At 50.1% G+C, this 57,051-nt stretch carries 55 protein-coding genes (2 of these 55 only partly in view); 38 read left to right on the top strand and 17 right to left on the bottom strand.

Going from position 1 to position 57,051, the window contains the following annotated elements:
- The 16 genes in view from CLR69_RS18565 to CLR69_RS18490 are tightly spaced (at most 26 nt apart) and all read left to right on the top strand, a layout consistent with a single transcriptional unit that may run on beyond the window.
- A protein-coding gene (locus CLR69_RS18565) for a lysophospholipid acyltransferase family protein (protein WP_129712890.1) crosses the window boundary here: on the top strand, positions 1 to 709 show its 3' portion. The gene continues 80 nt to the left of window position 1, outside the view; 709 of the gene's 789 nt are visible here — the last part of the coding sequence; the start codon falls outside the window, past its left edge; the stop codon is at positions 707 to 709.
- 18 nt (positions 710 to 727) lie between these two features.
- Entirely contained in the window at positions 728 to 994 is a 267-nt protein-coding gene (locus tag CLR69_RS18560) for a phosphopantetheine-binding protein (protein ID WP_129712891.1), read from the top strand.
- Positions 995 to 1,017: 23 nt separating this feature from the next.
- The gene (locus CLR69_RS18555; RefSeq protein ID WP_005976575.1) at positions 1,018 to 1,266 is read left to right on the top strand and encodes an acyl carrier protein; all 249 of its coding nucleotides are present in this window, start codon (positions 1,018 to 1,020) and stop codon (positions 1,264 to 1,266) included.
- A gap of 15 nt (positions 1,267 to 1,281) precedes the next feature.
- Positions 1,282 to 1,857 carry a COG4648 family protein gene (locus CLR69_RS18550; protein WP_197730592.1) on the top strand — a complete coding sequence of 192 codons (576 nt, stop codon included), beginning with the start codon at positions 1,282 to 1,284 and terminating at the stop codon, positions 1,855 to 1,857.
- On the top strand, positions 1,854 to 3,209 hold the full coding sequence (locus tag CLR69_RS18545; RefSeq protein WP_129712892.1) for an AMP-binding protein: 1,356 nt from the start codon (positions 1,854 to 1,856) through the stop codon (positions 3,207 to 3,209). The genes CLR69_RS18550 and CLR69_RS18545 overlap by 4 nt, the downstream gene beginning before the upstream one ends.
- A complete protein-coding gene (locus tag CLR69_RS18540; protein ID WP_129712893.1) occupies positions 3,196 to 3,585 on the top strand; it encodes an ApeI family dehydratase in 390 nt (129 codons plus the stop codon). The genes CLR69_RS18545 and CLR69_RS18540 overlap by 14 nt, the downstream gene beginning before the upstream one ends.
- The gene (locus tag CLR69_RS18535) at positions 3,576 to 5,291 is read left to right on the top strand and encodes a glycosyltransferase family 2 protein (RefSeq protein WP_129712894.1); all 1,716 of its coding nucleotides are present in this window, start codon (positions 3,576 to 3,578) and stop codon (positions 5,289 to 5,291) included. Before CLR69_RS18540 ends, CLR69_RS18535 begins: the two co-directional genes overlap by 10 nt.
- A complete protein-coding gene (locus CLR69_RS18530; protein WP_011095953.1) occupies positions 5,291 to 5,713 on the top strand; it encodes an acyl-CoA thioesterase in 423 nt (140 codons plus the stop codon). The genes CLR69_RS18535 and CLR69_RS18530 overlap by 1 nt, the downstream gene beginning before the upstream one ends.
- Positions 5,710 to 6,315 carry a LolA family protein gene (locus tag CLR69_RS18525; protein WP_129707604.1) on the top strand — a complete coding sequence of 202 codons (606 nt, stop codon included), beginning with the start codon at positions 5,710 to 5,712 and terminating at the stop codon, positions 6,313 to 6,315. The genes CLR69_RS18530 and CLR69_RS18525 overlap by 4 nt, the downstream gene beginning before the upstream one ends.
- Positions 6,287 to 8,608 (top strand): MMPL family transporter, encoded by a 2,322-nt coding sequence (locus CLR69_RS18520; protein WP_129712895.1) that lies wholly within the window; start codon positions 6,287 to 6,289, stop codon positions 8,606 to 8,608. The genes CLR69_RS18525 and CLR69_RS18520 overlap by 29 nt, the downstream gene beginning before the upstream one ends.
- Positions 8,605 to 9,180, top strand: coding sequence for a DUF3261 domain-containing protein (locus CLR69_RS18515; RefSeq protein WP_129712896.1), 576 nt, complete (start codon positions 8,605 to 8,607; stop codon positions 9,178 to 9,180). Before CLR69_RS18520 ends, CLR69_RS18515 begins: the two co-directional genes overlap by 4 nt.
- A gap of 1 nt (position 9,181) precedes the next feature.
- Positions 9,182 to 10,339 (top strand): beta-ketoacyl-[acyl-carrier-protein] synthase family protein, encoded by a 1,158-nt coding sequence (locus CLR69_RS18510; RefSeq protein ID WP_129712897.1) that lies wholly within the window; start codon positions 9,182 to 9,184, stop codon positions 10,337 to 10,339.
- Positions 10,332 to 10,814 carry a hotdog family protein gene (locus CLR69_RS18505; protein ID WP_129707597.1) on the top strand — a complete coding sequence of 161 codons (483 nt, stop codon included), beginning with the start codon at positions 10,332 to 10,334 and terminating at the stop codon, positions 10,812 to 10,814. The genes CLR69_RS18510 and CLR69_RS18505 overlap by 8 nt, the downstream gene beginning before the upstream one ends.
- Before the next feature lie 17 nt (positions 10,815 to 10,831).
- Complete coding sequence (locus CLR69_RS18500; RefSeq protein WP_129712898.1) at positions 10,832 to 11,563, top strand: 3-ketoacyl-ACP reductase FabG2; 732 nt, start codon at positions 10,832 to 10,834, stop codon at positions 11,561 to 11,563.
- Positions 11,563 to 12,789, top strand: coding sequence for a beta-ketoacyl-ACP synthase (locus tag CLR69_RS18495; RefSeq protein ID WP_129712899.1), 1,227 nt, complete (start codon positions 11,563 to 11,565; stop codon positions 12,787 to 12,789). Before CLR69_RS18500 ends, CLR69_RS18495 begins: the two co-directional genes overlap by 1 nt.
- Before the next feature lie 26 nt (positions 12,790 to 12,815).
- Positions 12,816 to 14,249, top strand: a complete 1,434-nt coding sequence (locus CLR69_RS18490) for a DUF4026 domain-containing protein (RefSeq protein WP_129712900.1) — start codon at positions 12,816 to 12,818, stop codon at positions 14,247 to 14,249.
- Positions 14,250 to 14,332: 83 nt separating this feature from the next.
- Here CLR69_RS18490 and CLR69_RS18485 read toward each other — a convergent pair whose 3' ends face one another.
- Together CLR69_RS18485 and CLR69_RS18480 are read right to left on the bottom strand one after the other, a co-directional pair.
- Positions 14,333 to 15,493, bottom strand: a complete 1,161-nt coding sequence (locus CLR69_RS18485; RefSeq protein WP_129712901.1) for a metallophosphoesterase family protein — start codon at positions 15,491 to 15,493, stop codon at positions 14,333 to 14,335.
- Between the two features lie 288 nt (positions 15,494 to 15,781).
- A complete protein-coding gene (locus CLR69_RS18480) occupies positions 15,782 to 16,696 on the bottom strand; it encodes a LysR family transcriptional regulator (protein ID WP_129712902.1) in 915 nt (304 codons plus the stop codon).
- A gap of 113 nt (positions 16,697 to 16,809) precedes the next feature.
- Between CLR69_RS18480 and CLR69_RS18475 the strand changes: the two genes are divergently transcribed.
- From CLR69_RS18475 to phoU, 6 genes are all read left to right on the top strand, one after another.
- A complete protein-coding gene (locus CLR69_RS18475; RefSeq protein ID WP_129712903.1) occupies positions 16,810 to 18,171 on the top strand; it encodes an MFS transporter in 1,362 nt (453 codons plus the stop codon).
- Positions 18,172 to 18,385: 214 nt separating this feature from the next.
- Positions 18,386 to 19,426, top strand: a complete 1,041-nt coding sequence (gene pstS, locus CLR69_RS18470; RefSeq protein WP_129707592.1) for a phosphate ABC transporter substrate-binding protein PstS — start codon at positions 18,386 to 18,388, stop codon at positions 19,424 to 19,426.
- Positions 19,427 to 19,583: 157 nt separating this feature from the next.
- Positions 19,584 to 20,543, top strand: a complete 960-nt coding sequence (gene pstC / locus CLR69_RS18465; RefSeq protein ID WP_129707590.1) for a phosphate ABC transporter permease PstC — start codon at positions 19,584 to 19,586, stop codon at positions 20,541 to 20,543.
- Positions 20,543 to 21,430 carry a phosphate ABC transporter permease PstA gene (gene pstA / locus CLR69_RS18460; protein ID WP_129707588.1) on the top strand — a complete coding sequence of 296 codons (888 nt, stop codon included), beginning with the start codon at positions 20,543 to 20,545 and terminating at the stop codon, positions 21,428 to 21,430. The genes pstC and pstA overlap by 1 nt, the downstream gene beginning before the upstream one ends.
- 50 nt (positions 21,431 to 21,480) lie before the next feature.
- A complete protein-coding gene (pstB, locus tag CLR69_RS18455; protein ID WP_005976611.1) occupies positions 21,481 to 22,254 on the top strand; it encodes a phosphate ABC transporter ATP-binding protein PstB in 774 nt (257 codons plus the stop codon).
- A gap of 13 nt (positions 22,255 to 22,267) precedes the next feature.
- Positions 22,268 to 22,999 carry a phosphate signaling complex protein PhoU gene (gene phoU, locus CLR69_RS18450; protein ID WP_129707586.1) on the top strand — a complete coding sequence of 244 codons (732 nt, stop codon included), beginning with the start codon at positions 22,268 to 22,270 and terminating at the stop codon, positions 22,997 to 22,999.
- 61 nt (positions 23,000 to 23,060) lie between these two features.
- Here the strand turns inward: phoU and CLR69_RS18445 are convergent, their stop codons facing one another.
- Positions 23,061 to 23,627, bottom strand: coding sequence for a helix-turn-helix domain-containing protein (locus CLR69_RS18445; protein ID WP_129712904.1), 567 nt, complete (start codon positions 23,625 to 23,627; stop codon positions 23,061 to 23,063).
- Positions 23,628 to 23,720: 93 nt separating this feature from the next.
- Between CLR69_RS18445 and CLR69_RS18440 the strand changes: the two genes are divergently transcribed.
- The 5 genes from CLR69_RS18440 to CLR69_RS18420 all read left to right on the top strand — a co-directional run bounded on the left by CLR69_RS18440 (position 23,721) and on the right by CLR69_RS18420 (position 28,683).
- A complete protein-coding gene (locus CLR69_RS18440; protein WP_129712905.1) occupies positions 23,721 to 24,905 on the top strand; it encodes a benzoate/H(+) symporter BenE family transporter in 1,185 nt (394 codons plus the stop codon).
- 253 nt (positions 24,906 to 25,158) lie between these two features.
- The gene (locus tag CLR69_RS18435) at positions 25,159 to 26,154 is read left to right on the top strand and encodes a VirK/YbjX family protein (RefSeq protein WP_131534993.1); all 996 of its coding nucleotides are present in this window, start codon (positions 25,159 to 25,161) and stop codon (positions 26,152 to 26,154) included.
- A 124-nt stretch (positions 26,155 to 26,278) separates the two neighbouring features.
- Entirely contained in the window at positions 26,279 to 27,115 is an 837-nt protein-coding gene (locus CLR69_RS18430; protein ID WP_129712907.1) for an ABC transporter substrate-binding protein, read from the top strand.
- A 94-nt stretch (positions 27,116 to 27,209) separates the two neighbouring features.
- A complete protein-coding gene (locus tag CLR69_RS18425) occupies positions 27,210 to 27,953 on the top strand; it encodes an amino acid ABC transporter permease (RefSeq protein WP_129712908.1) in 744 nt (247 codons plus the stop codon).
- 1 nt (position 27,954) lies between these two features.
- Complete coding sequence (locus CLR69_RS18420) at positions 27,955 to 28,683, top strand: amino acid ABC transporter permease (protein ID WP_129707575.1); 729 nt, start codon at positions 27,955 to 27,957, stop codon at positions 28,681 to 28,683.
- A gap of 31 nt (positions 28,684 to 28,714) precedes the next feature.
- Here the strand turns inward: CLR69_RS18420 and yieH are convergent, their stop codons facing one another.
- A complete protein-coding gene (gene yieH, locus CLR69_RS18415; protein WP_129712909.1) occupies positions 28,715 to 29,380 on the bottom strand; it encodes a 6-phosphogluconate phosphatase in 666 nt (221 codons plus the stop codon).
- Between the two features lie 353 nt (positions 29,381 to 29,733).
- Here yieH and CLR69_RS18410 point away from each other — a divergent pair, with 353 nt between their 5' ends.
- Positions 29,734 to 31,071 carry an NCS2 family permease gene (locus tag CLR69_RS18410; protein ID WP_129707571.1) on the top strand — a complete coding sequence of 446 codons (1,338 nt, stop codon included), beginning with the start codon at positions 29,734 to 29,736 and terminating at the stop codon, positions 31,069 to 31,071.
- Positions 31,072 to 31,127: 56 nt separating this feature from the next.
- Here CLR69_RS18410 and CLR69_RS18405 read toward each other — a convergent pair whose 3' ends face one another.
- The 3 genes from CLR69_RS18405 to aegA all read right to left on the bottom strand — a co-directional run bounded on the left by CLR69_RS18405 (position 31,128) and on the right by aegA (position 34,602).
- A complete protein-coding gene (locus CLR69_RS18405; RefSeq protein WP_129712910.1) occupies positions 31,128 to 31,871 on the bottom strand; it encodes a 4'-phosphopantetheinyl transferase family protein in 744 nt (247 codons plus the stop codon).
- Between the two features lie 188 nt (positions 31,872 to 32,059).
- Positions 32,060 to 32,581 (bottom strand): 4Fe-4S binding protein, encoded by a 522-nt coding sequence (locus tag CLR69_RS18400; protein ID WP_129712911.1) that lies wholly within the window; start codon positions 32,579 to 32,581, stop codon positions 32,060 to 32,062.
- Positions 32,578 to 34,602, bottom strand: coding sequence for a formate-dependent uric acid utilization protein AegA (gene aegA, locus CLR69_RS18395; protein ID WP_129712912.1), 2,025 nt, complete (start codon positions 34,600 to 34,602; stop codon positions 32,578 to 32,580). The genes CLR69_RS18400 and aegA overlap by 4 nt, the downstream gene beginning before the upstream one ends.
- A 428-nt stretch (positions 34,603 to 35,030) precedes the next feature.
- Here aegA and CLR69_RS18390 point away from each other — a divergent pair, with 428 nt between their 5' ends.
- From CLR69_RS18390 to CLR69_RS18380, 3 genes are read left to right on the top strand one after another with little or no spacing between them, the layout of a single operon-like run.
- Positions 35,031 to 35,702, top strand: coding sequence for a CsgG/HfaB family protein (locus CLR69_RS18390; RefSeq protein ID WP_010302426.1), 672 nt, complete (start codon positions 35,031 to 35,033; stop codon positions 35,700 to 35,702).
- An 18-nt stretch (positions 35,703 to 35,720) separates the two neighbouring features.
- The gene (locus tag CLR69_RS18385) at positions 35,721 to 36,080 is read left to right on the top strand and encodes a DUF4810 domain-containing protein (RefSeq protein ID WP_129712913.1); all 360 of its coding nucleotides are present in this window, start codon (positions 35,721 to 35,723) and stop codon (positions 36,078 to 36,080) included.
- A complete protein-coding gene (locus tag CLR69_RS18380; RefSeq protein WP_129707559.1) occupies positions 36,077 to 36,736 on the top strand; it encodes a DUF799 domain-containing protein in 660 nt (219 codons plus the stop codon). Before CLR69_RS18385 ends, CLR69_RS18380 begins: the two co-directional genes overlap by 4 nt.
- A gap of 100 nt (positions 36,737 to 36,836) precedes the next feature.
- Here CLR69_RS18380 and CLR69_RS18375 read toward each other — a convergent pair whose 3' ends face one another.
- The 3 genes from CLR69_RS18375 to CLR69_RS18365 form a co-directional block, all read right to left on the bottom strand.
- Positions 36,837 to 38,339 carry an MFS transporter gene (locus tag CLR69_RS18375; RefSeq protein WP_129712914.1) on the bottom strand — a complete coding sequence of 501 codons (1,503 nt, stop codon included), beginning with the start codon at positions 38,337 to 38,339 and terminating at the stop codon, positions 36,837 to 36,839.
- 86 nt (positions 38,340 to 38,425) lie between these two features.
- Complete coding sequence (locus CLR69_RS18370) at positions 38,426 to 39,886, bottom strand: GGDEF domain-containing protein (RefSeq protein ID WP_129712915.1); 1,461 nt, start codon at positions 39,884 to 39,886, stop codon at positions 38,426 to 38,428.
- Positions 39,887 to 40,079: 193 nt separating this feature from the next.
- The gene (locus CLR69_RS18365) at positions 40,080 to 40,949 is read right to left on the bottom strand and encodes a BrxR family helix-turn-helix transcriptional regulator (protein ID WP_242451659.1); all 870 of its coding nucleotides are present in this window, start codon (positions 40,947 to 40,949) and stop codon (positions 40,080 to 40,082) included.
- A gap of 218 nt (positions 40,950 to 41,167) precedes the next feature.
- Here CLR69_RS18365 and pgaA point away from each other — a divergent pair, with 218 nt between their 5' ends.
- The 4 genes from pgaA to pgaD are packed head-to-tail and all read left to right on the top strand — an operon-like array spanning position 41,168 to position 47,408.
- Entirely contained in the window at positions 41,168 to 43,630 is a 2,463-nt protein-coding gene (pgaA, locus tag CLR69_RS18360; protein WP_129712917.1) for a poly-beta-1,6 N-acetyl-D-glucosamine export porin PgaA, read from the top strand.
- Between the two features lie 11 nt (positions 43,631 to 43,641).
- Entirely contained in the window at positions 43,642 to 45,657 is a 2,016-nt protein-coding gene (gene pgaB / locus CLR69_RS18355) for a poly-beta-1,6-N-acetyl-D-glucosamine N-deacetylase PgaB (protein WP_129712918.1), read from the top strand.
- Positions 45,654 to 46,982 carry a poly-beta-1,6-N-acetyl-D-glucosamine synthase gene (gene pgaC, locus CLR69_RS18350; protein WP_129712919.1) on the top strand — a complete coding sequence of 443 codons (1,329 nt, stop codon included), beginning with the start codon at positions 45,654 to 45,656 and terminating at the stop codon, positions 46,980 to 46,982. Before pgaB ends, pgaC begins: the two co-directional genes overlap by 4 nt.
- Before the next feature lie 3 nt (positions 46,983 to 46,985).
- Positions 46,986 to 47,408 (top strand): poly-beta-1,6-N-acetyl-D-glucosamine biosynthesis protein PgaD, encoded by a 423-nt coding sequence (pgaD, locus tag CLR69_RS18345; RefSeq protein ID WP_129712920.1) that lies wholly within the window; start codon positions 46,986 to 46,988, stop codon positions 47,406 to 47,408.
- A 115-nt stretch (positions 47,409 to 47,523) separates the two neighbouring features.
- Here pgaD and CLR69_RS18340 read toward each other — a convergent pair whose 3' ends face one another.
- Positions 47,524 to 47,943: a winged helix-turn-helix transcriptional regulator gene (locus CLR69_RS18340; RefSeq protein WP_129707543.1), complete on the bottom strand. Its 420-nt coding sequence runs from the start codon at positions 47,941 to 47,943 to the stop codon at positions 47,524 to 47,526.
- A gap of 127 nt (positions 47,944 to 48,070) precedes the next feature.
- Between CLR69_RS18340 and CLR69_RS18335 the strand changes: the two genes are divergently transcribed.
- Positions 48,071 to 48,922 carry an SDR family oxidoreductase gene (locus CLR69_RS18335; RefSeq protein WP_129712921.1) on the top strand — a complete coding sequence of 284 codons (852 nt, stop codon included), beginning with the start codon at positions 48,071 to 48,073 and terminating at the stop codon, positions 48,920 to 48,922.
- Between the two features lie 85 nt (positions 48,923 to 49,007).
- On the opposite strand, the gene CLR69_RS18330 is transcribed toward CLR69_RS18335, so the two are convergent.
- From CLR69_RS18330 to rpmH, 6 genes are all read right to left on the bottom strand, one after another.
- Complete coding sequence (locus CLR69_RS18330) at positions 49,008 to 50,165, bottom strand: acyltransferase family protein (protein WP_129712922.1); 1,158 nt, start codon at positions 50,163 to 50,165, stop codon at positions 49,008 to 49,010.
- A 472-nt stretch (positions 50,166 to 50,637) separates the two neighbouring features.
- The gene (gene mnmE / locus CLR69_RS18325; RefSeq protein WP_129712923.1) at positions 50,638 to 52,002 is read right to left on the bottom strand and encodes a tRNA uridine-5-carboxymethylaminomethyl(34) synthesis GTPase MnmE; all 1,365 of its coding nucleotides are present in this window, start codon (positions 52,000 to 52,002) and stop codon (positions 50,638 to 50,640) included.
- A gap of 129 nt (positions 52,003 to 52,131) precedes the next feature.
- Positions 52,132 to 53,763, bottom strand: coding sequence for a membrane protein insertase YidC (gene yidC / locus CLR69_RS18320; protein ID WP_129712924.1), 1,632 nt, complete (start codon positions 53,761 to 53,763; stop codon positions 52,132 to 52,134).
- 2 nt (positions 53,764 to 53,765) lie between these two features.
- Complete coding sequence (yidD, locus tag CLR69_RS18315; RefSeq protein WP_129707533.1) at positions 53,766 to 54,023, bottom strand: membrane protein insertion efficiency factor YidD; 258 nt, start codon at positions 54,021 to 54,023, stop codon at positions 53,766 to 53,768.
- Entirely contained in the window at positions 53,987 to 54,346 is a 360-nt protein-coding gene (gene rnpA / locus CLR69_RS18310; protein ID WP_071822913.1) for a ribonuclease P protein component, read from the bottom strand. Before rnpA ends, yidD begins: the two co-directional genes overlap by 37 nt.
- A gap of 18 nt (positions 54,347 to 54,364) precedes the next feature.
- Entirely contained in the window at positions 54,365 to 54,505 is a 141-nt protein-coding gene (gene rpmH, locus CLR69_RS18305) for a 50S ribosomal protein L34 (protein WP_005976668.1), read from the bottom strand.
- A gap of 673 nt (positions 54,506 to 55,178) precedes the next feature.
- Here rpmH and dnaA point away from each other — a divergent pair.
- Both dnaA and dnaN read left to right on the top strand, forming a co-directional pair.
- Positions 55,179 to 56,576, top strand: coding sequence for a chromosomal replication initiator protein DnaA (dnaA, locus tag CLR69_RS18300; protein ID WP_129707531.1), 1,398 nt, complete (start codon positions 55,179 to 55,181; stop codon positions 56,574 to 56,576).
- 4 nt (positions 56,577 to 56,580) lie between these two features.
- Positions 56,581 to 57,051 carry the 5' end (the start) of a DNA polymerase III subunit beta gene (gene dnaN / locus CLR69_RS18295; protein WP_129707529.1) on the top strand. It continues 630 nt past the right edge of the window, so only the first 471 of its 1,101 coding nucleotides appear in the window; it begins with the start codon at positions 56,581 to 56,583; its stop codon lies off the right edge, out of view.

Below are 57,051 nucleotides of genomic sequence, written 5' to 3'. Positions count from 1 at the left end.
TGCTATGTTTGGCGTTGGCGGTTTACTGCTTTCTCTGGTGTGGTTCAATCTGCTGCTGATTCAGCGAGATACCACTCGCCGCCGCCAGTTGGCTCGCCGCAGCATTTCCGCCAGCTTCCGATTTTTTTTATGCAGTGCCCGCAGACTCGGGGTGCTGGATTACCGTATTGACGGTATCGAAACCTTACAGCGCGATCGCGGCTGTTTGATTGTTGCCAATCACCCGACGTTAATTGACTATGTTTTGCTGGCATCTGTTATGCCAGATGCCGACTGTCTGGTTAAGGCTGATTTACAGAAAAACCTGTTTTTCCGCGGCGTTATTCGTGCAGCGGATTATCTGCTCAACAGCCAGTCTGATGCGCTATTACCGGACTGTCAGCAACGGATAGATAACGGTGATGCGATCATTATCTTCCCCGAAGGCACACGTACGCGTTATGGAGAACCTCTTGTTCTGCAACGCGGTGCTGCAAATATTGCGGTGCGTTGCGGCTGTGATTTGCGCGTCGTGCATATTCGCTGTAGCCAAAAAACATTGGGAAAACAAAGCCGTTGGTATCACGTTCCGCCTGAAAAACCGTATTTCACGGTGAGCGTGCGCGAACGTATCAGCAGCGACATTTTTATGGCGCCTGAAGAGGCGCGATCCTTGGCGGCTCGCCGTTTGAATCGCCTTTTGCAGCAATCGTTAACACCAGAAAACTGATTATCATTTGGAACACATATGGAAAGTATATTTATTGAAATCAAAGAGATGATTATCGAATCTCTTAACCTTGAAGATATCAGTGTGGATGAAATAGAAACGGATGCCCCGCTGTTTGGTGAAGGCCTTGGTCTGGATTCTATCGATGCACTGGAACTGGGATTAGCAGTAAAAAACCGCTATGGCGTTGTACTTTCTGCTGAAAGTGAAGAAGTACGCCAACACTTTTTTTCCGTTGCAACCCTTGCAGCTTTTATCAACACTCAGCGCGCAGTGAGTGCCTGATAGTAAAATAAAATGAGTTGATGATGGATAAAAACGAAATTTATCAGGAAATTACAGGATTACTGGTCAAGCTGTTTGAGCTGGATGCCGATGAGATCAAACCTGAATCCCGCCTCTATGAAGATCTTGAGTTAGATAGCATTGATGCGGTGGATATGGTGGTTCACCTGCAAAAACGCATCGGGCGTAAAATATCACCAGAAATTTTTAAATCTGTGCGTACTGTGCAGGATGTGGTTGATGCGGTAGAAAACCTGCTCCGTGAAGGTTAATGAGTCCGCTAAGTGATGCGTGTCCTTATAAGCAGTCTGAACATCGTCATGACGCTCGCCTGGCCTTTTCTGGCCTGGTTTAGCATCACGCACCCTGAGCATCGTTGGTTACTTGCGGTATTGGCGCTGACGTTTGTTCTGCGTTTCGCTACGTTGCGTGATAAGAACAATTTATTTGCAAACAACGTGTTCAAGGGGACCGCTCTGTGGCTGGCTGCGACGGGGGTTGCACTTTCTGTTGCCAGTTTATTATTGCGCGATGGTGGTTGGCTGCTGTGGTATCCCGTTGCGGTAAATAGCGTCATGTTGATGCTTTTTGGTGGTTCACTTTATAGCGGCATACCGCTTGTCGAACGCCTTGCCCGACTTCGGGAACCTGAACTTCCGGCTCAGGCTATTTCCTATACGCGTTGTGTGACGAAAGTCTGGTGTTGGTTTTTTATTTTTAACGGCAGTATCGCCGTGCTGACCTGTCTTGTCGGCAATCTTCATTGGTGGACGTTATGGAATGGCGCGATCAGCTATGTACTTATGGGATTGTTGATGGGGGGAGAGTGGTTGATACGCCAGCGTCTGAGGAAGCGCGTATGAACGGGTTCACTGTCCGCGCCGTCAATGACTGGCTGTCGGGGAATGATGCCCCCCAGCGCATTGTTGCCAGCAATGGTGCCAGTACGTTCACGTTGAGCATGCTGAAAGCGCAGGTGATTGCGCTTTGTCAGCAGCTAAGCCTGCGGAATGAGACGCGTTGGGCGCTGTGTTTTGAAGACAGCTACTGCTTCACCATCGGGCTTCTTGCTGCTCTACATGCGGGAAAAACCCCTGTCATCCCAGGGCACTGCCGCCAATCAGTATTAGAAGAACAGGCGGATGAATTTGATGGGGTATTGACCGATGTGTCGCTGCATCTAAACTGCCCGATATTTACCCTGATGGCCGAGACAGTGAGCGTCACTAATGCTGTATTGCCCTCTATACCCGATGATGCCTGTGTTGTCTTGTTCACGTCAGGATCTACTGGGAAGCCGCGTCAGATTGTTAAACCTGTGCGCTGTCTTGATGAGGAGTCGCGTTGGCTGGCGGATCGCTGGGGGACGCATTTGCAAGGCTGTGATGTGATCGCTTCCGTTACCCACCAGCATTTATATGGGCTGACGTTTCGCATCTGGCTACCTATGGCGCTGGGACTGCGCTTTGATAGCCGCCAACTGCTTTATACCGAACAGCTTACTTCACAAAACCGCCATCAGCGTCACGTGTTTATCAGTAGTCCGGCATTCTTACGCCGCATCGATCGTGCGCTTTCTGCCCCTCTATGTTCGTTGATCGTCTCTGCGGGAGGAACATTACCCTGGCTGCATGCGGAAGCGGCTGCGGAGTGGTTTATGCACCCCATCAATGAGATATACGGCAGTACAGAAACGGGCATTTTGGCCTGGCGCTCGCGTGAGACGGATGCCGTGCCGTGGCAGCTGTTTCCCGGAGTGTCACTACGCCGTGATGACCAGGATGACTGGTGGGCACAATCAGCGCTGATTCCCAATGTTCAGGGACACAAGCTGGATGACCGATTGGTGTTTGATGAAGGCGGTCATTTTCAACTGTGTGGCAGACATGACCGAGTGGTGAAGATCGAAGACAAGCGCATCTCGCTAAGCGAGATAGAACGGCGTTTACTCGATCTGCCTGATATTGCTGATGCGGTTGCGCTTCAGGTGACGCGTCCAGAGCGTAGCGGTATTGGCGTGGTGCTGGTGTTGAATACCTCTGACAAGACCGTTGACTTACCGAATTTGAAACGCCAATGGCGGCATGAATTACAAAAATGGCTGGAGCCATTAGCGATGCCGCGTTTCTGGCGCATCGTCGACGTTATTCCCCACAATAGCCAGAGTAAACGTGCCTGGCCGCAGATACAGGAATTGTTTCATGTTGCCCGTTGAGCTTATCCGGCACGATGTAAAGAAGACGGATGAAACGTCTCAGATTGAATTGATGCTACAGGTTGACCCTGACCTGTTCTGGTTCAATGGCCACTTTACGGGCCAGCCGCTGTTGCCTGGCGTGGCCCAGTTGGATTGGGTCATGCATTACGCGACGACGGTATTGGCGCAAGGGTGGACGTTCTTATCTATTGAAAATATTAAATTCCAGCAGCCGATTTTGCCTGGAAGAACGCTGCGTCTGGTGTTGATATGGCACGCGGGAAAGCAATGGTTAACCTTTAGCTACACCATTCTGGATGGCGATACTGAGCGCACTGCCAGCAGCGGAAAAATAAAGCTCACGCCGATTATGGAAGACAGTCCATGTCAGTAAATGGCGAATTCTCGCCCTGCGTGGTGATCCCCTGTTATAACCACGGAGCTATGATGGCGTCGGTGCTGGTGCGCCTGGCACCGCTGGCGCTGCCGGTTTTTATTGTTGATGATGGCAGCGATGCGGCTACGCAACAGGTTCTCGACCAGCTGTCTGCGGAACATGACGGTGTGACGTTAATTCGTTTGGCGCACAACAGCGGGAAAGGCGCAGCGGTGATGCGTGGTATCGAAGCCGCCGCGCAGGCTGGGTTTAGTCATGCTTTGCAGGTTGATGCCGACGGGCAGCATCAGATTGAAGATGCGCCGCTTCTGTTGGATGAGGCGAAAACGTATCCAGATTACCTGATTTCCGGTCGACCTCGTTACGATGACTCGGTGCCTAAATCACGCCTTTACGGGCGCTATGTCACTCACGTTTGGGTCTGGATTGAAACGCTATCCCTCTCCATCAAGGACAGCATGTGTGGTTTCCGTGTCTATCCGGTTGCGGCCACGTTATCGCTTCTCTCCCGTAAGTCTCTCGGTCGCCGTATGGATTTCGATACGGAAATTATGGTGCGACTGTACTGGGCAGGAACGCCCAGCCGCTTTATTGAAACAGCAGTCACGTATCCAGAAAATGGTCTGTCTCATTTTGATGCGTTGCACGATAACCTGCGGATTTCCTGGATGCATACTCGCCTGTTTTTCGGCATGCTTCCGCGTATTCCGGTGTTACTCATGCGGCAACGTCAGCAGCACTGGGCGGGTGTATCGGAGCGTAAGGGCTTACTCGGTATGCGGTTTATGCTGGCGGTATATCAACGGTTAGGTCGTGGGGTGTTTACCCTGTTTCTCTGGCCGGTTATCGCGTTTTACTGGTTAACCGGCCGCACCGCACGTCAGGCGTCTCAGTCATGGCTGAGGCAAATCGGGGATTATGCGCATCAGCAAGACATCCTGCTGCCTAAACCACTCAACAGCTATCACCATTTTCTCCGTTTTGGTCAGGCAATGCTGGATAAAATTGCCAGCTGGCGTGGCGATCTACACTGGGGCCGCGATATTGATTTTGCCCCTGGCGCGCGGGAAGCCATTGAGCATGGCAGGCAGAAAGGGCAGCTGATTTTGGCTTCGCACCTCGGTGATATCGAGGTCTGTCGGGCGCTGGCACCGCAGGTGAGTGGGCTGGTGATTAACGCACTGGTGTTTACGGAAAACTCTCAGCGTTTTAAGCAGGTGCTGGAAGAGATCGCGCCGCAGGCCGGTGTGAATCTTATCCCTGTCAGCAATATTGGGCCAGATACCGCAATTATGCTGCAACAAAAGCTGGATGCCGGTGAATGGGTAGCGATTGTCGGCGATCGCACGGCGGTACATCGTCAGCGTGGCGGTGTACGCCGCGTGGTGTGGAGCTCGTTTTTGGGAAAAGAGGCGCCTTTCCCTCAAGGGCCTTTTGTACTGGCTGCGGCGCTACGTTGCCCCGTATTACTGATGTTTGTTATTCGCGAGCAGAAAAAGCTGCGTGTCTACTGCGAACCCTTTGCCGATAGCATTACGTTGCCGCGTCCAATTCGGCAGCAGGCCTTACAGCAGGTTGTCGATCGCTATGCCGAACGGCTGGCGCACTATGCGCTGAAATCCCCACTCGACTGGTTTAATTTTTTTGATTTCTGGAGTCTGCCTGATGATGACGGCCGAGCTGCTGGGAAAAAGGAGTCATAGTGCTAAACGATCCCCGCTTAAGCCATGAAGTTGAACTAACCGTATCTTTCCATGATTGCGATCCGATGGGCGTGGTGTGGCACGGTAACTATTTTCGATTTTTTGAAGTGGCGCGCGAGGCGCTGCTTAGCAAATTTAACTATGGCTATCGTGAGATGCAGGCATCTGGCTATGTGTGGCCTGTGGTGGATACACGGGTGAAATATCGTGCCGCGCTGACTTACGAACAACGTATACGCATTCGCGCCACTATCGAAGAAGTCGAGAATCGTTTGCGCATCGCTTACCTGATTTTCGATGCTGAAAGCGGCCAACGCACGACGACTGGCTATACGATTCAGGTCGCGGTACAGGAAGGATGTCGTGAGCTGAGTTTTGTTTCTCCCTCTATTTTATTTGAGCGCCTTGGAGTGACGCCATGATACGACTGATTGTCGCGGTTTTTGTGCTATTGAGCGGTGTGGCGCAGGCCGTTACGCTGGATGATTTACAACAGCAATTCAGTAGCCAGCCTGTTGTACGCGCCGATTTCACCCAACTGCGTGAAATAAAAGGCATGGCAAAGCCGCTTAAATCCGGCGGTCAACTGCTGATCGCGCAGGATAAAGGGCTGTGGTGGCATCAGGCAGCGCCATTTCCGCTGACGATGGTGTTGGACGAAACGCGCATGGTTCAGGTGATGAACGGGCAAGCACCGCAGATTGTCACGGCAGAAAGTAACCCGCAGATGTTTCAGTTTAACCACCTGCTACGTGCCTTATTTCAGGCCGATCGCCACGTATTAGAGCAGAATTTCGCCATCGATTTTACCGATCTCGGTAAGCAGCAGTGGCGGCTGGTGCTGACGCCAAAAACGTCGCCGTTAGATAAATTGTTCAACACGATTACGCTGAACGGTGGTGAGTTTCTTGACGGCATTGTGCTGGATGACCGCCAGGGCGACATGACCAGAATTACGCTGAGTAATCAGCGGCTCGAACCTCGGAAGCTAAGCGATGATGAGTTACAGCGTTTCGTTTTCTGACGGTCTCCGTCGCGCGGCGCTGGTTTGGATTGGCTGCTGTATCGTGCTGATGGCAACACTGGCGCTGCTGCTACCGAAGTCGCAGATCAACAGTAGCGTATTGGCACTGTTACCTAAGCAATCGATGGGCGCACTTCCCCCAGAGTTACAGCAAGGCTTTATGCAGCGCCTGGATCGGCAGATGGTGTGGCTGGTGACACCGGGCAAGCAGGCGGAGCCCGCTGTGGCGGACTGGTGGTTGAAACACCTGCGCGCGCTTCCCGATCTACAGCAGGTCAACGGCCCGATTGATGCCGAACAGCAGCAGCGGTGGGGAAAATTCGTTTTTGAACATCGTAATGGTCTTGTCGATTCCACCACGCGGGCGCGGCTGGAGAATGGCGGAGCGGCACAGGCCGATTGGGTACTGGCACAGCTTTATTCCGCGTTTGCGGGCGTGAGCGGTAAGGAGTTAAATCACGACCCCTTGATGCTGGTGCGCGGCTCTCAGCTGGCGTTGCAACAAAATGCCAGCCAACTGGGATTGTCGCAAGGCTGGTTAACGGCAAAAGATGCGCAAGGCCGCACCTGGTATTTTCTGCACGGTGAACTCAGCGGTGGTTCTTTCGATATGGCGCGTAATCAGCAGCTGGTTGATAAACTGGGTGTTATTGAGCGAGAGCTAAAGGCTGAATATCCTGATGCCGAGGTATTAACACGCGGGACGGTATTGTTCAGCAACTATGCCAGCCAACAAGCTAAAAAGGATGTCTCTACCCTTGGCGTCGCCACCGTGGCTGGCGTGCTGTTGCTGATCTTCTTTGTGTTTCGTTCACCACGGCCGCTGCTGTTATGTGGATTATCGGTGAGCATCGGCGCGCTAGCAGGCACGGTTTTTACACTGCTGCTATTCGGTGAATTGCATTTGATGACGCTGGTGATGAGCCTCAGTATCGTCGGTATTTCAGCGGACTATACGCTCTATTATTTGACCGAACGGATGGTTCACGGCGGCCACGTTTCCTCAATGGAAAGCCTGAAGAAGGTGCTGCCAGCTCTGTTGCTCGCGCTGGGTACGGCGGTGGTGGCCTATCTGATCATGGCATTGGCACCGTTCCCCGGTTTACAACAACTGGCGGTGTTCGCCGCAACAGGGCTGACGGCTTCCTGTTTGACCGTGGTGTGCTGGTATCCTTTTCTGGTTAAAGGGCTACCCGTTAGACCAGTTCCCGCGATGGTGTTGATGGGGCGCTGGCTAGCCGCGTGGCGGCGTCAGCGCGCCGTGCGTTTTGGGATCCCGCTGGCGCTGTTGCTACTTTCTGTCGTGGGATTGCTGCGGCTGGAGGTCAATGACGATATTTCCCAGTTACAGGCGCTGCCGCAGGATTTGATGCAACAAGAGCGGCAATTGACGGCACTAACAGGTCAGAGCGCCGATCAAACCTGGTTCGTCGTCTATGGCGATAGCGCGGAGGAGACATTACAGCGTCTGGAACGGCTTGCCCCTAAACTGCGTGATGCGCAACAACAGGCGTGGTTAAAGCAGTATCGGCTACTGCCGCTTTCCTCTCTGGATCAGCAACAGCGTGACAGCCAGCTTATTGCTTCGGCCGCGCCTGCGGTTATCGAGCGTCTTAAAGACACGGGCGTTGATGCGGCCATGCCAGATGTTCGCCCTATGCCGGTCACGCCGGAGCGCTGGCTGAATAGCCCGATAAGTGAAGGGTGGCGACTGCTGTGGCTGACGTTACCCAATGGAAAAAGCGGTGTTCTGGTTCCGATAAGCGGCGTGAGCAATAGCGCTGCGCTGGGACAGATGGCCAAAACGCTGCCGGGTGTGGAGTGGATCGATAGAAAAGGAACCTTCGACGCGCTGTTCGGTTTCTATCGCGCCATGCTGGGATGGTTGCTGACGGCGGCGCTGGCCGTGATTGCGCTGAGCTACGTTATTCGCCTTGGGTTACGCCGTGGATTAGTTAATGTGGTGCCGTCGGTGCTGTCGCTAGGCTGCGGCCTGGCGGTTCTGGCACTGAGTGGTCATTCGCTGAACCTGTTCTCATTACTCGCGTTGGTTCTGGTTCTGGGGATTGGCATCAATTACACGCTATTTTTCAGCAATCCGCGCGGTACGCCGATGACCTCTCTATTGGCTGTGACGCTGGCGATGTGCGTCGCCCTACTGACGCTGGGTATGTTGGTTTTCAGTAGCACTCAGGCCATCAGCAGCTTCGGGATTGTGCTGTGTAGCGGTATTTTTACCGCCTTTTTGCTGGCGCCTCTGGCGTTGCCTGATTCAAAAGGGAAACGAAAATGACATTATTGCGACGCGGGCTTCTGCTCATTGGTGTGCTGGTATTGAGCAGTTGTGCCAGCAAGCAGCATGATGACAACCGTCCACAGGCGTGGCTCAAACCGGGTGTAAAAGTTACGCTACCCGCACCAGCGATTACCCCGTCGGTCAACGAACAGCAACTATTGACGGGAACCTTTGACGGTAAGCAACAATCTCTGTTGGTGATGTTGAATGCCGATGATAAGCAACTGTCGCTGGTTGGGCTTTCCTCTATCGGGATTCGTCTGTTTAAGGTCACCTATGATGCTCAGGGTATTCATACTGAGCAGTCCATTGTTCTGCCTCAGTTGCCGCCAGCCAGTCAGGTGCTGGCGGATATTATGCTGAGCCACTGGCCGATTGCCGTGTGGCAGACGCAACTGCCAGCCGGTTGGACGCTGAAAGATAGCGATGATAAGAGACAACTGCGTGACAATCGCGGCATGCTGATTACTGAAATTCGCTATATGACGCGGAATAGCCAGCGCGTACCGATCAGCGTTCAGCAATTTGTCTTTGGTTATCACATCGTGATTCAACATCTGGATAGCTAGCATGATTTACATTAACGCCGTTGGGGCACTGAATGCGCTGGGCAATAATCTGGATGAGATTGCTGACAACCTTGCCTGCGGCCATGCGCCAGGCATGCGTCCTGATTCTGAGTGGCTGCTGCATGATAAACCCTGTTGGACAGGGAATGTGGATGCGGAATTACCCGCTATCCCGGACGAATTAGCGGCGCATAACAGTCGTAATAACCAGCTATTGCTGGCCGCACTGGAACAAATCCGGCCTCAGGTGGACGCGGCTATCGCGCAGTTCGGCTCTGACCGAGTGGCAGTGGTTCTGGGAACCAGTACTTCAGGGCTGGATGAAGCCGATCGGTATGTCAGCGAAAATCTTTCCACTTATCACTATGCGCAGCAGGAACTTGGCGATCCTTCTCGATTTTTGTCTGCCTATCTGAAATTAAATGGACCCGCTTACACTATCTCAACGGCCTGCTCTTCCAGCGCCAGAGCGCTGATCAGCGGTAAACGGTTGATCGATGCCGGGCTGGTGGATGTGGCTATCGTTGGCGGCGCGGATACGCTGAGTCGTATGCCGCTAAATGGCTTCGATAGCCTTGAATCGCTATCTTCAACGCGCTGCCAACCGTTTAGTGAAGAACGCAATGGGATAACTATCGGTGAAGGCGTTGCGCTGATGTTGATCGGGCCGCAGCCCGATCGCGTGGCGATATTGGGCTTCGGAGAGTCATCCGATGCTTACCATATGTCGGCACCGCACCCGGAAGGCGAAGGGGCGATTCGCGCGATAAATATGGCGTTGTCGCAGGCTGAGTTGCAGCCTGAGGATGTGGGTTATATCAATTTACACGGTACCGCCACTCGCCTGAATGATCAGATTGAGGCTAATGTGGTTCACGCGGTTTTTGGTGAGCGCGTGCCTTCTAGTTCGACTAAACATCTCACTGGTCATACGTTGGGTGCCGCGGGGATTAGTGAGGCTGCGCTCTGTTGGCTACTTCTGACGCGGGATATTCCCTTACCTGCGCAGGATTTCTCACGCAGTCACCCCGATGTATCACTGCCATCATGCGGTTTGCTCCGTGAACCTGCACCGCTTACCCGATCGGTGATTCTGTCTAATTCCTTTGCGTTTGGCGGCAATAATACGTGTCTGATTTTGGGGAAGAACCATGAGTGAGTATCTGGCTGCGGCAGATTATCTGCCCCATTCAGCCCCGATGGTGCTGGTAGATGAGGTGATCCATGTTGATGACGATCATGCGCACTGTCGTGTGGCGGTCAGTCGCGAGGGGATTTTGGCACCGTTTCTTAATACTCAAGGACATTTACCTGCGTGGTTCGGTATTGAGATTATTGCACAGACGATCGGGGTCTGGTCTGGCTGGCATAGGCGTCAAAGTAACGAACTGCAAGAGAAGCCGCGCCCCGGAATGCTGTTGGGGGGACGGGGTTATCACTGCAAACAGGATATTTTTCCTGCTGGATCTCTGCTTGATGTGACCGTTACGCTGCTGATGCGTGACGACAAAGTGGGTAGCTTTGAGGGTGAGATTGCGATTGATGGAGAGAAGTATGCTTCTGGTCGGTTGAATACGTATCAACCCGATGAGCGAGAGTTAAAAATTCTTTTAGAACAGGGAAAGCCATTATGACAACCGGGAGAAAAAGCATGACGCGTTCTGTGTTAGTGACCGGTGCCAGCAAAGGGATCGGTCGAGCCATTGCACTGCGTCTGGCGGAAGATGGTTTTACTGTGGTTGTGCATTATCACCGTGATGAAAATGGAGCGAAGGAAACCTTAAGCCAGATTACGGAGCAAAACGGTTCCGGTCGTATTGTCAGCTTCGATATTGCCGATCGGGAAGCGTGTCGCACCGTTATTGAACAGGATATTGAGGTGCACGGTGCTTACTATGGCGTGGTCAGCAATGCCGGTATCACCTGCGATGGCGCCTTTCCCGCCCTCGACGAGCAGGCTTGGGATAGCGTGATTCACACCAATCTTGATAGCTTCTATAACGTGATTCATCCCTGTGTGATGCCGATGGTCGGTCTGCGTAAAGGTGGACGAATTATCACGTTGTCCTCTGTTTCCGGGATTATGGGGAATCGAGGTCAGGTCAACTACAGTGCAGCGAAAGCGGGCATTATCGGCGCAACGAAAGCGCTGGCTATCGAACTGGCGAAGCGAAAAATCACCGTAAACTGTATCGCACCCGGTTTGATTGATACGGGCATGATTCAAATGGAACCGATCGCCGTTGAAGAAGCAATGAAGATGATTCCCATGAAACGTATGGGGCAGGCGGAAGAAGTTGCAGGGCTGGCGAGTTACCTTATGTCCGATATCGCGGGTTATGTGACGCGTCAGGTAATTTCTATTAATGGGGGGATGCTGTGATGCGTCGTGTTGTGGTAACGGGAATGGGCGGCGTCACCGCGTTCGGTGAATCTTGGGAAAGCGTCTCTGACGGTTTGCGTGCAGGTCACAATGCTATACGTAAGATGCCCGAATGGCAGGTGTATGATGGCCTGAATACGCAGTTGGGTTCGCCGGTTGATAACTTTAACCTGCCAGAACACTACACACGCAAACGCATCCGTTCTATGGGGCGCGTATCTCTGATGGCGACCCGAGCTACTGAATTGGCGCTGGAGCAAGCGGGGTTGATTGGCCATCCGGTACTGACCAATGGTGAAACCGGCATTGCTTACGGTTCTTCAACCGGGAGCACGGGACCGGTGAGCGAATTTGCCACCATGCTGACAGAAAAGCACACCAATAATATTACCGGCACGACCTATGTACAAATGATGCCGCATACTACGGCGGTCAATGCCGGTCTGTTTTTTGGGCTGCGTGGCCGTGTGATTCCGACATCCAGCGCCTGTACGTCGGGGAGCCAGGCGATTGGCTATGCCTGGGAAGCGATTCGTCATGGTTACCAGACGGTAATGGTTGCTGGCGGCGCGGAAGAGCTGTGTCCGTCAGAAGCCGCTGTATTTGATACGCTGTTTGCCACCAGCCAACGCAACGATGCGCCAGAAACGACACCATCACCTTTTGACGCTAGCCGCGATGGTTTGGTTATCGGTGAAGGGGCTGGTACGTTAGTGCTTGAAGAGCTTGAACATGCTCTGGCGCGTGGTGCGACGATCTATGCTGAGCTGGTTGGGTTTTACACCAACTGTGATGCGGCACATATTACGCAGCCCCAGCGTGAGACCATGCAGATTTGCATTGAAGGCTCGCTACGCTGCGCGGGTTTGCAACCTTGCGATGTGGGTTATATCAGCGCCCACGGAACAGCAACCGATCGGGGGGATGTCGCGGAAAGTCAGGCTACCGCGGCCGTATTTGGTAAATCCACGCCAATTTCATCGCTAAAAAGCTATTTCGGCCATACGCTGGGTGCCTGTGGTGCGCTCGAGGCATGGATGAGTATTGAAATGATGCGTGAAGGTTGGTTTGCGCCAACGCTTAATTTACGGCAACCAGCGCAAGATTGTGGCGAACTGGATTACATCATGGGTGAACCACGGCATATTGAGACTGATTACATTCAGTCGAATAACTTCGCTTTCGGTGGCATTAATACATCGCTGATCTTCCGCCGTTGGCAATAATGGATTGAGACGTTAACGGGTTCATGATGAATAACAAACAACAATACCTGGATATTGCTGAAGGAAAGGGTGAAAGAGCGCCCTCCACGATGTTGGCCTTTTCTTCACAGGAAATGAGCTATCCGCTGTTGGAAAGCTTATTAGAGGCGCAGTCATTTTTTTCTGATGGTGAAATAAGCTATACCGAACAGGGGCAGGGTGGCTTCTTTTACTCCTGTCGTCATCATGATCGGGAGCTAACGTTTTATCTTGAGCTATCGGAGCGCGATCCTGAGAATAAAATCACGCCGATACACTCAACTGATGAGATTTCATCCGAACTGCTGGCGCAGGCTAATGCGGCAACCCAGGAAGTGATGGTCGAGTGTATTTTTGGGGCAAATCCGCTGGAAGATTACGTGCATCAGCTTCGCTTATTAAGCGCAGTGGTGCCGGACTTTCTCCTTGGCATTGATATGTCTGCTGCTGGCAACGTATTTACCCGTGAGTGGCTGCGTTTTCAGTTGGAAGATGATGTTCTGCCGGAAATCGAATCGCTCTATACCATTCATGCCGTGTATGACACCGAGAACGATCCGCCAACGACATTCTGGTTTCACTCGCATGGTCTGGCACGATGCGGCCTGACGGAGGCTGAACTCGTCATTCCAGAGACGCTCAGTTCTTATTATGGCATCCCGGATTTATTCAGAAGTTTTGTTAACAATGCGATTCAAAATCAGCGTATTACCTTCAATGAGCCTATCCTGTGTGGGCAAACGGACAGCGGCTATGAATATCTGGTGGCGTTACCGTTTGAAGAAGGGTTACGGCATGTTAATCAATCTACGCCGATTGACCAACTCCGGCCTCTGGAAGACATGCATTATGATCTAGAAGGCACGCCTGAAGGTGTGTTTCTGGGCGATCGCGCCGATCGGGATGATGTGCATCAGGAACCTTCTTGTATGCTGTTTCGTACCAACGAAGAAAACCCGGTACTGCAAACGTTCTTTAAAGGATTTGATGAGCAAAATGCCATCATGTTCTGGCGCACCAATGCGGAAACGGCAGAAATGTCGCGTAAGGCACAGCTGCGCTGGCGCTATTTCGTCAATATGTTTAAAAACTACCATGTGAGTGACGAACCGGCTAAGCAGGGTTTTTTAACTAAGCTGCTAAAAAAATCACCTAAGCCTGTCGAGAGTGAGTGGCGCTTTATGGTGAAATTTGGCATTCCTCATGGTGAAGAGGGCGAAGAGCGTGAACACATGTGGTTTATACCCGAAAAAATCCACGACACTGTAGTGACGGGAAAATTAATCAATCATCCGTTCTACGTTGAGGATATGCAGGAAGGTGGCGTATATTCAGTTGATATCTCGCGGGTCACCGACTGGGCGATTTATTATCAGGGTGATAGCTATAAGCCTGATACGATTTACAAACTGCTTAGTCATAGCCAGCCATATTTTCACTAGTGCGATAAAGGGCGATGTGATTTTTCATCGCCCCTCTCTTTTTTAGCTACCGTACACTACCGTGACCGACAGGGTCAGCCTCATCATTGCCCCTGCGTGGGGGCTGATGAATACCGTTCCCATTTATAATTGGGCCACAGCTTTCTTAATCCAAAGTGCTCTTGCCCTGCAATGATGCTATCACCACCATCATTCTTTTCTGCTATCTTCTCCCAGGGGTAAATTTCTGAAATGAGTTTGTCGTAGCATTCTTCTTTTTCTTTTTTCTTCTCTAATATAGAAGATACTGCATTGTCGGTTATTTTTAAGTCATATTCAGGGTAATGTATGTTCTCTAAAAAATTCCATGCTTCAAAGTTAACTGCATCACTTTCTATTTTTATAATAAAGCCATAACCTTTTTCTATTAGTCCATTTTCTGTTCTATTAAATGACGGCGTTTCAATTAGAGTGCCAAAATCTCTTTGCATGGCCTCTAAAACACCAAAGCCATTATGTATATGGCCGGATATAAAGAATGTCTTTGGGTGCTTTGATAATATTTTCTTTATCTCATCATCTTGTTCTCCAAATCCACCAAACAAATTAGAGCGCCAGTGCGTATCATTCAGTGGCTGATGAGAGATAACGAACTTCCTTCCCTTAACATTTTCAGATAGTTTCTTTTCGAACCATTCTAATGTTGAATTATCGTAGTAAGCCAGATCTTTTAGACCTCTATCAGTATTTAGCGCGATAAAATGGTGATCGCCAATAAAAATATCAAAACATGCATGCTTTTCTTCATGCTTTATTTTTTTAGCATTCATGTTTTTGTATTTTTCTATAATAAACTTGTAATAAGGATTGTCTTCGTCAGGATCTTTAGTCCATGATTTGCTATCAGGCCCTCTGACATCATGATTACCTAATATGGCTATTACTTTTTCATTCTCTCCTTGAAACGTATTTTCTACATACTCCATTACTTTACTAATATAATCAAGGCTATCGCTAATATCACCAGGGATGATAATGTTAGATATTTTATGATTTTCTTTTATATTGTTTAATGCCGTGGAGAATGACGATAGTAAATTATCATCACCTATATGCAAGTCACTGACTAAGGCTATTGATACTGCTTTTCCTTTGTCTTTATTGCTGGGTTGGTTTATGCATAGATCGGCGGTACTGGCATGAACAGGAAGCTGCATAGTGAGGGGCAGGAGTGCCGCAGATTGTATGAAAGTTCTTCTTTTCAATGTCGATCTCCTATTGAACACTTATGATAATTCCAGAATGGCTGTTGTCGTGATGTACGCATATCTCTCGTTTTTTGGTTGGAGCTTTTGACTCATTCCATCGTCATTGTCAGGTTTTTTTGAAAAACCTAACGAATAATATAGAGAATAACGTCGTTTTTTCCAAAAAAGTAAAAGTATCGTGCTGTCAAAACGGTTCTTACCATAAAACACAATTGTTACAGATTTTGCACAAGTGAAAGGAATATCGACGTTGCTTGATATAAATGGCTAGATCCGATCTATTTTTTATTCCCACGGAGCATGGGGCGTAAAGGCTATCAGCAATGAATCGATCGCGGCTCTGAGTCTCAGGGGCATCGTGAGTCCTTTGAGCCATACCATATGTATGGGCAGACCTGTTCCGCAACAGCCTACCAATACCTCGACCAACTCGCCTTTACGCAAGGCATCAGCGACTAGCCATTGTGGCAATTGCGCAATACCGTGGCCGGACAAGGCCGCCATCATCACCGCATCCATATTGCCTAATCGCAGCCGTGTTGGTGGTAAAACAGACTGGCACCCTCCCTTTTCGTTCTCGACTTTCCAAGGTTGCGCCTGGCCATTGCGCAGTAGGCCAATTCCCCTATGCATAGTTAAATCGCTTAGCTGCTGAGGATGCCCGCTTTGTGCCAGATAATCGGCTGAGGCGCATAAAACCTGCCGTTGTTCGCCCATTCTGCGTGCAACTAACCCCGCATGCTCTCCGATTTCACCGATCCGAATAGCAAAATCCATCCCTTCCTCTGCCAGATCGACAAGGCGATTGGAGAACTGAACGTCGATGTGTAATGCAGAGAAACGGTGCGTTAAGCGCAATAATTCAGGCATTATCCATCGCTGTCCGAATCGTTCTGGCAATGTTACGCGCAGATTGCCAGAAGGGATTATCGTGCGTGCCGCCAGCCGATTTTCAGCTTCTTCCAGCGCAGCTAATGCCTTAACGCAGTCTTCATAAAACAGCACACCTTCATCTGTTAATGACAGGCTGCGCGTGGTTCGATGAAATAACCTGATCTGCAACCTTGCTTCCAGCCGCGCTATTGCTTTGCCGACCGTTGAACGGGAAAGCCCGAGCTGCTCTGCGGCTCGACCGAACCCACCCGCCTGAACGGCCTGCACGAACGCCCGGATGTTGTTTAGCCGTTCACTTGAAATCATGTCTGTTCTCTATTGGCGATATCTTTTCCCATATTAAGCAAAAATATGCCCTGAATGGAGAAAGCTATCGCGAGGTAGACTTTTTCTCTTTCAGACGTTTCAGAGGAACAGCCATGAAGGCGAATTTTCCCCCGATACACACGGTTATTTCCCCTCAGTGGCGAGCATTGACTGGCATTTGTATTGCGAGCTTTCTTGGCTGTATTGATTTTACGATTGTGAATACCGCCATTCCGGCCATTCAGCAGCAGTTTGTTGCCAATATCGCGCATGTGCAGTGGGTGATGGGAATATTCATCATGGCGTTATGTACCAGTATGGTAATCGTTGGAAGGCTAGCCGATCGCGCGGGTCGTCGACGTGTACTTTATATCGGTATGGTGGTGTTTGGCGTGGCATCGTTGGGGGCGGGTCTGGCAGGCAGCGTGAATGAACTGATCGGATGGCGCTTTTTGCAGGGAGCATCTTGCGCTGTTTTATATACCGCTACAACGGTTATTTTGGCTGATATTTATCCAGCACAACACCACGGCCGTGTGTTAGGTATTTTATTTGTCGTCAATGGGCTGGGGTTGGCTATCGGCCCGGTGGCTGGCGGTCTTCTGGTGGATATTCTGGGCTGGCGATGGGTGTTCTTGCTTAATGTTCCACTGATTGCACTGAGTTTTGCTTTTTGCCTCGGGCACGTGCGGGAATCTCGTGTAGCGCAAGCGCCGCCTTTGGATGGTAAAGGATTATTCTTTTTTATCCTTTCCGTTGCCAGTGCGCTGTTAGTTATCAATCAGGGCGATCGTTGGGGATGGCTGAGTCTGCCATCATTAGCCTGTTTTTTACTGGCGGTGGTGGCGCTAGGGGGCTTGATTCGGGTTGAGCGGCGAGAACCTTTCCCTCTGATCGATCTCGATTTATTACGTCAGCCTGCCTTTCTACGAGTCTGTGTGCTGACATCACTCTTGGCGTTTTTCTACTGCGGCGCTTTTTTTCTTATGCCGATTCATCTTAGTGCGACGCATCATTATCGTGATGCTGTGCTTGGCCTGCTGCTATTGCCCACTACGGCCGCAATGGCATTGATCTCGCCGTGGGTGGGACGTTTGGCGGACCGTATTGGCCCTCGGTGGATACTGATGGTTGGCTTCTTCATGCTTGGGTTGTCTGCGGGTTTACAAAGCATGATCGATCGTGAGAGTGCGTTGGGCACTATGATCGTGGCTTTTACCTTAATGGGAGTAGGCTGGGGATGCATTTTAGGTCCCTCTGTTCTGGCCGCGCTCAAGGCTGTACATGCTGAACAGCAGGGGATTGCTATCGGCATTTCCTGGACGTTGCATAATTTGGGCGGTGCGGTAGGATTGGCGCTTGTCACACTCATCTATCATCGTACGGAACAGGGTTATCAGACCGCGATGCTATTACTGTGCGTCCTGTCATTACTGGGATGTCTCATTGCCAGCTATCGTGATAAACGCCTCTGAGAGGCCCTAAAATTTGGCGCTACAGCTGTTGGCGCCCCCGCCTATCCCCTATGTTGCTAAGCGATTTTCTTGAGTGTCATAAAACTGTCATATTGCGTACATTTTACTGTCACTAAATTGTCCTATTTTTCCTCCTGCGAACTACACTCTGATTTGATAACTCTGATTGATAACGACTCTGCGTCGACACGTCGAGTATCCCACAGGAGGGATTATGAAACTGATGCGTACCACTCTTGCCAGTGTTGTTGCGGCAACCTTTTCTCTGACGGCATTTTCTGCTTTTGCTGCTGCTAACCTCACCGGTGCCGGTGCGACATTCCCAGCGCCTGTTTATGCCAAATGGGCTGACTCCTATCAAAAAGAAACCGGCAATAAAGTTAACTATCAAGGGATCGGTTCTTCTGGCGGTGTAAAACAGATTATCGCTAAAACGGTAGACTTCGGGGCTTCTGATGCGCCGCTGGCTGATGACAAATTAGCACAGGATGGTTTGTTCCAGTTCCCAACCGTTATCGGTGGCGTGGTACTGGCAGTGAACGTTCCTGGTATCAAATCTGGCGAATTGACGCTGGACGGTAAAACACTGGGTGATATCTACCTGGGCAAAATCAAAAAATGGAACGACCCAGCGATCACCAAGCTGAACCCGAATGCCAAGCTGCCGGATCAGGACATCGCTGTGGTTCGTCGTGCTGACGGTTCTGGTACTTCTTTCGTTTTCACCAGCTACCTGGCGAAAGTGAACCCAGAGTGGAAAGAGAAGATTGGTGCAGGTTCTACTGTGAACTGGCCGACCGGTCTGGGCGGTAAAGGTAACGATGGTATCGCAGCGTTCGTACAGCGCCTGCCTGGTTCTATCGGTTACGTAGAATATGCGTATGCCAAGCAGAACAACCTGGCTTACACCAAACTGATTTCTGCCGATGGCAAATCAGTTAGCCCGACCGAAAAAAGCTTCAGCAACGCGGCTAAAGAGATCGACTGGAGCAAGTCTTTTGCTCAGGATCTGACCAACCAGAAAGGTGCTGATGTATGGCCAATCACGTCAACCACATTCATCCTGGTTCATACCAAGCAGGATAAGCCTGAGCAAGGTGCTGAAGTGTTGAAATTCTTCGACTGGGCATTCAAGAAAGGCGGCGAGCAAGCAGAAGCGCTGGATTACGCCACCCTGCCAAAAGAAGTGGTTGAGCAGATCCGTGCTGCCTGGAAAACTCAGGTAAAAGACAGCAGCGGTAAAGCACTGTACTAATTAATCGACACCGTCGTGTTGATAACCAGAGCGTGATGAGGTTGTCAGGCTCTGGGAATACGGTAGTGGAATAACACGTCGTATCGGGGTGGAGAGGTGATAAGCCTCTCTGCCTTAAATAGTTTATCAAATGCAGTTAAAACGAGAAGAGAGACGTATGGCGGAGTACAAGCCAACTATCAAAGCCCCAGGAAAATATGGCGATATCCTCTTCAGCACGCTGGTAAAACTGGCGGCGCTGGTCACGCTACTGCTATTGGGAGGCATTATTGTTTCCCTGATTGTGGCGTCCTGGCCCAGCATCGAGAAGTTCGGTTTTTCCTTCTTGTGGACGAAAGAGTGGGATGCGCCCGCAGAGCAGTTTGGTGCACTGGTTCCAATTTACGGTACCGTTGTGACCTCACTGATTGCCCTAATTATTGCGATCCCGATTAGCTTCGGGATTGCGTTATTTCTGACAGAACTGGCACCAGCATGGCTGAAACGTCCGCTTGGCGTGGCGATTGAATTGCTGGCGGCTATTCCGAGTATTGTTTATGGCATGTGGGGCCTGTTCATTTTCGCCCCGCTGTTTGCCGAATATTTCCAACAGCCGGTAGGCAACGTCCTGTCTGGTATTCCTATTGTTGGTGCGTTGTTCTCTGGCCCGGCGTTCGGGATTGGTATTCTGGCGGCTGGCGTCATTCTGGCCATCATGATTATCCCGTACATTGCCGCGGTCATGCGTGATGTGTTTGAGCAAACGCCGGTGATGATGAAAGAGTCTGCCTACGGCATTGGCTGTACGACGTGGGAAGTGATCTGGCGCATTGTGCTGCCTTACACCAAGAACGGTGTCATCGGCGGGGTGATGTTGGGATTGGGGCGAGCCTTGGGGGAAACCATGGCGGTCACCTTTATCATCGGTAACACCTACCAGCTCGACAGCGCTTCACTGTATATGCCCGGTAACAGTATTACCTCTGCGCTGGCGAACGAATTTGCCGAAGCTGAATCCGGCCTGCACACCGCGGCGCTGATGGAGTTGGGGCTGATTCTGTTTGTGATTACCTTTATTGTTCTGGCGTGTTCAAAGCTGATGGTTATGCGTCTGGCAAAAAATGAGGGGGCGCGCTAATGGCTACATTAGGCATAGAACAAGAAGCCGCACTGGAACGCTCACGGCGTAAAATGCAGGCCTGGCGTCGCCAGAAAAACCGTATTGCCCTGTTTTTATCCATGTCTACGATGGCCTTCGGCCTGTTCTGGCTGGTATGGATCCTGTTCTCGACCGTTACCCGAGGCGTGGATGGCATGTCTCTGGCGTTATTTACCGAGATGACGCCGCCGCCAAATACGGCGGGTGGTGGTTTGGCGAATGCCATCGTCGGTAGTGGATTGCTGATCCTGTGGGCGACGCTACTGGGTACTCCGCTGGGCATTATGGCGGGCATCTATCTGGCGGAATACGGTCGTAAATCCTGGATTGCCGAAGTGATTCGTTTCATCAACGACATTCTGCTGTCAGCGCCTTCGATTGTGGTGGGTCTGTTTGTCTACACGCTGGTGGTGGCAAAGATGCAGCACTTCTCCGGTTGGGCGGGGGTGATTGCGTTGGCGCTGTTGCAGGTGCCGATTGTGATTCGTACCACCGAGAATATGCTCAAACTTGTGCCGGATAGCCTGCGTGAAGCGGCTTATGCGCTGGGGACGCCGAAATGGAAAATGATTTCTGCGATTACGCTCAAGGCATCGGTATCAGGCATCATCACCGGGGTATTACTGGCTATCGCGCGTATTGCCGGAGAAACGGCACCGCTGCTGTTTACGTCGCTGTCGAATCAGTTCTGGAGCACGGATATGATGCATCCGATTGCTAACCTGCCGGTCACCATCTTCAAGTTTGCCATGAGCCCGTTTGTGGAATGGCAACAACTGGCTTGGGCGGGTGTATTGCTGATTACGCTGTGCGTTCTGCTTCTGAATATTCTGGCGCGTGTTATTTTCTCCGCTAAGAAACATTAAATAAATTCAAGGCGTTGCCAGGCGGCGCCAGGAAAAAGAGAGAAGTCTTGATGAGTATGACTACTGAGACATCCAACAAAATCCAGGTACGCGATCTGAATTTCTATTACGGAAAATTCCATGCGCTGAAAAACATCACGCTGGATATTGCCGCGAATCAGGTTACCGCGTTTATCGGCCCGTCCGGCTGTGGTAAGTCCACGCTGCTGCGTACGCTGAACAAAATGTATCAGCTCTACCCTGAGCAGCGCGCCGAAGGCGATATCCTGCTGGATGGCAATAACATCCTGACCGATAAGCAAGATATCGCGCTGTTGCGTGCCAAGGTAGGTATGGTTTTCCAGAAGCCGACGCCGTTCCCGATGTCTATTTACGATAACATCGCGTTTGGTGTTCGCCTGTTTGAGAAACTGTCCCGTGCCGATATGGATGAACGAGTCCAGTGGGCATTGACCAAAGCGGCGCTGTGGCAGGAAACAAAAGACAAGCTGCACCAGAGCGGCTATAGCTTGTCCGGTGGTCAACAGCAGCGTTTATGTATTGCACGCGGTATTGCGATTCGCCCGGATGTCCTGCTGCTGGATGAACCTTGTTCTGCGCTCGACCCGATTTCTACCGGCCGCATTGAAGAGCTGATCTCCGAGCTGAAAAAAGATTACACCGTGGTCATCGTGACTCACAACATGCAGCAGGCGGCGCGTTGTTCAGATCATACGGCGTTTATGTATTTGGGTGAGCTGATTGAGTTCAGCGATACTGATACCCTGTTTACTGCCCCTCGGCAGAAACAGACTGAAGATTACATCACCGGTCGTTACGGTTGATTAGGAAAGCATCATGGATAATCTGAATCTGAACAAACACATTTCCGGTCAGTTTAACGCCGAACTGGAACACATCCGCACGCAGGTCCTGACCATGGGCGGACTGGTGGAGCAGCAGCTGAGTGACGCGATTACCGCGATGCATAATCAGGACGCGGAGCTGGCTCAGCAGGTAATTGAAGGCGACGCCAAAGTCAACATGATGGAAGTGGCGATTGATGAAGCCTGCGTGCGCATTATTGCAAAACGTCAGCCTACTGCCAGCGATTTGCGTCTGGTGATGGCGATCATCAAAACCATCTCCGAACTGGAGCGTATCGGCGACGTAGCGGATAAAATCTGTCGCACTGCGCTGGAGAAATTCTCCCATCAGCATCAGCCACTGCTGGTTAGCCTGGAATCATTAGGGCGCCACACCGTGCAGATGCTGCATGACGTGCTGGATGCTTTTGCCCGTATGGATCTGGACGAAGCGATTCGTATTTATCGCGAAGATAAGAAAGTGGATAAAGAGTACGAAGGGATTGTGCGTCAGCTGATGACTCACATGATGGAAGATCCTCGTACTATCCCGAGTGTACTGACTGCGTTGTTCTGCGCTCGTTCTATCGAGCGTATCGGCGATCGTTGTCAGAACATCTGCGAATTTATCTTCTACTTCGTCAAAGGCCAGGATTTCCGTCACCTTGGCGGCGACGCGCTCGAGAAGTTGCTGGCGCAGAAAGAGCAGAAAGAACAAGAGTAAGCCCGTTCTTCGGTTTATCACGCTGACGCCCTGCTTGCAGGGCGTTATTTTTTATCACGATTTAGTTTTTATCAGGATAGTGAATCAAATCGTGGAAGCGCACGGTGGTATCGGTAGGGTTGTGATAGCGGTGTTCTCTGTCAGCAACAAAGCGCAGGGCATCACCAGCGGATAATAAGCGAGTCTGCCCATCAACGGTAATCTCCAACCGGCCTTCCAGCACAATAATATGCTCGATCACCCCGCTTTCGTGCGGTGATGAGGTGCTACTGGCTCCGGCTGCCAGTTCAATAACCAACACATCAAAACGCAGCTTTTCATCGAAGGGGAAGAGTGGCACAACGTACATTCCCGCCTTGTTTTCCCTGAATGTTGAACCTGTCCCTGAGCGATACGTCACGTCTTCATCCGCGAGCGTCGGTTCAATAAAGGTAGAGAATGCGACATTCATACCCGTCGCAATTTTCCATAGGGTAGCAACCGTCGGGCTGGATTCGCCACGCTCGATCTGGCCCAGCATCGCTTTGCTCACCCCTGTTGCTGCTGCTGCCCGCGTGAGGCTCCAGCCTTTCCCTTGCCTTAATGCTTTTAATGTATCGCCAATGCGGCTGGTTAGTTCATCAGACATCAATGCAGGCTCCCGCTTGTGCGTTATAGCGCACGCTGCTATGTTAACGCTTTCTGTGCGTTATAGCGCACGATAAGAGTGGGATGCTATACCATGCCAGCAGCATTTGCGCTAAAAGATGTCACCTTTTCGACTCTCATCACCGGTTTTGTTGCGGTGCTGGTGGGGTACACCAGCTCGGCCGCTATCATTTTTCAGGCAGCGGAAGCGGCGGGGGCGAGTGCAGTACAAATCGGCGGCTGGTTAACCATGTTAGGGATTGCTCAAGGGCTGGCTTCTATTAGCCTGTCGCTGTATTACCGCGCCCCGATACTGGCAGCGTGGTCAACACCGGGGGCGGCGCTGCTGGTCACCAGCCTGCCGGGTACGTCGCTCAATGAGGCGATTGGTGTGTTCCTGTTTGCCTCTGCGCTTATCTTTATCTGCGGGATCACGGGTCTGTTTGCCCGCCTGATGAATGTGATTCCGCAGGCTATTTCTGCCGCGATGCTGGCGGGGATTCTGCTGCGTTTTGGCGCGGATGCATTTCTCTCTCTGCAACAGGATTTCTGGCTCGTTTTCGCGATGTGTGCGACTTACTTGCTCAGTCGTCGACTGATCCCTCGTTTTGCCATTGTGTTAACGCTGCTCGCTGGCCTGTTGCTGGCGTTATTGCGTGGGCAAATTGTGGTTTCTGATACGCCGCTGGTGTTTACCGTACCGGAATTTATTACGCCGCATTTTTCGTGGGCGTCTCTGCTGGGTGTTGGTATTCCGTTTTTCATTGTCACCATGGCGTCGCAAAACGCGCCCGGCGTTGCCACATTGAAAGCGGCTGGCTATCAGGTTCCCGTATCACCGTTGATTACCGTTACCGCATTAATCGCCTTAATATTGACGCCGTTTGGCGGGTTTTCCGTGTGTATCGCCGCAATTACCGCCGCGATCTGTATGGGGTCGGATGTACACCCCGATCCGAAGAAACGTTATCTTGCTGCCGTCGCTGCGGGTGGGTTTTATCTGCTGGCGGGCGTTTTTGGCGGATCTATTGGGCAGCTTTTTACGGCGCTACCGCAGCCGCTGATTCATGCTATCGCTGGTTTGGCTCTGCTCAGCACGATTTCAGGTAGCCTGTATCGCGCCTTGTTGGATGAGAAACAGCGCGATGCTGCGGCCGTGACTTTTCTGATCACCGCCTCTGGGTTGACGCTGTGGGGCATTGGTGCGGCGTTTTGGGGACTGATCGGGGGAATGATGACCTGGTTGGTGCTGTCTGGGGGAAAAGCGGCGTCACGCTGATTTCATCAGGAAAACAGGCGAACTGGCCACTTAAGCCCGTTGTTAGGGGAAACACAGGGGGAGGTTCCCGCAGCGGGGCCTCACCCCTGTGGTCGCCCCGTGTATCTCTATGCTAAACGATCGCCATTAGGCGAGCGCCGATCTTAAATTAATCCTCAACAAATAAGAGAACGCTGTTTTTTAGGTGCCGCGATTTTAGTTTCATTGATGAATGTCCCGCTACGATTTCGTCATCTTAATCATGGTGACATTCATGCATATTACCTCGACACAATCATTTGGCAGTACGCAGACCCAGTTTCGTACAGCATTTTCCCTGTTGCTGGCATTAGCAACGGGTAAACATAAGCCGGATCGGAGCTGGGAGAGCGTTCGCTGGCGTATAAAATATAGCGCCCGAGTGATGCTTCATCCGCTGCTGACCATGAAATGGCTTGGCTTTATCGTTAATTATCCCGTACAGGATATTTTTCAACGTAACGGAAATCAGCTGTACAGTAAGCTCCAGCGCCCCTACCTGATGGCGTCGCTACCGACACATCAAACCTGTTCGGCTTTAATGGATCATTACCGCTTTATTCAATCGCAGCCATTACACCGCCAGCGTTTGTTATATAGCCAGAACGAAGGTGGTAACGTTCTGGCCAGTTTTCAGGGGAAAAGCGGTGAAAATTACACGCTTCGCCTGATGACTAATGATCAAATGTGTAAGGAAGGAGAGCTCTCCCTACAGTTTGAGAGCAGCGAGCATGTGCTGGCACAGATGACGTTCTCAATCCTGCGCATTGAAGGTGAAATGAGCCTGTTTGTCGGTGGGATCCAGGGGCCGGATGCACAAACGGCGCATCACGTTATTCAGGGCGCGACGCGAGATTGCCATAGTCTTTTTCCCAAGCGTATTCTTCTGGAAGGCCTGCTTAACCTGGCCCGTAGCCTTAATCTGGCACACGTTATTGCGGTCAGCAACGAAACGCATATCTATAAACACTGGCGCTATCGCAGTAGAAAACGCCATGTTTTTCTGGCCGACTACAATGCTTTCCTTTTCGCCCACGGCGGTCAACAACTGCCTGATGGCAACATTGCGCTGCCATTATCTATCCCGAGAAAGTCTGAGCAGGAGATTCCTAGCCGCAAACGGTCAGAATATCGCCGCCGCTATGCGCTCTTTGATGAGGTAGCCTGTCAGATAAATGGCGTACTCGCTGGTAGTCTGCCGCTTTCTATCAATCTATTTAGTCGTACCTGAGTCAGGATAATCTGCCAGAATAGCGAAGTAACATAAGGTTATATTATAGCTTTTTATGTTATTTCCCGCGTTTTCACCCTGCTGATAGCCTGCTGCTAATACAGCAATAATTAAGGGGCAGGGAATGAAAAAGCAGATTTTGACAGTGACTTTGTTAGCTGGATTGGCTTCCGTTTCTGGTGCTGCACAGGCAGATAAACTGGATGATATTCAGAAGGCGGGCGTAGTGAAAATTGCTGTCTTCGACAGTAATCCGCCGTTTGGCTATGTCGATCCGCAGAGCAAAAAGCTGGTGGGTTATGACGTGGATATCGCCGAGGCGATTGGTAAGGCGTTGGGCGTGAAGGTTGAATTGCGTGCGACCAACCCCGCTAACCGTATTCCGTTGTTAAGCTCGCAGAAAGTCGATCTGATTGCCGCGAACTTCACCATTACTGATGAGCGCGCCAAGCAGGTTAACTTTAGTATTCCTTATTTTGCGACTGGACAAAAATTCATCGCCCGTAAAGACGTGCTGAAAACGCCGGACGACATCAAAACGCTGCGTATCGGCGCGGATAAAGGCACCGTGCAGGAAATTACCCTGCGTGAGCATTACCCTACCGCCAAAGTGATTTCCTACGACGATACGCCGCTGGCTTTTGCCGCGCTGCGTAACGGCAATGTTCAGGCCATCACGCAGGATGACGCCAAGCTGGTCGGCCTGCTGGCTAACGTACCTGATGCACAGAAGGCCGAGTTCGAAATTTCTCCGTTCAGCATTACCAAAGAGTATCAGGGCGTCGGGATTCCGAAGGGCGAAGAGCGCCTGACGGCGAAAATTAACGACACGTTGATTAACCTGGAGAAGCAGGGCGAAGCGAAAACGATCTACGATCGCTGGTTCGGGCCGAGCACGAAATCATCCCAACCGCGCGGCGACTTCACCTTTGCCCCGCTGGATCAGCAGCCTAAATCCTGATTGCTGATGCCTTCAGTGCTATGATCTTAGCCCTCTGCATGCAGAGGGCATTTCTATTTGTACCTCGTAATAATGACAAAGAGAGATAAAACGCATGGATACGGCGCTGCAATCGCTTGAGTCATGGCTGTTGGCTCCTCAATATCTCATCTGGCTGTGGCACGGTTTTCTGATTACGCTGGGTATTTCCCTCGGTGCGATCGTTCTGTCTACGGTGCTAGGTTTTCTGCTAGCGGCGGCAAGAGACAGTCAGATTCATGTGCTGCGTGGCGTTGTTGTCGCGTATAGCTCGCTATTTCGTAATACGCCGTTGCTGGTGCAGCTGTTTTTCTGGTATTTCGGTGCTGGGCAACTGTTTCCCTCAGAGATGATGCAATGGCTGAATACTCCTCATTCCATTTCTCTGCTGGGCACGACGTTAGCGTGGCCTTCTTTTGAGTTTTTGGCGGGCTTGGCTGGGTTGACACTTTATTCCAGCGCTTTTATTGCGGAGGAGATCCGTTCCGGTATCCGCGGCGTGGCGCGCGGGCAGAAGTATGCCGCGCATGCTCTGGGGTTAACAGGCTTTCAATCCATGCGCTACGTGGTGCTGCCGCAGGCGCTAAAAATTGCTTTGCCGCCGCTGCTTGGGCAGTACATGAATATCGTCAAGAACTCGTCGTTGACGATGGCGATTGGCGTCGCTGAATTGTCTTACGCGTCGCGTCAGGTAGAGACGGAAACCTTACGCACGTTTCAGGCGTTTGGCGTGGCGACGGTGTTGTACATCGTGATTATTGCCGTAATGGAAGGCTGGGGCATGTGGCGTCAGCAGCGTGGTCTGGCGGAGAGGCATTGAGATGGATTTTACCGTTATCACCGATAATATCGGCTATTTGATGTGGGGCACATTCCCCGATGGCCCGCTAGGTGGCGCGGCGTTAACGCTGGTGATGAGCCTGCTGGCGGGCATCGCGTCTGCCGTTTTGGGGACGATATTGGGCGTGGCGCTGGCGATGTCGCGAGGCGTATGGAGCGCGCTGTTGGCGATGGTGCTGGGGTTCTTCCGGGCGATTCCCGTCATCATGCTGATTTTCTGGACGTACTTCCTGCTGCCGATCGTTTTTGGCGTCGATATCCCTGAAATCACTACCGTGGTGTGTGCACTGGCGCTGATCGCTTCGGCGTATCTGGCGCATGGCGTGAAGGCCGGTATTGTCGCCATCGGGCGCGGCCAGTGGCAGGCTGGGCTATCGTTGGGGTTAAGTCGCTGGCAGGTGCTATGGCAGATCGTGCTGCCGCAGGCGCTGCGAATGATGGTGCCTTCCTTCATTAACCAGTGGATTTCCCTGATTAAAGATACCTCATTGGCCTACATTGTCGGGGTTGGCGAACTGACGTTTCTCGCTACGCAGGTCAATAACCGCAGCATGGTCTACCCGATGGAGGTTTTTCTGTTTGTCGCGCTGGTCTACTTTGTGTTTTGCCTGTCGCTGGAACTGCTGGCGAATGGGGTTAACGCCCGTTTTAGCCAGCAGGAAAAACAGCCGAAGCGCCGTCTACTGTGGTGGCGGAATAAACCAGCTTGACGCTGGCTTTCTGATGTTTACTACTTTACTCCTACGCGGTGATATTCCAGCCTTTTTCGCGCCAGATCTGCGGCAGTTCGCGCATGTCGTCGAACATCGTGACCAGCGGGTGATGGATCGGCTGATTGTGGGGATCGGCGCAGTAATAGAACACCGGAATTCCTGCGGCGATACCCGCCTGTACGCCAGCGGCGGAATCTTCAACCAGAATGCAGTGTTCAATAGGAAGCTGTAACTGCTCGGCTGCGTGATACAGCACTGCTGGATCGGGCTTCCATTTTTTCAGATCGTAGCCGCTGTAGAGATGGTCACCAAAAAGATCGAGCATGTGCGTCAGGCCAAGCGAATGCTGCATCTTACTGACCGGACCGTTGGAAACCACGGCCATCGGGACGGTGATGGACTGCACTAACTCGCGCGCACCTTCAATAGGTTGCAGGAATTCATCGAATAGACGTTTCACCTCCTGCCGGAAATGGCGCTCTGCATCTTCTACCGATACGGTTAAGCCATGCTGCTGGCTGATGCGGGCAATAATCTCGTACAGCTTCACGCCCTTGTAGGTTTTTATCACCTCCTCCAGCGATAAGTTCACCCCATAAGGGATAAAGATATTCACATAAGCCTGGCAACACAGCACTTCGCTATCAACCAGCGTGCCATCACAGTCGAAGAAGACGCATTCAATACGGGGCATGACCAATCCTTATCGATGAAATATTTAAGTATAGCTTTAGGGGAAACACGGTGATGAGGTTCCCGTAGGGACACCTAGCACCGTGTTTCCCCAGTATCTCGGTTCTTAAACGATCAGAATGAGGAGACGTTCCTTACTTTAACCAATTGACCCAATATTGCGACCTATAAAGCTATTTTCACGGCAATCTTGCAGAAAATTAAGGAGTTTCAACCGAGGGATTTCGGCGTAATAGCCATGAGGTTAATAGGCTTTTCTTATTCGATGAAAAAAAACGTGGGATCAACGTAAAAAAGTATCGTTTTGTTATAGGATACCCGACGACAGTTATTCCCTTCTTTGGATTGGTACTAATGAATAAATCACAACCCGGTCTTGCTACCGAGCAGGGCCTGCTGGAGCGCGTGTTTAAACTTAAGCAGCACGGCACGACAGCACGTACGGAAACGATTGCCGGTTTCACGACGTTTTTAACGATGGTCTACATCGTTTTTGTTAACCCGCAGATTCTGGGCGCTGCGGGGATGGATACCAAAGCGGTCTTTGTGACCACCTGTCTGATTGCGGCATTCGGCAGTATTTTGATGGGGCTGCTGGCTAACCTGCCTGTAGCGCTGGCTCCGGCAATGGGGCTGAATGCGTTTTTCGCTTTTGTTGTCGTGGGTGCGATGGGGCTGCCATGGCAGGTTGCGATGGGCGCTATTTTCTGGGGCGCAATCGGTTTCCTGTTGCTGACCATCTTCCAGATTCGCTATTGGATGATTGCCAATATCCCGCTTAGTCTGCGTCTGGGTATTGCCAGCGGTATCGGGCTGTTCATTGCCATGATGGGCCTGAAAAACGCAGGCATTATCGTTCCTAACCCTGAAACGCTGGTGACAATTGGTAACCTGACATCACACAGCGTGCTGTTGGGGGCTCTGGGCTTTTTCATCATTGTGGCGCTGGCTTCACGTAATATTCATGCTGCGGTACTGATTTCCATCGTCGTGACCACCTCAATCGGCCTACTGCTGGGCGATGTGACCTTCTCCGGTGTGTTCTCTATGCCGCCGAGCGTAACGTCTGTGGTGGGTCAGGTTGATCTGGCGGGAGCGCTGAATCTTGGGATGTCCGGCATTATCTTCTCCTTCATGCTGGTTAACCTGTTTGACTCCTCCGGTACGCTGATCGGTGTGACGGACAAAGCAGGTCTGGTGGATGCTCGCGGTAAGTTCCCGCGTATGAAACAAGCGCTGTATGTTGATAGCATCAGCTCTGTGGCGGGTTCGTTTATCGGGACATCATCCGTTACGGCGTATATTGAAAGCTCTTCTGGCGTATCCGTGGGTGGACGTACCGGCCTGACCGCTGTGGTTGTGGGTCTGCTGTTCCTGCTGGTCATCTTCCTGTCACCGCTGGCGGGTATGGTGCCAGCCTATGCGGCCGCTGGTGCACTGATTTATGTGGGCGTATTGATGACGTCCAGCCTGGCACGTGTGAAGTGGGATGATTTGACGGAAGCCGTTCCGGCCTTTATTACCGCAGTGATGATGCCGTTCAGTTTCTCTATTACTGAAGGGATCGCGCTGGGCTTTATTTCTTACTGTGTGATGAAGTTGGCGACGGGTCGCTGGCGTGAAATCAGCCCTTGCGTGGTTGTGGTTGCGCTGCTGTTCCTGCTGAAAATTGTGTTTATCGACGGGCATTAATATTGTTCGTGGCTCCGGGTTTTTCCCGGAGCCTCAGCAGGCTATGCGGCGGCTGGCTATTGTGAAGCGGTAGAGGCGGCTTTTTCTAGCGTATGGCTGGTTAATTTCATATAGCGTACAGACTGGCGCTGCTGCTGTAGAATTTCCCCTGATTTTCTCATTCCCGATGCTGATGTGTATTTCCACATGATCAATCGATTAAGTGTGGGGACGTGGGCGCAGGCCCATGCAAGATAATCATCAACATCGCTCATCACTTCTACTGCGGGGATGTTGGTTGAACGCAGTCTGCCAGAGGCGGGGTGGAGTTTCAGATGATTGGGAGGATGGCTGTTTACGCCAGGGATTTTCATCAGTGACTGGCGGATGGTGCAGAGTTGCGTTGCCGCTTCTAACGGATCGCGCTGAGCATCGATCCACGCCTGTTCGGCCTGCGTCTGCGCCTGCATTTGTGGGACGACCTGATTCGTTGGCCTGACATGAACGATTTCGATATCCATACCCACGCTTCCTTCTTCACTCAGGAGGATGGCGATGGTATTGCCTGCATAGCCGATGCTGAAATTGGGCATATTAGGATCGGCAAAATAAGGGCGTCCTTCAGGGGACTCCAGCAGCGTGGGCAATAGTGGATAGCCGAAGAAATAGAACATCATCTCAGCCAGCAGCACGCGGCTTTTCAGATAACGCTCGCGGCGTTTGGTTGAAAAACCCTGTGTTGATGAGATAAGCCTATCGGGCAGTCTTTGTAAGTCAGGAAGCGCTTCCGTGCTTGTCCACCTGACAAAATGGCAGGTCATTGTTCACTCCGTGATCGTGATAAAAGATGGGAACCTATCAGGCATTACCAATGCATATTATCAGACTAATATGTGATCTAAAGAAAAATCGATGGATAAATCGGCGATAATTATTAATTAGGCGCAACGAATTTCCTACATCGTGCTTTTGTGGCGATCTTTCCCTGTCCGCCACATTCCAGTCTGTTTTAATGGCTCGGCCACCCCAACGCTGAACGCCGCTGTTTTTCTAACGTCTGTTTACGCAGATCATCTGCTGTCACTAACCGTAACGCTGATGTCGGGCATACGCTGACGCAGGAAGGGCTCTGGGCCACATCCACGCACAAATCACATTTGTGGACTTCGCTTTGTGCGAGGAGCGCTTCCCCTTCGTCATTTGAGGCTTTTGTCACCACATTGATGGCACCGAAGGGACAGGCGACGACGCAGCTTTTGCAGCCGATGCAGCGGGACTGGATAACCTGAATGCTATCCCGATCGCGTACCAGTGCATCATTCGGGCATACGCTGGCACAGGGTGCATTCTCACACTGGCGGCAAAGAACGGGAACGCTGATGCTGGCGCTTTTGACGACCTTCAGGCGGGGAAAGAAGTGAGAAGGTTTCAGTTGCGCACTTTGACCACCGCTATGGGCTACCGCGCAGGCTATCTCACAGGTCCGGCAACCGATACATTTTTCTGCTTCGGCAATAACAAATTGATTCATGAGCGTAGCTCCTCGCGAGTTGCATTCATCTCGGGACGCTGCGGATTAGCGGGGATGGCGCCCGTGACGGCAGTCAGCCCCATTGTCGCAATCATACCCAATGCGGCTTTGCGCCCGTCGGCAATAGCGGTCACCACCAGATCGGCACCGCGCACGGCATCGCCACCAGCAAAAATACGCGGATGATTAGTCTGACAAGGCATCTGACCATCAAGAGGGGCAGTGATATATCCCCAGTTATCCAGACCAACATCGGCGTCTTCCAGCCACGGCATACTGTGTGACTGAAAGCCGAATGCGGTTATCACGGCTTCCGCAGGCTGAATGAATTCAGAATCAGGAATAGGGCGCGGACGACGACGGCCGCTGGCATCCGGTTCGCCCAATTCAGTGCGAACCAGGCTGATGCCACATACTTCGCCCTGTTCATTAAGGCAGATTTTTTGTGGCTGAACGTTAAACATGAACTCCACGCCCTCTTCGCGGGAGTTTTTAACCTCTTTTTTCGAGCCTGGCATGTTGGCTTCATCGCGGCGATAGGCGCAGGTTACGGATATCGCACCTTGGCGGACGGACGTGCGCAGGCAGTCCATCGCGGTATCTCCACCGCCGAGTACTACAACGCGTTTTCCCGCCATCGAGATATAGGGTTCATCGTCTAATTCAGGTAGCCCCATAACGTGTTTGGTATTGGCAATCAGGAAGGGAAGCGCATCGAAGACGCCAGGGGCATCTTCATTATCAATGTTAGCTTTCATCGAGCGGTAGGTGCCTACACCGAGGAAAACGGTGTCATAGTCATCCAGAAGCTGAGCCAGAGAAATATCTTTCCCTACTTCGGTATTTAGCTGGAATTCGATTCCCATGGTGCTGAACACTTCACGGCGATGAATCAGCACTTCTTTATCCAGCTTGAACGACGGAATGCCGAATGTGAGCAATCCACCAATTTCCGGGTGGCGATCGAACACGACGGCCTGCACGCCGTTGCGTGCCAGCACATCGGCACAGGCTAACCCAGCCGGGCCTGCGCCGACGATCGCTGCGCGCTTTCCGCTGGGAACGACTCTCGTCATATCAGGTGACCACCCCATAGCCATTGCGGTATCGGTAATGTAGCGCTCAACGTTACCGATGGTGATGGCCCCGTACTCTTTACCCAGCGTACAGGCTCCTTCGCATAGCCGATCCTGGGGACACACCCGGCCACAGATTTCTGGCAGGCTGCTGGTTTGGTGCGATAGCTCTACGGCTTCAAGAATGCGCCCCTGTTTCGCCAGACTCAGTAGTTCGGGGATATTGTTATGCAACGGGCAGGTCCACTCGCAGATTGCCCGTTTGCCGCAGGAGAGGCAGCGGTCAGCTTGATCTTCCGTCTGCTGCGTGGTGAAGCCATGATAGATTTCATCAAACGTGGAGGTTCTTTGGATCAGCGGTTTTTTCTCGGCATCCCGGCGCGGCCAGTTTTTTCTTTTGCTAAGCGGATTGGCCGTCAGCGCTTTCAGCACAGGTGTTTCACGCTGCCAGTGCGCAGAGGATCGCAGCGCCATCGCCTGTTGTTTCTCCTGGCGACGAGCCGCTAACGTGTGTTCACTGACTAATTGCAATGCCTGAGTTGGGCAGGCTTCTACACACGCTTGCCCTTCTGGGCGATCGGCGCAGAGGTCACATTTATGGGCAACGGTGCTGTTGTCTGTGGGAGTTGCCACCATGGACATTGCGCCGAATGGACAAGCCAGTACACAGCTTTTACAGCCGATACACTTTTCCTGAACGAGCTGAATGCTATTGTCTTTTCTGATCAAGGCCTGCGTTGGGCACACGCTGGCACAGGGTGCATCTTCACAGTGGCGACATGTCACGGCAGCCCGCAGTGTCGGCGTATTGAACGCCTTGATTCTGGGCTGAAACACCGCGGTGCTATCTGGATATTGTTCGTCATTGTGTGAAATTACACAGGCGATTTCACATGCATGGCACCCCATACAGTCTTGAGTACTGGCAATAACAAATCGGTTCATTACCTTTTCCCACCCTGGATCACTCGATCATGGTCTTTATCCTAATAGCTGGATAACACGTTGACCTTGATATAGAGCAGGTAAAAAGTCGGTTAATGTTAAATTTCGTGCAGGTTATTAATAAAATTATTGAATCGTTTCAGTGAGTTGTGATGTTATGTGAAAGTAATGGCATAGTTGCATATAACCTTGTTTTTTATCTGGTTTACCGTGTCTTATCTCGGGTAAAAATTCTGATTTCCGATTATTTTTGTTAATTTCACCATGAAATAACTCGTTACTTTTCCTTACGCCCCTCATAATATCGAGCGCTATTTAAATGCAGCAAAACAGTGTTGTAGCTAAGTGGTGTTTTCACGGCATTTTCATTATGAATCAATAACAGGGCTTTGCTCAGAGTTAATGGATTGTCACTAAGGGATAGTGTTATGAATAAAAAAGTCGTTCTTTGTTCTGTGTTCATGTCAGCTGCGTTATTGAGCGGATGTGCCACAGAGTCTTCTCGTACCGTAGAAGCACAAAAAGTCACTTCTTACAGTACGCCTTATCAGGGGGTTCGCAGCCCGATTTCCATCGGAAAATTTGAAAACCGCTCTAACTATATGAACGGTATTTTTTCTGATGGTGTCGACCGTTTAGGTAATCAATCCAAGACCATTCTTGTTAGCCATCTCCAGCAGAGCGGCCGCTTTAATGTGTTGGATCGCACCAATATGGAAGAGCTGAAAGCGGAAGCCGGTATTAAAGGACAAACGCAGACGCTGAAAGGCGCGAGCTATGTGATTACCGGTGATGTGACTGAGTTTGGTCGCAAAGAAGTCGGTGACCATCAGCTGTGGGGCATCCTTGGCCGCGGTAAAACACAGGTTGCTTACGCAAAAACCACGTTGAATGTGGTGAACGTTCAAACGTCTGAAGTGGTGTATTCCGTACAAGGTGCGGGCGAATACACGTTGTCCAACCGTGAAATTATCGGGTTTGGTGGCACAGCCAGCTATGACTCGACACTGAACGGTAAAGTTCTGGATTTGGCTATTCGTGAAGCCGTCAATAATCTGGTTGCAGGAATTGAAAGCGGTGCCTGGCGCCCAGCGAACTAATGGAATAGGAATATAACAATGTTATCTCATAAGAAAGTTACCCTGCTATTGGCAGTAGCGGTACTGGCTGGCTGCGCGTCCGCGCCGAAAACGATTTACAGCTGGGACAAATATCAGCCTGCACTTTATGATTATTATCAACAAGATAAAGTCGGTCCAGAACAACAGATCCTTGCTCTGAATGAATCGATCGAAAAAGCGAAAGCCGCAAATAAACCAGTCCCGCCGGGACTCTATGCTCAACTTGGGTTGCTGTACGCCAACACTGGCCGTGATAGTGAAGCTCGCCAACAGTTTGAAACTGAAAAAGCGAAATTCCCTGAATCAGCACCTTTCATGGACTTCCTGTTGAGTAAAAATAAAGGGAATATTAAATGAATCGTTTCTTAGGATTATGTGGTCTGGTTTTTGCGCTTGTGCTGACTGGCTGTGCTAAACCCGTACCTTATGACTACACGTCATTTAAGCAAAGCAAGCCTAAGTCTATTCTGGTCTTACCGCCGGTTAACCATTCTCCTGATGTGAAAGCAAGCTACAGCCTGCTTTCACAAGTCACCTACCCGCTGGCAGAATCAGGTTATTACGTATTGCCTGTTGCGGTAGTGGATGAAACGTTCAAACAGAATGGTTTATCTGCCGCGTCGGATATCCATGCGTTGAGTACGGCAAAGCTGCATCAAATCTTTGGCGCTGATGCTGCGCTGTATTTGGACGTGAAAGAGTACGGCACGTCATACATCGTGATTAATAGCGAAACCCGCGTTTCTGCGGATGCACGTCTGGTTGATCTGCGTACAGGTAAACTGCTGTGGAGCGGAAGTGCAACGGCTTCCAGCAACGAGCAGCAGTCAAATGCTAACGGTGGCATCATCGGTATTCTGGTGCAGGCTGCTGTGAATCAAATCGCGGACACGATCTCCGATAAAGGCCACGATGTTGCGGGTGTGACTAGCGCACGTCTGCTGGCGGCAGGTCACGCACGCGGTATGCTGTACGGGCCTCGCTCACTACAGTACGGTAAAGAAACCTACTGAGTTATGATGCTGTATCAGGCTAAATTACCGTAGCCAAATCATCAACGCCGTTCGCTATTGAACGGCGTTTTTTTTGCCTTTAGCGGGTGTGTCCGTGGTGTTATGCATCTGCGGCCTGATTACGCTGCTGTTTATTATGACGCGTTGTCCAGACGAAGGCGGAGGTCAGCAATAGGATTAGCGTTGCGGTTGCCAGCACGGCCGAAAATCCAGAATCAAAGGCGGAATGTGCTTGTGCGGTGAGAATACGCTGCATATTTTCCGGCAAGGATTCGGCAAAAATTAATGCCTCGTCCAGGCTGTCATAGGCGGTATCCGGTGCGGAAAATCCGACGGGCAGTATAAATGTTGCGGAATAAGCGAAAGATAGCAAACTGCCCATCAGCGTCACACCCGTCGCGCCCCCCAACTCATAGGACACTTCTTCGATTGACGCTGCCATACCCGCCTTTTCAGCAGGCGCAACCTGCATAATCGTGCTTGATGCGGCAGTCATGGTCGAACCCACACCTGCGCCAATCACCGTTAGGCTGATAACTTGTATGATGATAGAGGCGTTGTGCAGCAGCAGATAGCTTCCCATCCCCAGCCCCGAAATCAACAGGCCAGCGGCTAGCATTGTTCCACTATTCACGCGTGGCAATATCTTTCCGGTTAATGGGCCGGAGATAAAGGAAGCCAGCGACAGCGGTAAAATAAACAATCCGGCCTGTAGCGGGGATAGTCCGACAACCAGCTGTAGCCGCTGTGTGAAAGCCAGTTCCATACCGATCAGTGCGGCGGCAGCCACGATGGCCGCAGCCACGGCAGCGCTGAAAGGCCGTAGGCGAAAGAGGGAAAAATCGACTAAAGGATGCTCGCTGTTACGCTGTCGCCGAACGAACAGCGTGATAAACGCCACGCCGATCAGCAGTGCGATTAGCGCATCTTCATAAGAAGGAATCCGTTTGCCCAGCTCTTTTATGGCATAGGTGACACCAATCAGACCCACCATAATTAATAGAGAGCCGATGAAGTCCCAGCGGTGTGAAGCGTTACCCGGCCGATGTGGGATCACGGTGATTCCCATGATGAGCGCAAGCAGTACGACCGGTACATTAATGAGGAAAACCGACCCCCACCAGAAGTACTCAAGCAGTATTCCGCCCATGACGGGGCCAAACGCCGCGCCACCGGATGCTACCGCCGCCCAGATACCAATCGCCAATGCGCGTTCCCGTTCATCGGTGAAGGTCAGACGAATAATCGATAGCGTGGCGGGCATCATCATCGCTGCACCAACCGCCAGTAGAGCGCGAGCGGCGATAAGCATACCGGGGGTGGGCGAATAGGCGGCAAACAATGATGCTGCACCAAAGACCACCAGCCCGGCAATAAATAAAGGTTTATGACCCAGCTTATCACCCAAGGTGCCCATCCCCAGCAGCAAGCCAGAGGCAATCAGCGCATAGATATTAACGATCCATAGCTTATCGGATGCAGAGGCGTGCAAATCATGAGTCAGTGTTGGGAGCGCGGTGTACAGCACCGTCATGTCGATAACAATCAGGAATAGTGCGCTGGAAACAATGGCCAAAATGAGCCACTTCTTTGGTGATTGCATAGCAGAATCTCTACCTTGATCTTTCATTTTTCATCTGTGAATAGCGTTCCGATGATATAGGTTTTCCCTTTTAATAAAAGGTATTTTCATGCTATTGGTTTTGTTACCGAATTTACATCAGCGCTTGAATTTACGCGATTGCGTCCCTGTTCTTTTGCGTTGTACAACAATTTATCCGCTTCTTTAAACGCGTCATGAAAATCTTCAATTCTTTCCAGATGAAAAAAACTTACACCTATACTGGTCGTATATCGAACGGTGCGACCATCCGAAATCGTTAGTGAGGAGTTCTCTATAATAAAGCGAATTCTCTCAGCTATATCTAAGCACTCAGTTACAGAGAGACCCTGGACGATTATTAAGAATTCTTCTCCTCCCCATCGGCATAGCAGGTCCTGAGGCCGAGTATACTGCTTAAGGGTTGCAGCAAATTCTTTGATGACATTATCGCCGACAGCATGCCCATAGGTGTCATTAACTTTTTTGAAGTGATCAATATCAAGTATAAATAAAGACATCACTCTATTTTCTCCACCTCGCGTGGAGTTAACGATATTTTTCAGATGTTGATTGAGTGATCGTCTATTTAACATACCAGTCAGTGCATCATGGTTACTTATTAATTCTATTCGCTTTATGTTTTTTTTATATTTATTAATAAATGATGATGCGATTATTACACTTATTATAATGAATGATGTGTTTATTTGAAATAAATAAGACAGTTCAAATAAATAGTCTTTATCTATTTTATCATGAACATCTATTAATCTTTTTATATAAATATAATTCAGTGCCATACCAGTTGCAGCACAAATAATAATTATTTTGTTAAATGAATGAGATAAGGAGAGGTAGATCAATGGTAGTATTGCTAATACACTTAATGTGATATTTAAGTAGGCGATGCAAAAAATAATAATAATGATATAGTAAAAGATAAATGATGGTTTTCTAATTGAATGCTTTGATACCGAAAAAACATTCTTTATGTTTTTTATTGCCTTTAGAAATAAAAAAACGAAAATGACACCAGAACTGAGTTCTTCGCTAAACCATTTTCTTGAGAGAATAAATATTTTCTCATCGCTGCTTGTAGAAAGTAGATATAGACCATAAGATATGGCTGAAAAAATCGAACCTATAAAAATAGAAATGAATATAAAGAAAATGTAATTTTTACTTAATTTATTATATGTATTTCCCTTTATTCTTGAAAATACTATGAATGTAATCCATGCGGTAATACAAAAAACTAAACTGATCGTACTATGGATTATTTTTTCAAAAAATGATTGATTGCTTTCAAGATAAGTAGCTGGGAACAGTATACCCAAGAATCCAACTATGCATAAAATAACGCTATGTAATAATTTGTTTTTTATGCTTTTATCCCGACTGCGATAACGTATGAGAAAGCAAAATAATAGAATATCTGCTGGCCAGAATAGAGAGGTGTCGTCAAGTAACCGAAAAGATAAACCTAAGTAACTTATAATTAAGGTTGAAATGAAAATAACTAATAATTCATATGCGCGAATTTTCATTTTTTTTCCCGGTTAACCTATTTGGCCTGGATCAATTTTGTATCATAACCACACCTAATACCCCCTTATCTTACATCATTTTATGATAATTATGATGCAACGATGAAAAGTGAAATAAATATGCAATTCGCTTAACCATGGCCTTGCACATTCTTATCCCATAGACACATTAACAGCAGTGATGGTGTGGGGGTCATGCCCCCAGAAAAGCCTGAACGTCTTTCTTGTTTTTTAGTATAAAAAATTGATTTTGTTCTTTATTTTCATCCGTTAGGCTGATGTGGAATCGTCCGAGAGTTTCATGTAAACATGCCAGGCGGCAGGATAAATTCAACTCTCCATTGGTCATACCATATTCTAGCTCCAATGCGCGCTGATGTGCCTGAGGCAGTTTGTCATTAGCCTTCAAAATTAATTGAACATGAGTATGCCATGAATAATCGCTAGTGGGATCGATTGTCGAGGCTTCTCTGCCTTCAATATTGAGGATTCGCGTAAGAATGAAGTCATTAAACTGCTGCTTAACATGGCAGTAGGCGCGTACTCGCCATCGTAATCCATCATTGCCTAAAGCGTGTGGGGAAATGAGCCGTGGTGAGTGATCCATTGATGATGAGGATTGATAGCAGATGCTCACTGCTCTTTTTTCACGAATCGCTCTGACAATGACTTCAACAACCTGTTCATTGTAGATATCGAGCGGGATATGAACCCAGCACACTTCTGGAGCAGATTCAATGAAACTGGCATCCGCTTCCAGTACCCCCGTCTTCATTGCCAATAACTCTGCTAAGTAGCGCTGGGCTGAATTCTGTGGGTAGACCGCAGAAAATGTTGGCGTCGCCGTGTAAGTTTTGGTTCGCCGATCGTAGACCAGATTATGGGGGGCGATCTCAATATATTTAGCGATGTCGAGCGACGCCTGAGGGATCGATAGCCCAAAAAAAGACGTTAGATCTGTACGATTTATGTGCCCACTCCACCGTAACCGAAAGTCGATGAATTGCAGTCGACGTTCCAGTCCCCAACTGCGTCCTTTAGCTACTTGATCTGAACCTGCCACTGAAGTCTTAGTCATATGCGTATAAAAATTATATTGATAAAAAAACTATATGCATTATTATGCGCCAAACTGGCCTTAGCGTCTATCTCTGACTTTGAATCACGGGAGGGATAGCTGCATGCCGCGTTTAGACTCGATTAGAGGTGCTAACTCATGAAACCAGCGTTCAACGATGTATTTGAATGTCACTCTGTCATCACTGGTGGGGAGATTCAGCGATGAGTTTTGTTAATTTCCATTCAAGCAGACTCAATCCAATATTATTTAAATTACTTAAATCATTGGTTTATTTTTCCGTTTCTGGTGGCGTAGCGGCGGCAGAATCTCATTATGACACCTTAATTATCAACGCCCGGCAGGGTGATATTTCCCCTGCCACGTCGTGGCTTGATGGGCAATCCAGAAATCGCGTACTGACCGCCGCCGAGGTGACTGACTGGCTGCTAATTAACGGTTGGGCGGGAAATGATGCAGAAGTAGTCCGAATTTGGAAAACCTATTCACCCTCGATGTCACTACCTGACCCTGCGTTGAGAGCGGCAGCCAAGTCTTACCGTAATCTCCGGCAGTGGCAGTCGTCAGTGGAATTATGGAGCCGGGTTTTGCAACGTTCTCCACGAGATGACGATGCTCGTAGTGGTTTGATACTCACCCTCGCCGATGCCGGACAGACAAAAAGAGCACTGGAACTTGCCGGGTCTCGTGTTAAGCGTGAGCCAACGGCAAACCACTGGCGTGAATTAGCGTGGGTGCAACGAATTGCGGGAATGCATACTGATTCCCTCTTTTCTATCATGCAGGCCATGCGTCATGCACCGCAGGATAAAGCGCTGCTTTATGACTATAGCGATATTCTTTCCAACAATAAGATTAGCGCACCTGCATTAAAAGCTCTGGAAAATGGCAAGCCCTACGGTATCCAGACGGATGAAAAGCAACGCCAGCGAGAGCTGGAGGCAGCGGCTGAGTTAGTTCGCCTTTCATTTATCACGTCCACAACGGAAAACGAACGATTCGTTGTGGCGGATCGCGCCTTGGCTCGTTATGACCGCTTGATGAAGCAATGGCGAACGCTGCCTTCTGCAAAAACCAGCTATCGCTACGCTCGAATTGATCGGCTAGGTGCATTGCTCGTCCGCTATCGCATGGAAGAAATTATTTCGGAATATCAATCACTCCTCAAAGAGGGGGAGATTCCCAGCTATGCACGAGCCTGGGTGGCTTCTGCCTATCTCTATCTGAAGCAGCCAGAAAAAGCAGAGCAAATTCTCAGTTCGGTAATACAAGAAGACCCTTCTCTGCGCTCTCAGATAGTGCGAAAAGGCGATTTTTTCTACAGCATCCTGGAGAATGAGAAAGTTGAACAGGCAGCCCAGTTGTCAGTTCAGGCTGAAGAAAAAACGCCTTATAAGAAACGTGTTTATGGTTTACCAACCGCCATACCTAACGACGATTGGGTTGACATCAAACACCTGCGAATACAGTCGCTGATTTCCCATAACGATCTTCCGGCTGCACAACGGTTGGCGGAAAGTCTGGCCTTTAGTGGGCCAGGAAACCAAGAGCTGAACATAAGTTTGGCGCAGGTTTATCTAAACAGGGGATGGCCGCGTCGTGCCGAAGTGTTATTAAAACGCGCTGAGTTGTTGGAACCAAGATCGTTCGGGGTGGAAACTCATCAAGGGCTCACTGCATTGGAATTGCAGGAATGGCGTCAGCTTGATCAGTTGACTGACGATACCATGGCTCGCTACCCAGATGATTTCTCTGTGAAACGATTATCGCGGTTGCGTCAGGTTCATCACATGGCGGAGCTGCGTATTTCAGGTACTCAGGGCCTCAAGTCTGACAGTCCAGTCAAGGGAATGAATGACACGGATATTGATGCCGTGCTCTACAGCCCGCCGTTTGCCGACCATTGGCGAGTGTTCTCTGGGGGGGCTTTTAATCAAAGTGATTTTACTGAAGGACGGGCTATCCATCGCACTATACGCGGCGGCGCGGAGTTTACCGACCGTGATAATTGGGCTGAGGCTGAGTTTTCACATCGGAATTTTGGATTTGGCTCTGATATCGGCGCACGTCTTTCTTATCGACATGACATTAATGACTTTTGGCGTGTCGGCCTTAGTGCTGAACGGCTAATGCGCAGCACGCCGCTACGAGCACTTAAAAATGACGTAACGGCGAATGGCGGTGGGGGCTATGTACGCTGGCGTCAAAGCGAACGACGTTCATGGCAAGCAGATCTGTCGAACGGATGGTTTTCTGATGGCAACAGACGTCAGGAATATGCGCTGAGTGCGCAAGAGCGAGTCTTTTCATCGCCGTTTTTAATTCTGGATTTCACTCCGTCGATCAGTTTGGGGTCCAACAGCAAGCAGGCCGTTTCTTATTACAACCCGCGGAATTATGTGGCTGTGCTACCCGCCTTCACCCTCGATCATTTGCTTTACCGACATTATCAGACGGAGTGGCATCAGGAAGTGAATGCTGGTGTAGGGCGTTACTGGCAAAAAGGCGAATCCGCAGGGGCTATCACCACGCTCGGATACGGGCAAAGAGTACGGTGGAATGACGTACTGGATGTGGGGGTGAGCGCCCAGTGGGATAAGCGGCCTTACGACGGCAAGCGGGAGCAGAACGTGTCACTGTCTTTTGATTTGAATTATCGGTTTTGAGGAGAAAGGTGATGTCATTCATACGACTACGAAACTTTGTGATGACGTTGGGGGTGTTAATGATCACCGCCTGTGCACATTCCGTTGACGTGAAATATAGCTCGCCAGCAGAACGTCCTGTTTTGGTCAAAGAACAGGCCTGGAAGGCTAATCAATATATTGTTATTGCCTATCACGATGTTGCAGATGATGGTGCCGATCAGCGTTTCATGGCGGTGCGAACCAGTGCACTGAATGAACACTTTGCCTGGCTGAGAGAAAATGGTTACCACCCGGTATCCGTTGATGACATTCTGGCTGCTGGTTCTGGGGGGAAACCGCTACCGGACAGGGCGGTGTTGCTGACATTTGATGATGGTTACAGCAGTTTTTATCACCGTGTTTACCCTCTCCTTAAATCCTATGGTTGGCCAGCTGTACTGGCACCCGTAGGGCGCTGGCTGGATACGCCAGAAGATCAGCCAGTGGATTTTAGTGGTGTTCAAATACCCCGCAACCATTTCCTTACCTGGCAGCAAGTCAGTGAAATGGCACAATCCGGCCTGGTAGAAATTGGGGCACATACTTACGACTTACATAATGGGATTCAGGCAAACCCGCAGGGGAATATGGAGCCTGCCGCCGTCACTCGCTACTATTTCCCTGAGAGTAAGCGATACGAAACGCGGGGTGAGTATCGTGAACGTTTTGCATATGATGCGGACCTCATTACGGAAAGAATTGCTGACGCGACGGGGAAAAAGCCTCGGGTTTGGGTGTGGCCCTATGGTGCGGTAAGTGGGGACGCGCTAAACATTGTTAAGCAGCGCGGCTATCAGCTAGCACTAACGCTTGGAAATGGGCCTGCTTCGGCTGACTCACCGTATAATGTCCCCCGGATACTGATTAACAATAATCCAGATGTGCAGCAGTTCGCGCTGTTGGTCAGCTATGTTCGGGAACCTGAGGTGATACGGGTCGCACATATCGATCTGGATTATGTTTATGACACCGATAAAGCCCAGCAGTCTCGTAATGTGGATGCATTAATTCAACGCATTGCCGATTTGCGTATTAATACCGTTTATCTTCAGGCTTTCTCCGATCCGAACGGTGATGGCAATGTGCAGTCACTCTATTTCCCTAATCGTTGGATGCCCGTCCGAGAAGACCTCTTCAATCATGTGGCCTGGCAATTGGCCTCGCGGGCGCTTGTTCGCGTTTATGCCTGGATGCCGGTACTGGCCTTTGATATGGATGATGAGACGTTGCAGCGCGTTGAGCGGATTGACAGTGAAAGCGGGCAATGTAGTGTCAACCACAGCCAATACAAACGTTTATCGTTATGGGATTCGGAGGCCAGAAGACGAATTGCTGATATTTATGAGGATCTTTCTGCCTACACCATGTTTGGTGGCATCTTATTCCATGATGATGCCGTACTTGCCGATGATGAGGATGCAAGCCATCCGGCCATGCAAGCATATCAAAAGGCGGGATTCCCCAGCTCGATTGCCAATATCCGTCGTGACCCCCAGCTTACTGCTCGTTGGACGCGGTTTAAGAGTAAAGCGTTAACGGACTTTACGCTCGAACTGGCCGCTCGCGTGCATGAGATCCGTGGCCCGCAAGTCCAAACTGCGCGCAACATTTTCGCATTACCGATGATTGAACCGGAAAGTGAAGCGTGGTTTTCCCAAAATCTGGATGACTTCCTTGCCGCTTATGATTGGGTTGCCCCTATGGCGATGCCATTGATGGAAAACATCGCGCCCAGGGACAGTGATGCGTGGCTACAGAAGTTGGTACAAGAAGTGGCTCGCCGCCCCGGTGCGCTGAATAAAACGGTATTTGAACTTCAGGCAAGGGATTGGCGTGTTCCGGGAGAACCGTGGTTAGACACCGAACAATTGGTTAAATGGATGACCGTGTTGCAACTGAATGGTGCGCAAAATTACGGTTATTATCCGGATGATTTTCTGAATAATTCACCTGAATTGAAAAGCATCCGTCCTATGATTTCACCAGAATGGTATCCACTGCCATGATAGAACGAATCCTAGCTTTCTTAATATTATGTTTGATGCTCGGCATCCCTTTTGGCGTGATGTTCTCCCTTACGGGAGATGTCGCTCTTAACTTTACCTTTTTCTGGCCTTTGTTTATGTCTGGGCTATGGATAACGGGAGGGCTGTATTTCTGGTTTCACTATGAACGGCATTGGCGCTGGGGAGAAGGAGTGGCACCGGATGAACCAACCGGGCGCCCGTTAGTTTCGATCCTGATTCCTTGTTATAACGAAGGGCCTAACGTGTGTGAAACGATTGAAGCAGCGTTAGCACAACGTTATACCCATATCGAAGTGATTGCGGTGAATGATGGTTCCAATGATAGCACGGGAGATGAGCTCGATCGGTTGGCAGGCCAATATGACAAACTTCGAGTCATTCATCTTGCGCATAATCAGGGTAAGGCGTTGGCGCTTCAAGCTGCGTGTGCTGCGGCCAAGAGCGATCTGCTGGTGTGTATTGATGGAGACGCACTTCTCGATCCCGATGCTGTCGCTTATTTGGTTAATCCGTTAATCAATAATCCGCGGGTTGGCGCAGTAACGGGAAACCCAAGGATAAGGACGCGTTCGACGCTGATTGGCCGCATTCAGGTTGGCGAGTTCTCCTCAATTATTGGCTTGATCAAACGCACACAGCGCGTTTATGGCAAAGTTTTTACGGTTTCTGGCGTTATTGCCGCTTTTCGTCGCAGTGCACTAGCCGAAGTTGGCTACTGGAGCCCTGATATGATCACGGAAGATATCGATATTAGCTGGAAGCTTCAATTGCGCAATTGGACGATATTTTTTGAGCCAAGAGCGTTGTGTTGGATTCTGATGCCGGAAAAACTATCTGGTTTGTGGAAACAGCGGCTACGTTGGGCGCAAGGCGGTGCCGAGGTCTTTTTAAAAAACGTCCGTCATTTATGGTCATGGCGCTATCGCAGAATGTGGCCGCTGTTCCTCGAATATTCTATTTCGATATTATGGGCCTTCACCTATGCCATGAGCGTCTTATTGTATTTATTGGGTTTTTTCATAACCCTGCCAGAGGGAATTCGGGTAGAAACGCTCTTTCCTCCCGCATTTACCGGCATGATGATAGGCGTTGTTTGTTTAATCCAGTTTGCGGTCAGTATGCTGATCGAGCGGCGTTATGAGAAAGATATTGGCAAATATCTGTTCTGGGTCATTTGGTATCCCATGGTGTATTGGACGTTGAGCCTGTGTACCAGCCTGGTAAGTTTTCCAAAAGTCATGCTGCGTTTTCGTAAAAAACGCGCTCGTTGGGAAAGCCCCGATCGTGGTATCGAAAGAGGATAAATTATGCATTCACCTTTAATTATTTCTGAAAGACGTTGGTTGCCAGTCTTTATCGATTCTTTCCTGACACTATGTGGATGGGGAATATTTATTTGGTTATTTTCTGAGGTGTTTATCGACACTTTTTTGAATGACTATGTTTCCGAAGCGTTTTTCTTTACCTCAGAGGGTTGGATTATATCGATACATTTATGCATATTCCTGGTAAATGCGACGCTCTTAATTGCCTGGGGGAAACTGGAACAATATCGCTATCGTTCCAGAAAAGAGCAAAGAATGCGAACTGATGCGCTAGACGCCAAGCACGTTGCCAGAAGTTTTTCTTTGTCAGATGGATTGGTTCAGGAATTGAGTCGTAATAAGATCCAGCGTGTTTGGCATAGTGAGCACGGAAGAATTATTGGTATCGACAACGTATCGTTGTGACCAACTGAAGGCGGATTTTAGTTTGATGGCGGTTGATGACGAGAGTGGGAAAGTCATTCTCTCTGATATCACCGCCTGTTTTCCAGGTTCGCCTCTTCCCGACAAGGACTGTGGCTCAGGAGGCGTGTAGTTTACCTGACGGTTCTTCACCTGATTGCTGCGCCGCCAGAATGTCACCCAAATTCCCTTCAATCCACACCGCTAACTCTTTTACCCGCTTGCCAACCTCTTTGCCTAATGGCGTCAGGCTATACTCAACATGCGGTGGGACAACCGGATAGGCTGTTCGCAGGACAAAACCATCACTCTCCAGCCATTGCAGGGTCTGCGCCAGCATGCGTTCACTCACGCCGCCAATCCGTCGGCGCAGTTGACTGAAGCGATGCGTATCATCAAGTAATGCAATGAGAATCAGTACGCCCCAGCGGCTGGTCACGTGATTAAGTATCTGACGAGACGGGCATTTCTCGGCTAAGACATCGCCGGGTGGCAGTATGGGCGGTAATAAATCTATGGGTGTTTTGGGGGGACTCACTATACTTACCTTTATGTATGTACTTACTTAAAGTTAGCTTTGTCGATATTATGCCAGTCAGTTCTTGTTAATAAAAGATGGTTAACAAAAGACAGTTAACAAAAGACGGTTAATAAAGGAGCTTGAGATGATTGCGATTACTGGTGCATCTGGCCAACTGGGCCGTTTAGTCATAGCACAACTGCTAGAGAAAGTTCCGGCGAACGACATCGTGGCGCTGGTGCGAGATGTGAATAAAGTTGCCGATCTGTCTGCAAAAGGCGTGCAGGTGAAAGCCGGCGATTACAATCAGCCAGAGGCGCTGGCTTCCGCTCTGCAAGGTGTTGATAAAGTGTTGTTGATCTCTTCAAGCGAAGTGGGTCAACGTGCGGCACAACACCGTAATGTCATTGAAGCGGCGGTGAAAGCGGGAGTTAAACTGGTCGCGTACACTAGCTTGTTACACGCGGATAAATCGCCTCTGGCGCTGGCGGAAGAGCACCGCCAAACGGAAGCGTTGCTGAAAGACTCTGGTTTACCGCACGTCCTGCTGCGTAACGGCTGGTATACCGAAAACTATGCGGGCAGCATTCCTGCTGCGCTGGAACACGGCGTATTTATTGGTAGCGCAGGTGACGGCAAAATTACTTCTGCAACCCGTGAAGACTTCGCCGCCGCTGCGGTTGCGGTACTAACGCAGGAAGGGCAAGCTGGAAAGGTTTATGAACTGGCCGGTGACGAACCTTACACGCTGACAGAGCTGGCGGCTGAGATTAGCAAGCAGTCTGGCAAACCTATCGGTTATCAAAATCTGTCTGAAGCTGAGTTCACTGCTGCGTTGGTTTCGGCTGGTCTACCTGATGTTTTCGCACAGATTATTGCGGACTCAGATGTTGGCGCATCCAAAGGTGGCTTGTTTGATGGTGGTAAGCAGTTGAGCCGTCTGATCGGCCGTGCAACAACGCCGCTATCTGCGGTGGTGAAAGCGACGCTGAAATAAAGCTTAAAAAGTAACGCTTAATACAATCGGCCCAAGGAGCATTCTGGGCCGATTATCTTTTATTGTTAGTGTGTGCTCACAATCACTAGCTTGCTTTTTTATCAGGATCTTGGGCGAGTTCTTGCTCTGAATTGCTAACATTTTCTCTGGTTTTAGTAGTAAGAAAATTGCCTACGGGCTGTTCAATGAATTTATAAAGCAGCCAGCCTGCGGTAAGGCTAATCCCACCCGCTAACATTATCAGTAGTGCGGCGTTCACCGCATGGTATTGCGCTCCGTCAGTCCATGCATTTAACACGCGAAGAACCAGAAAATGGATCAGGTAGAAACCGAAAGAAATATTCCCTAGCAATTGTATTGGTTTTGCATGCAAAAACGAACGTTTCTCTTGTAGATCGCTCACCGCGAGTGAACCTATCAGTAATGTTAGCGGAATGAGAGTAACCAAATTAAAGCTAAGCAGGAACGGCATGAAGAGATCGATGCAATATGTCACCGCAGTGAGTATTACGCTTGTTGTTACTGAAACGGGAATCCACTTTCCCTCCAGAATAATACGCGACAGCAGCATACCGATGGTGAATTCAAAAATACGTGTTGGCGGGAAGGTATAGGAAAGCCACCATTGAATTTCTCCCACCTTAAAAGGCCAACCTTCAATGAGTGGAACGGTGGGTAATAATGTATAGATTGCACCATTAACCACGATTAAGGCGAGATAGCATAATGTTACGGATATCCATAAATATTCAGTTGGTATTTTTTTTACAAGCTTGAGTAAGAATGGGTAAATAATATAAAGAAAAGCAATGACGGATAAAAACCAACTAGGAACATTTCCGCCAATATAAATATCGCCTTGCGGTATCCATGTCTGTATCAGAAATAAATTGGGTAACCAGACATCAACGCGTTCGATGCTGATTATTCCAGTAAAAAGAAGCAGTATAATAATGAAAATATTTACAGGGTATATCTTTGCGAATCGTTTCTTATAGAACTGAAGCGGGTTACGAACTGATGGAGATGACCAGTTCATGACAAACCCACTCAGGATAAAAAAGAACGACACACTGACCCATCCTGCTTTACTAAGGATAAAAGAGTAGGCTTCACCGATAGATTTATCTGAGAACAGGTTTAACATATTCCCAAGCGATGTGTGAAAAACAAATACAAGGATGGCTGCAATAATACGTATTCCGTTCAGCGATGGTAAGTTGTGAAGAGGTCTTTTTTTCATTCTCTTTACCTTAATTTTGAAAATCATGCGGAAAATCGGAGGTATCTTTGTTAAAAAAACGATATAACAAGAATTTTGTAATAATATTTATTCTGTTCTATTAAGAGATGAGTAGGTATTGGTTTTCCGAAGGGGAATATCCCTTCCCATTTACCAATGACATGGGTTTTATTTTTTACAAATAATTTTTATGGTGATGATAAATATAGATGGAATATCAACATGGATCCAGTGGTGGGTTTTTTGAGTAATAACCCTTTGGATTGTTCATAGAGGAGTGTCATAAGACGTGTTATTTATTTCTAGCACTCAGTGTAAAGCCATGTGAGTAAGTATTTGAAAGGTAAAGTGGGGCATTAATGATGAAGAGAGAAGCCTATATTTTTAACAATGAATTTCCAGCAGATCGCAGCATAAAGAGGAACAATTGACGGCATACGATGAGCCGTCAATTGTTTAAAGCGTTATACGCTTACTTGCCAATACAGAAGCTCGAGAAGATACGGCCGAGCAGGTCGTCAGAAGTGAATTCACCGGTGATTTCACTCAGGGACTGCTGTGCCAGCCGCAGTTCTTCTGCCAGTAGTTCGCCAGCGTAGGCGCTCACTAGCTGTTCTTTCCCCTGGATCAGATGCTGTGCTGCCAATTCCAGTGCTTGCAGATGACGGCGTCGTGCCAGAAAACCGCCTTCCGTGTTGCTGGTGAACCCCATGCTTTGCTTGAGATGATCGCGCAGCGTATCCACACCTTCACCCGTGCGGGCGGAAAGACGGATAAGTGAGTGAGTATTCACATCTTCTATACCGAGCGTTTCGCCAGTCACGTCAGCTTTGTTGCGCACCACGGTAATGGGCAGCGTCTTTGGCAGGCGTGCCATAAATTCGGGCCAGATTTGCTCAGGCTCAGTCGCCTGCGTCGTGGTGCCATCGACCATGAACAGCACGCGATCGGCCTGTTCAATTTCCTGCCAGGCTCGCTCAATACCAATGCGTTCGACTTCATCGCTGGCATCGCGCAGCCCAGCGGTGTCGATGATATGCAGCGGCATACCGTCAATGTGAATGTGTTCACGCAATACGTCGCGCGTAGTTCCCGCGATATCCGTTACAATCGCCGCTTCACGACCCGCTAACACATTGAGTAAGCTAGATTTACCCGCATTAGGACGACCCGCAATCACGACCTTCATCCCTTCACGCAGCAGGCTACCTTGATGCGCTTCGGCTCGGACGGCATCCAAATCGGCCATCACACCATTTAGCTGTGCTTCAATTTTGCCATCGGAGAGAAAGTCGATCTCTTCATCCGGGAAGTCGATGGCAGCTTCGACGTAGATTCGCAGGTGAGTAAGTGCTTCCACTAACTGATTTATACGAGTAGAAAATACGCCTTGCAGAGAGTTCAGTGCTGATCGAGCGGCCTGTTCCGAGCTGGCGTCAATCAGATCGGCGATGGCTTCTGCCTGCGCGAGATCGAGTTTGTCGTTCAGGAAGGCGCGTTCAGAGAATTCACCGGGACGTGCAATGCGCACGTCGGGTAGCGTCAGAATGCGTTGCAGGAGCAAATCCAGAATAACCGGACCGCCGTGACCCTGAAGCTCCAGCACGTCTTCACCGGTAAAGGAGTTCGGGCCGGGAAACCAGAGAGCAATGCCTTGATCGAGCGTGGTGCCGTTAGTATCACGAAACGGCAGATAATCAGCGTGACGAGGCTTGGGAAGCTTACCCAGAACGGCATGTGCCACCTCTGCGGCCGCCTGTCCTGAAACGCGTAAAATACCCACGCCTCCGCGTCCCGGTGGCGTGGCTTGGGCGACGATGGTGTCGGTATTGCTCATGATCTTCTCTCTGCGTTGATGCCTGTCTGTCAGGCTATTTTACGTATCGTTAGGGGATAAAACAGCTCATAAAAAATAAGGCGGTCATTGACCGCCTTACTCTTTCTATCGGTTAGCTATCCAACCGGATTATTTTTTCTCGCGGCTATGCAGGCCACGTTTTTCCAGACCGCGATAGATCAACTGCTGCTGGAGAATGGTTACCAAGTTGCTGACGATGTAGTACATAACCAGACCTGAAGGGAACCACAAGAAGAAGACGGTAAAGATGACTGGCATGTAAGTCATGATCTTCTGCTGCATCGGGTCGGTCACGGTGGTTGGTGACATCTTCTGGATGAAGAACATCGTCACGCCCATCAGGATCGGCAGGATGTAGTACGGGTCTTGTGCAGACAGGTCATGAATCCACAGCGCGAACGGTGCGTGACGCAGTTCTACAGAGCCCATCAGCATGTAATACAGCGCCAGGAAGATTGGCATCTGAATCAGCAGCGGGAAGCAGCCGCCCAGCGGGTTCACTTTCTCTGACTTGTACAGCGCCATCATTTCCTGGCTCATGCGCTGTTTGTCATCACCAATACGCTCACGCATTGCCTGCAATTTAGGTTGCAGTAAGCGCATTTTCGCCATAGAGGTGTATTGCGCTTTCGTCAGCGGATACATCACACCACGCACGATAAAGGTAATGGCGATGATGGAGAAGCCCCAGTTGCCGATGAAGCCGTGCAGGAATTTCAGCAGCTTAAACAGCGGCTGAGAAATAAACCACAGCCAGCCGTAATCTACTGTCAGGTCCAGATGCGGTGCAACAGCAGCCATCTTGTCCTGAATTTCTGGGCCGACCCACAGGGTGGCGTTCAGATTTTGCTGACTACCAGCGGCAACCACAACGGGAGCAGCCTTGAAGCCAATTGCAGCCTGACCGTTGCTCTTACTGGTAAAGAACGTATTCGCGCCGGTTGTCGTCGGGATCCATGCGGTTGCGAAGTACTGTTGCAGCATCGCCACCCAGCCACTGTTAGTGGTGATGTTCAGGCCTTCGTCCATGTCGCTGAAGCTGTACTTTTTGTACTTGTCTTCGCTGGAAGAGAACGCCGCGCCACGATAAGTGTGCAGTGCAAAGTTGCTGCTGCCAGTATCGCGGTGTTTAGGCAAGTCGATGGACTGTTTTAACTGACCGAACAGCGTGAGTTCCAGAGGCTGAGCGCTGGTGTTATTGACGCTGTAGTCAACGTTCAGTGCATAGTCGCCACGTTTCAGAACAAACGTTTTGGTATAGGTCACGCCGTCCGCAGCGGTGTACGTCATCGGAATGCGCAATTCGCTCTGACCATCAACCAGCTCGAAGCTATCTTGTGTGGTGGTAAACAGCGGGCGTGGGCCGTTAGCCGGGTTGTCCGGGCCGTTTTTGCCGGTCAAACCGCTCTGAGCCTGATAGACAAACTCTGATGTGGTTTCCAGCAGATGGAAAGGCTTATCGGAGCCTAATGTATCTGGGTAAGCCAACAGATGCGCTTGCTCGACGTCGCCGCCACGCGTGTTGATTGTCAGCGACAGGACATCGGTTTTCACCGTGATCAGTTTGCCTTGACCGCTAGCGGGTACGCCCTGGTTGGTAGCATCACCCGTCACTGCGTTCGTCGCCTGCTGTATGGCCTGCGTGGTTGCTGGCGGATTTTTATCCGTTTCCCAAGCCTGCCAAAGCATAAAGGTTACGAATAGCAGAGCGATGAGAAGAAGATTGCGTTGCGAATCCATCGTTAATGTTCTCTGTTATTGTCGGTTTTTGGCGGTACGGGATCATCACCACCAGGGTTCAAAGGATGGCATTTTAATACGCGTTTAAGCGTCAACCAACAGCCTTTTATCATGCCGAACCTGCGTATTGCTTCAATACCGTATTGCGAACACGTTGGCCGGAACCGGCAATGTGGTCCGAGTAACGGGCTGATAAAGAGTTGATAACCGCGTATCAACCCGATCAGCAGTCGGGAGCCAAACGACAGTGCCGACGCCATAGTTTTTCCAATGCTTCCGTCAGAGTGCGGTTATCCAGTTCAGACACCCCTTTTTTCACCAGTACCACAAAATCCATCGAAGGTAATGAATGTTGATGCAGGCGAAAGCTTTCGCGCGTCAGGCGTTTAATCCGATTGCGTTCATGAGCACGTTTTACATGCTTTTTGGCGACGGTAAGACCGATGCGGGGATGCCCCAGCGAGTTCAGGCGGCCGAGGATGGTGATTTGCGGCGTGCCAGCCCGTTGTGGTTGCTGGAAGACGAAAGTGAAATGACGGGGAGTTAACAAACGTAACTCCCTGGGAAATGCTAGCTTAACCACTCGGTGGGTTAGCTTTTATTACTTAGAAACAGACAGACGAGTACGGCCTTTCGCACGACGGCGGGCCAGAACTTGACGACCATTTTTGGTGGCCATACGAGCACGGAAACCATGGCTACGGTTACGCTTCAATACGGACGGTTGGAAAGTGCGTTTCATGGCGATTTCTACCTAAACTTGGAAAATTATAACTTCACAGTAAACGCGTTTGGCTGTTCGGCGTGAAAATGACCGACGCCTCAATCGCATATCACAGCTATATAACGGAAAGAGGCAGGATTGTAATAATTGTACAGTCCTGAGTCAATTAACATCACACTTAACACGCCAGCCATTCCCATTATTTTTGGAATTTCTGCCTGCCAGAGCACAGAAAAGGCGTAGACGCGCGGGCAGGGAATTATACGGACTCTATTGCAAAGCGCAAGGATCCTCCGACGATCTGTCCCACAAGATCATGATCGATGTCACCGTAACGATCGTGTTGCCAAGGGTATGCTTGGACGCTCTTCATATAGGGCGGGTGAAATGTGTGCTAGCCTTTCCTCTGCCGTGTTGCGAGGAGTCGCGATAAGAATAGCCTGTGGATAAAAAGGATCGAAACTGTGCAGAAGGGGAAGATCTCTTTGCCGGATTAGGTTATGATCCGCGGTTCCGTTAGCGATCCTTTTGACGGGATCGTCGGGGTAAACCGCCACGCTACGTGGTGTGTCTGCTGTCTGAATTGTGAATGAAACAATCGTGGATGACGCAGGCGCCAAAAAATCATGAGTCACATAAATAACGTCTTATTCTTTTCTTTTTGATCGTTCTTGTTCGAGTGGAGTCCGCCGTGTCACTTTCGCTTTGGCAGCAGTGTCTTGCCCGTTTGCAGGATGAGTTACCTGCCACAGAATTCAGTATGTGGATACGCCCGTTGCAGGCGGAGCTGAGTGATAACACTCTGGCGCTCTACGCCCCCAATCGCTTTGTGCTCGATTGGGTTCGTGATAAATACTTAAATAATATCAATGTCCTGCTGAATGATTTTTGCGGGATGGATGCGCCTTTACTGCGTTTTGAAGTGGGGAGTAAACCACTGGTTCAGGCCGTAAGCCAGCCAGCGCAGTCGCACCACAACCCCGTCAGCGTTGCGCGGCAACAGCCAGTACGAGCGGCACCGGTACGTCCAAGCTGGGATAACTCGCCGGTACAGGCAGAGCATACCTACCGTTCTAATGTGAATCCGAAGCATACGTTTGATAACTTCGTGGAAGGTAAATCGAACCAGTTAGCGCGCGCGGCGGCACGTCAGGTGGCTGACAACCCTGGTGGCGCGTATAACCCGTTGTTTCTTTATGGCGGCACAGGTTTGGGTAAAACGCACTTGCTGCATGCAGTGGGAAACGGGATTATTGCCCGTAAACCTAACGCGAAAGTGGTCTACATGCACTCCGAGCGTTTCGTGCAGGATATGGTGAAAGCGTTGCAGAACAATGCGATTGAAGAATTCAAACGCTACTACCGTTCTGTTGATGCGTTGCTGATCGATGATATCCAATTCTTTGCCAATAAAGAGCGTTCGCAGGAAGAGTTCTTTCATACCTTCAACGCGCTGTTGGAAGGCAATCAACAAATTATTCTGACGTCTGACCGCTACCCGAAAGAGATCAACGGCGTGGAAGATCGCCTTAAATCCCGCTTTGGTTGGGGATTAACGGTCGCGATTGAACCGCCAGAGCTGGAAACCCGCGTGGCGATTCTGATGAAAAAGGCAGATGAAAATGACATTCGCCTGCCTGGCGAGGTCGCATTCTTTATTGCCAAGCGCCTGCGTTCTAACGTGCGTGAGCTGGAAGGCGCACTGAACCGCGTTATCGCGAATGCCAATTTTACTGGCCGTTCGATCACCATTGATTTTGTGCGTGAGGCGCTGCGCGATCTGCTGGCGTTGCAGGAAAAACTGGTTACTATCGACAATATTCAAAAGACTGTAGCGGAATACTATAAAATCAAGGTAGCCGATCTGCTGTCTAAACGTCGTTCCCGCTCGGTGGCGCGTCCGCGCCAGATGGCGATGGCGTTGGCGAAAGAACTGACGAATCACAGCCTGCCGGAAATCGGCGATGCCTTTGGCGGGCGTGACCATACGACGGTGTTGCATGCCTGCCGGAAGATTGAGCAGTTGCGTGAAGAAAGCCACGACATCAAAGAAGATTTTTCCAATTTAATCAGAACACTATCTTCATAACACTATGAAATTTATTGTTGAACGCGAACGTCTGTTAAAGCCATTACAACAGGTCAGCAGCCCGCTAGGTGGCCGACCGACTTTACCGATTCTGGGCAACCTGCTGATTCAGGTGACGGAAGGCGCGTTGTCGCTAACCGGTACCGATCTGGAAATGGAGATGGTGGCGAAAGTGGCGCTGACGCAGCCGCATGAGCCGGGTGCCACGACCGTACCTGCCCGTAAACTGTTCGATATTTGCCGGGGTCTGCCGGAAGGCGCAGAGATTACGATTATGCTGGATGGCGATCGCATGCTGGTGCGTTCTGGCCGCAGCCGCTTCTCGCTGTCCACGTTACCCGCAGCAGATTTCCCGAACCTCGACGACTGGCAGAGCGATGTTGAATTTTCTCTGCCACAGGCGACGATGAAGCGTTTGATCGAAGCGACGCAGTTTTCGATGGCGCATCAGGATGTTCGCTACTACCTCAACGGT

Source organism: Pectobacterium zantedeschiae (assembly GCF_004137795.1).
Classification (GTDB): domain Bacteria; phylum Pseudomonadota; class Gammaproteobacteria; order Enterobacterales; family Enterobacteriaceae; genus Pectobacterium; species Pectobacterium zantedeschiae.
Note: the sequence above shows the minus strand (reverse complement) of the source record. Positions and strands in the feature narration are given on the sequence as shown.

What these genes read in the sequence shown, in the direction of transcription:
- phoU (WP_129707586.1), top strand. Translation starts at nt 22,268, where the DNA reads ATGGATAATCTGAATCTGAACAAACACATTTCCGGTCAGTTTAACGCC.
- CLR69_RS18390 (WP_010302426.1), top strand. Translation starts at nt 35,031, where the DNA reads ATGAATAAAAAAGTCGTTCTTTGTTCTGTGTTCATGTCAGCTGCGTTA.
- pstA (WP_129707588.1), top strand. Translation starts at nt 20,543, where the DNA reads ATGGCTACATTAGGCATAGAACAAGAAGCCGCACTGGAACGCTCACGG.
- pgaA (WP_129712917.1), top strand. Translation starts at nt 41,168, where the DNA reads ATGAGTTTTGTTAATTTCCATTCAAGCAGACTCAATCCAATATTATTT.
- CLR69_RS18525 (WP_129707604.1), top strand. Translation starts at nt 5,710, where the DNA reads ATGATACGACTGATTGTCGCGGTTTTTGTGCTATTGAGCGGTGTGGCG.
- yidD (WP_129707533.1), bottom strand. Translation starts at nt 54,023, where the DNA reads ATGGCGTCGGCACTGTCGTTTGGCTCCCGACTGCTGATCGGGTTGATA.
- CLR69_RS18370 (WP_129712915.1), bottom strand. Translation starts at nt 39,886, where the DNA reads ATGAAAATTCGCGCATATGAATTATTAGTTATTTTCATTTCAACCTTA.
- yidC (WP_129712924.1), bottom strand. Translation starts at nt 53,763, where the DNA reads ATGGATTCGCAACGCAATCTTCTTCTCATCGCTCTGCTATTCGTAACC.
- yieH (WP_129712909.1), bottom strand. Translation starts at nt 29,380, where the DNA reads ATGCCCCGTATTGAATGCGTCTTCTTCGACTGTGATGGCACGCTGGTT.
- pstC (WP_129707590.1), top strand. Translation starts at nt 19,584, where the DNA reads ATGGCGGAGTACAAGCCAACTATCAAAGCCCCAGGAAAATATGGCGAT.
- mnmE (WP_129712923.1), bottom strand. Translation starts at nt 52,002, where the DNA reads ATGAGCAATACCGACACCATCGTCGCCCAAGCCACGCCACCGGGACGC.
- pstB (WP_005976611.1), top strand. Translation starts at nt 21,481, where the DNA reads ATGAGTATGACTACTGAGACATCCAACAAAATCCAGGTACGCGATCTG.
- CLR69_RS18490 (WP_129712900.1), top strand. Translation starts at nt 12,816, where the DNA reads ATGAATAACAAACAACAATACCTGGATATTGCTGAAGGAAAGGGTGAA.
- CLR69_RS18435 (WP_131534993.1), top strand. Translation starts at nt 25,159, where the DNA reads ATGCATATTACCTCGACACAATCATTTGGCAGTACGCAGACCCAGTTT.
- pstS (WP_129707592.1), top strand. Translation starts at nt 18,386, where the DNA reads ATGAAACTGATGCGTACCACTCTTGCCAGTGTTGTTGCGGCAACCTTT.
- CLR69_RS18500 (WP_129712898.1), top strand. Translation starts at nt 10,832, where the DNA reads ATGACGCGTTCTGTGTTAGTGACCGGTGCCAGCAAAGGGATCGGTCGA.
- CLR69_RS18385 (WP_129712913.1), top strand. Translation starts at nt 35,721, where the DNA reads ATGTTATCTCATAAGAAAGTTACCCTGCTATTGGCAGTAGCGGTACTG.
- aegA (WP_129712912.1), bottom strand. Translation starts at nt 34,602, where the DNA reads ATGAACCGATTTGTTATTGCCAGTACTCAAGACTGTATGGGGTGCCAT.
- CLR69_RS18475 (WP_129712903.1), top strand. Translation starts at nt 16,810, where the DNA reads ATGAAGGCGAATTTTCCCCCGATACACACGGTTATTTCCCCTCAGTGG.
- CLR69_RS18445 (WP_129712904.1), bottom strand. Translation starts at nt 23,627, where the DNA reads ATGTCTGATGAACTAACCAGCCGCATTGGCGATACATTAAAAGCATTA.
- CLR69_RS18535 (WP_129712894.1), top strand. Translation starts at nt 3,576, where the DNA reads ATGTCAGTAAATGGCGAATTCTCGCCCTGCGTGGTGATCCCCTGTTAT.
- CLR69_RS18440 (WP_129712905.1), top strand. Translation starts at nt 23,721, where the DNA reads ATGCCAGCAGCATTTGCGCTAAAAGATGTCACCTTTTCGACTCTCATC.
- CLR69_RS18495 (WP_129712899.1), top strand. Translation starts at nt 11,563, where the DNA reads ATGCGTCGTGTTGTGGTAACGGGAATGGGCGGCGTCACCGCGTTCGGT.
- CLR69_RS18405 (WP_129712910.1), bottom strand. Translation starts at nt 31,871, where the DNA reads ATGACCTGCCATTTTGTCAGGTGGACAAGCACGGAAGCGCTTCCTGAC.
- CLR69_RS18545 (WP_129712892.1), top strand. Translation starts at nt 1,854, where the DNA reads ATGAACGGGTTCACTGTCCGCGCCGTCAATGACTGGCTGTCGGGGAAT.
- CLR69_RS18375 (WP_129712914.1), bottom strand. Translation starts at nt 38,339, where the DNA reads ATGCAATCACCAAAGAAGTGGCTCATTTTGGCCATTGTTTCCAGCGCA.
- pgaC (WP_129712919.1), top strand. Translation starts at nt 45,654, where the DNA reads ATGATAGAACGAATCCTAGCTTTCTTAATATTATGTTTGATGCTCGGC.
- CLR69_RS18505 (WP_129707597.1), top strand. Translation starts at nt 10,332, where the DNA reads ATGAGTGAGTATCTGGCTGCGGCAGATTATCTGCCCCATTCAGCCCCG.
- CLR69_RS18555 (WP_005976575.1), top strand. Translation starts at nt 1,018, where the DNA reads ATGGATAAAAACGAAATTTATCAGGAAATTACAGGATTACTGGTCAAG.
- CLR69_RS18560 (WP_129712891.1), top strand. Translation starts at nt 728, where the DNA reads ATGGAAAGTATATTTATTGAAATCAAAGAGATGATTATCGAATCTCTT.
- CLR69_RS18540 (WP_129712893.1), top strand. Translation starts at nt 3,196, where the DNA reads ATGTTGCCCGTTGAGCTTATCCGGCACGATGTAAAGAAGACGGATGAA.
- rpmH (WP_005976668.1), bottom strand. Translation starts at nt 54,505, where the DNA reads ATGAAACGCACTTTCCAACCGTCCGTATTGAAGCGTAACCGTAGCCAT.
- CLR69_RS18420 (WP_129707575.1), top strand. Translation starts at nt 27,955, where the DNA reads ATGGATTTTACCGTTATCACCGATAATATCGGCTATTTGATGTGGGGC.
- CLR69_RS18550 (WP_197730592.1), top strand. Translation starts at nt 1,282, where the DNA reads ATGCGTGTCCTTATAAGCAGTCTGAACATCGTCATGACGCTCGCCTGG.
- CLR69_RS18410 (WP_129707571.1), top strand. Translation starts at nt 29,734, where the DNA reads ATGAATAAATCACAACCCGGTCTTGCTACCGAGCAGGGCCTGCTGGAG.
- pgaB (WP_129712918.1), top strand. Translation starts at nt 43,642, where the DNA reads ATGTCATTCATACGACTACGAAACTTTGTGATGACGTTGGGGGTGTTA.
- CLR69_RS18380 (WP_129707559.1), top strand. Translation starts at nt 36,077, where the DNA reads ATGAATCGTTTCTTAGGATTATGTGGTCTGGTTTTTGCGCTTGTGCTG.
- CLR69_RS18425 (WP_129712908.1), top strand. Translation starts at nt 27,210, where the DNA reads ATGGATACGGCGCTGCAATCGCTTGAGTCATGGCTGTTGGCTCCTCAA.
- CLR69_RS18335 (WP_129712921.1), top strand. Translation starts at nt 48,071, where the DNA reads ATGATTGCGATTACTGGTGCATCTGGCCAACTGGGCCGTTTAGTCATA.
- CLR69_RS18515 (WP_129712896.1), top strand. Translation starts at nt 8,605, where the DNA reads ATGACATTATTGCGACGCGGGCTTCTGCTCATTGGTGTGCTGGTATTG.
- CLR69_RS18400 (WP_129712911.1), bottom strand. Translation starts at nt 32,581, where the DNA reads ATGAATCAATTTGTTATTGCCGAAGCAGAAAAATGTATCGGTTGCCGG.
- pgaD (WP_129712920.1), top strand. Translation starts at nt 46,986, where the DNA reads ATGCATTCACCTTTAATTATTTCTGAAAGACGTTGGTTGCCAGTCTTT.
- CLR69_RS18480 (WP_129712902.1), bottom strand. Translation starts at nt 16,696, where the DNA reads ATGATTTCAAGTGAACGGCTAAACAACATCCGGGCGTTCGTGCAGGCC.
- CLR69_RS18430 (WP_129712907.1), top strand. Translation starts at nt 26,279, where the DNA reads ATGAAAAAGCAGATTTTGACAGTGACTTTGTTAGCTGGATTGGCTTCC.
- CLR69_RS18330 (WP_129712922.1), bottom strand. Translation starts at nt 50,165, where the DNA reads ATGAAAAAAAGACCTCTTCACAACTTACCATCGCTGAACGGAATACGT.
- CLR69_RS18520 (WP_129712895.1), top strand. Translation starts at nt 6,287, where the DNA reads ATGATGAGTTACAGCGTTTCGTTTTCTGACGGTCTCCGTCGCGCGGCG.
- CLR69_RS18510 (WP_129712897.1), top strand. Translation starts at nt 9,182, where the DNA reads ATGATTTACATTAACGCCGTTGGGGCACTGAATGCGCTGGGCAATAAT.